The sequence below is a fragment of the Alicyclobacillus fodiniaquatilis genome, from assembly GCF_042678105.1.
Lineage (GTDB): Bacteria > Bacillota > Bacilli > Alicyclobacillales > Alicyclobacillaceae > Alicyclobacillus > Alicyclobacillus fodiniaquatilis.
Map to the genome: position 1 here is coordinate 121,348 of NZ_JBHUCX010000099.1, position 57,671 is coordinate 179,018.

Consider the following 57,671-nt stretch of genomic DNA (forward strand, 5'->3'; position numbering starts at 1 on the left):
AGGCGACGATGCCCCAAACAAGGAGCGTGACGATGCCAAACTGCAGTCCGAGATGTGAACCGAGATCGGAAGAAACGGCGCCACTCCATAAATCGCCGGGATCCAGGTGGATGGCGAAGAATAGCTTGAGCCACGCTGTGTGGATGGACATGGTCGTGATGATGAAACCGAGTATCACGATGCCCAGTGATGCGGCGGTGCTCGCCATCGCGGATGTCAACAGGCTGGAGAAGAACAGTGTGATGGTCGCAATCACGCACATGGCCAGCATCGCGAGCAAACAACTGCTGCCAAGGAAGCGGATTTGGGAGATGGCCGTAGTGTGCGTGTAGTCTGGCGCCAATTCGGTACCGCCGGATTGGCCAGGCAACGCCATCGTCTGGTACTGGGTGCCCACGAGTGTCGGTTGCTGGCCGCCATGAAAGCCAAAAAAGAGACCGGAGACCAGAAAGAGGGCGGCATACATCAAAAATGTGAGCAACACGGTGGCAAATATACTGACGGCCCACTTGCCGCAAAAGATTTTCCACCTGGGCACAGGGCGGATCAACAAAAGTTTAATGGTGCCGCTGGTGGCCTCGCCAGAAATCATGTCAGCGACCAGAATGACGACCATCAATGGCACAAACAGACGTAGCGCCGTCGATAAAAATTGGCTCACTTCCGTGAACGGGGATGGCTGCCACGGCGTGAACGGTCGCACATTGTGCTGGAGTTGGTAGGCCGCGTCCAAAATCGCTTCCTTCCCCATCGGGGGCGGCGTGTGATTCGCTTTGGCTGCTTTAACCGCTTGCTGATACGCCTGTGTTTGCTGTTTCAGCTCGTTTTGGACAATCGGCTTCCAATTGCCTGTCTGCAAGGTCTTGTTCTGTGCAATTTGCGCTTGTAAAGATTTTTGTTCGCTCTTTAGGGATTGCAGTTGCGCATTATCGCCTTTTCTCGCCGCTTCATCTGTGGTAGATTTCATTTCCGCTTTGATGCTCTGCACTTGCCCCTCGATATTTTGCAGTTGATACGTTGGATCGCTGAATTTTATATCTTTGTGTGTCTGATATTCATTCAGCCCAAAGAGACAGATGACCAAGAGGCCAATGATGGTAGTGATCCAAAGCCGTTTTCTGCGCACAAGTTTCAACCATTCATTGGAGAATACGCGACCCAATTCACGCATTGGCTTCACCCCCTCTGTTTGCTGTGTCTTTGTCCAATTCAGATGTCAACGCCAAGAAGGCCGTTTCAAGTGATGTGGCGATGGGTTCCAACGCGTAGATGTCCTGCTCATGTTGCACCAAGGTGCGGACAATGGCTGGAATTTGGGCGTCGTCCGCGACTAGTGTCAGCAAATGTTCGGCTTCCACGGTGGACTGGAGTCCCATCGTCGCCAATATTTTTTGCGCCGTGGTGGCTTGTCCAACGCGCATGCGCATGCTTTGCTCTGCAGAGGCCAAATCGGTCAGGCGTTCCTCGGTGATGATGCGCCCGTCTTTGAGAATGCCAACCCGATCACACATCAACTGGATCTCGCTGAGCAGATGGCTGGATACAAAAACGGACATGCCGTCTTTGGCCAACGCTCGAACCAATTCCCGAAATTCGCGCATCCCTGCTGGATCCAACCCGTTGGTCGGTTCGTCGAGAATCAGCAGTTTCGGCTGGTTCAGCAGCGCCTGCGCCAATCCCAGACGTTGTCGCATGCCCAGGGAGTATCTTTTGACTTTTTCATCAATGCGTCCATCCAGTTTGACCAGGGCGGTCACTTCGTCAATGCGCTCGTCTATCTGCGCAATACCCGCCAATTTGGCGAAGTGACGCAGATTCTGCCTGCCGGTCATGTACATGTACAGTTCGGGGTTCTCCACAATGGCGCCGACTTTTTCCAAAGCCTGCCGCCGATCACGCTGGACATCATGCCCGAATATTTTCACTTGGCCAGCAGACGCTCGGACCAGTCCAGCGATGATCCGGATGGTCGTGGTCTTCCCTGCCCCGTTTGGCCCGAGAAAACCGTACACCTCCCCTTCTTCTACACGCATAGAAATGTCATGCAAAATCTTTCGTCTACTCAATGTTTTGCAAACCCGCTGCAGTTCAAGTACACTCATCCACTCAACTCCTTGACTCGTGTTGTCTTTTAAAATGATCAGAACGATGGCGTAAACAAGCGTTTTGCCCGCTCGCACATAGCATAAAGAAGGAATCTTAATAAACATTGAGCAAACTTCTTAACAATTTCTTAATTAAAGAAGATAGATGTCATGTGTGAAGGGCTTTCAACGATGGGAACCGACGCATAAGTAACCGTGCAGTCCGCGATGATGGATGAGGAAACTTCTAAATTTCTGATAGGGTTTGGGGATGGCCTGCAAGCAGGCGCAAGGGTTTGTCGACGGACGTGATAGTAGATTCTCCCTGGAATTCACTCAGGTCGGCGGCACGATTAAGCTTCGCTCGTCGCCATTCCTGCCTTCTGCAACACGCTGGATACATAATTTTGCGTCTCGGCGTATGGCGGGATGCCCCCATATTGTGTAACCGCACCCGGTCCAGCATTGTAGGCGGCCAGCGCAAGGGAGACATTTCCATTGAATTGACTCAGCAATTGACTCAAATACTTGGCGCCGCCATTGATGTTCTGGGTGGGATCGAGCGGATTCGTCACGCCAAGCGTCTGCGCTGTGCTGGGCATCAATTGCATTAAACCAAGCGCGCCTGCACCAGAAACTGCGTCAGGTTGAAAGCTAGATTCCTGTTCGATCACGGCGTTTAACAGGTTTGGCGAAATGCCATAGGTATTTGCCGCTTGATTGACGATGGCCGCAAACGACGCGCTGTTGTCAGACGCTGTCGCTGTGGACGAACTGGTTGGAACGGTGACTTGAGGCGTCATTGCCGTCAATAGGTTTGGATAGAAAGAAGGAATACCCGACAGCGTGAATGGTGCGGCAGTGTCGGTCGAGCTGGTTGTATTTTCAATGGACGGGAAACTCGTCTCTTCGGCCGTCATGCTTGCCAATATCTCAGTGAACAACTGGGCGAACATTTGATTTTCAGCCTGTAACTGCGACGTGGGACTCGTCCCTGTCGTCACATTTGTATTTTGATATGGCTGTGGCGTAGCCGCGCCGATTTGTCCCGTTTCACCTATGCCCATTTCAAGCCCATCCCTCAAAACGTTGATTTACACCTCTATTCTGCACGTTGTGCCCCATTCCTGCCTCGTTGCGGGCGTAAAGCATCAATTCTTTCGCCTGCATGGTGCTAATCTAGCAAACACCCGCATAGATTGTAGTAGAAACGATGCAAAGGAGTCGTGTGAGATGGGACAAACGTGGCGTCAAACGCGCAGAAACTTCAAACATGCCGTTGCTGGGGTCATTTTTGTCGGGTTGCTCGTTGGCGCCAGTGGGACGGTATTCACGGCATTCGCCGAAGCCATCAGCCACTTAGGTGAAAGCAGCGCGCCAACGGCGGTGAGTGCGATGGCGCCAAGTGACGCGACTGGGGATACGCAAACGAACACCCAATCTGCCGCTGGCGGCAAGGCAGATGCCGCAACCGGCACTGACGGTTATACGCCGCCTGTGATGGAATACTCGAATGATCCTGCGACATCGACCACCACCATGCCAAATCCTGTGCCGGCCTCGACCGCTGATGATGAAGCGCCAAACCTGGATACAGACGGCGGGGACAGCGCGCTTGCAGCAGCGATGGACACAGGTGGGGTTTATGTCGGCGAACATGTGCAGCAGGTGTTTGGCTCTATGCTGAAAGGGCTGTTGAACACCCTGTTTGTCAACACCAACTGATGGTGGCGTTGATAGATAAAAGCAAAGTGGACGGTAGTGACGAGAACGAGGTGACATCTCATGTATGAACCACATATGACGCGCCGACAGAAACTGCTCAAGGGCGCATTGGAGCTCGAGTTGTTATCCATTGGTTGGGTGATGACTGAAGCGATTCTTGCCGCCATTGCCGCCTACCGGGTGGGCAGCCTGTCGCTCTCGGCGTTTAGTGTCGACAGCGCGATCGAACTCATCAGCGGCATGGTCTTAGCCGTTCGTCTCTTTTTGGAGATCCAGTCGGAAGAAACTGAGCGTTCAATGCGACTGGAGCGCTGGGCCAGTGGTGTCATCGCCATCTGTCTGTTTGCGCTCGCCGCATACATCTCTGTCAAAACGGGACAAGCGTTCAGTCTACATAGATCTGTCATGCTCACGCTGTTGGGGTTGATCACAGCCGCCGCCAGCAGCATTGTGACCCCCTGGTTGGCCGTGCAGAAATTGCGCTATGGCCGCTTGTTGCACAGTCCGAGCTTGATCGGCGACGCCATGTGCAGCTTCACCTGCGCTTACATGTCGTGGACGCTTCTGGCGGGGCTTGGGTTGGACGGCCTTTTTCACTGGTGGTGGGTCGACGCGCTTGCGGCGCTGGGCATTCTCTGCTTCGTTCTACGCGAGGCGTGGGAATCCTGGGATGCGTTCAAAACGGGTGAACCGCATGTGCACGATGACCGCCATCATCTCCATTGACTTGATTTGGCGGACAGTTGCCTGTCAAGTTTGCGCGTGTGTATAATTGATAGGAGAAGCCGCGCCACCTGCGCGGTTTATTTCGTGGTGCGACGCAAGGAGGATGGACGTGTCAAGTGTTGACCGCCAGTCGCGAATTCGCAATTTCTCCATCATCGCGCATATTGATCACGGCAAGTCGACGCTTGCCGACCGCATTTTACAGATTACTGGTGCAGTCAGTGAGCGCGAGATGCAAGATCAGTTGTTGGATCAGATGGATTTGGAGCGGGAACGCGGCATTACAATTAAATTGCAGGCCGTTCGGTTGAGCTACACCGCAAAGGACGGTCAAACGTATGAACTAAATCTGATTGATACACCAGGGCACGTGGATTTCACATATGAAGTGTCGCGCAGTCTGGCGGCGTGCGAAGGCGCGCTGTTGGTGGTCGACGCCGCCCAAGGCATTGAGGCGCAGACGTTGGCCAATGTCTATTTGGCGCTCGACAACGATTTGGAAATCCTCCCGGTCATCAATAAAATCGATTTGCCGAGTGCGGAACCGGAACGGGTGCGGCAAGAGATTGAGGATGTCATCGGCCTCGACGCCAGTGAGGCTGTGCTTGCTTCGGCCAAATCTGGCATCGGCATTGAAGAGATCCTTGAGGAGATCGTCAAAAAGGTGCCGCCGCCGACCGGAGATGCGAACGAGCCGCTGCAAGCGCTCATTTTCGACTCGCATTACGATCCCTATCGTGGCGTCATCGTCTACATGCGCGTGTTGAATGGCGTTTTGCGACCGGGCATGCGCGTGCGCATGATGGCCACTGGCAAAGAGTTTGAGGTGGACGAGGTCGGCGTGTTTGCGCCGCGCATGACGCCGGTGGACGCCCTTTCTGCCGGAGATGTCGGCTACCTTGCCGCGAGCATCAAAAATGTCCGCGATACGCGCGTGGGCGACACGGTGACAGATGCGGCGCAGCCGGCGGCGGAACCTCTGCCAGGCTATCGGCGCAGCAATCCAATGGTCTTTTGCGGCCTCTATCCTGTCGATAGCGCCGACTACCAGGATCTGCGCGAAGCGCTGGAAAAACTCGAACTAAACGATGCGGCGCTCACCTATGAACCAGAGACGTCAAGCGCGCTGGGCTTCGGTTTTCGCTGTGGCTTTCTCGGCATGCTGCACATGGAGATTGTGCAGGAGCGCTTGGAGCGGGAATACGGTTTGACGCTCATCACGACCGCGCCCAGCGTGGTTTACCACGTTCATCAAACGGATGGGCAGATGCAGGCGATTGACAATCCGAGTGAGATGCCGGCGGCAGACCGGATCGAACGTGTGGAAGAGCCATATGTCCGCGCTTCCATATTTGTGCCCAAGGATCACGTTGGCGGCGTCATGGAACTGTGTCAGGAGAAGCGCGGTCAGTTTCACGACATGCAGTTCCTCGACGATTTGCGCACAAAGGTCATCTATGAACTGCCGTTGTCGGAAATCGTCTATGACTTTTTTGATCGACTGAAGTCTTCCACACGTGGTTATGCGTCATTTGACTACGAGTTGATTGGTTATCGCGAGTCCAAACTTGTCAAAATGGATATTATGCTGAACGGCGATGTGGTTGACGCACTGTCGTTTATCGTCCATCGAGACAAAGCGTATGCGCGTGGCCGCGTGTTATGCGAGAAGCTGAAGGAACTGATTCCTCGGCAGATGTTTGAAGTACCGGTTCAGGCGTCGATTGGCAATCGCGTCGTCGCGCGCGAAACCATTCGCGCCATGCGCAAAAATGTGTTGGCCAAGTGTTACGGCGGCGACATTTCGCGCAAACGGAAACTGTTGGAGAAACAAAAGGAAGGCAAGCGGCGGATGAAACAAGTCGGCAATGTCGAAGTGCCGCAAGAGGCGTTTATGGCTGTTTTGAAAATGGAGTGACGCACATGACGCATCAGGTACCAATGGATTTGCTGCGCGAAAAGACACCAACATCGCTCTACGTGCACATTCCGTTTTGCAAGAGTCGTTGCTTCTACTGTGATTTCAATACGTATGTCGCGCCTGAACACGTGATGGAGAACTATGCAAACGCGCTGGATGCGGAATTTGCGCAACTGGCACCAGCGGCTGCGGCGCCGCTGCAGACGGTGTTTTTTGGCGGCGGTACACCGACACTGCCGCCGCTTTCCATCCTCGAGCGAATGCTCAAATCACTTCGCGCGCATTTTGCGTTTGCCGATGATGCGGAAGTCACATTTGAATCGAACCCCGACTCCATCGATGTGGCCAAATTGCGCCTGCTGCGCGAGTATGGCGTGAATCGCTTGAGCTTTGGGGCTCAGACTTTTCGCGACAGGTTACTTTTGACCATCGGCCGTTCCCACGACGCCAAAACCGTCATTGAAGGTGTGGAAGCGGCGGCAGGCGTTGGTTTTGCGCATATCAATGTCGACTTGATGTTTGGATTGCCGGAACAGTCGCTTGCCGATGTCGATCACGCGCTTTCCCAAGTGCTGTCGCTGCCGGTGGATCATCTCTCGGCGTATTGGCTCAAAGTGGAAGCGGGCACGCCGTTTGGCAAGTGGCGGGAAATGGGCGAATTGCCTCTGCCTGGCGAGGACTTGGAAGCGGATATGTATCAGATGGTGCGTGAACGACTGGTTGCCGCTGGTTATGCGCATTACGAAATCAGCAACTTTGCCCGTGTGAACGGGCATGCCAAACACAACTTGGTCTATTGGCGCAATGCGCCTTATTTCGCCGCAGGCGCGGGCGCGCACGGTTATGTAGGCGGCGCGCGTTACGAGAATGAGCGGCGCTTGGCTCCGTACATGGCAGCGCTTGGCGCGGGCAACCGTCCCATCGCCGACGAGCATGCGGTCTCCTTGCGCGAGGCCGCGGAAGACAGCATGATGCTCGGCTTGCGGTTGGCTGAAGGGGTTTCCCGTGCGGCGTTCAAGGCGCGTTTTGGCGTGGAGATCGAACAGTTGTACGGGGGCTTGATTCCAGAATTGCTGGAGCGAGGTTGGCTGCTGTGCGTGGATGACGCGTACCGGATCCCCGATGATTTGTGGCCGGTGGCCAACGTGATTTTTGAGAAATTCGTGACGGCGGATGTGCTCGATTGACAACAAGCGTCTCGGTTGATATTGTCAAGAAGATGTCTTTAGCACTCGTTCGAATAGAGTGCTAACAAGGGGGGCGAGCGTGATGCTGACAACTCGGCAGCAACTCATTCTGAGCGCAATCATCGAGGATTACGTTCGACTGGCTGAACCTGTGGGTTCACGTGCACTCGCCAAACATGAGGAAATCAAGTTTAGTTCGGCTACCATTCGCAATGAAATGGCGGATTTGGAGGAAATGGGCTATCTTGCGCAACTGCACACATCATCTGGTCGGATTCCATCGCAAAAGGGGTATCGTTTTTATGTCGATAACCTGATGCAGGACAGTCACACGCAGATGGAGAATGTGTCGACTTTGCGGTCCTTTTTTGCCAAACGAATCGATGAAGTGGAGCAAGTTGTTCGCGAGATGTCGGTTGTGTTGTCCAATTTGACAAAGCAGACCGCCATTGTCCTCGGGCCGAAGATGTATACCGACAGAGTGCGCAAGATTGAATTGATTCCGCTCACGGCGGGTCGCGCTGTTGCGATTTTGGTGACGGATGCTGGCCATGTTGAAGATTGTACCGTCCATTTGTCAGAAGACATTCGGGTTGAAGACGTGCAATCGATTGTCAACGTGTTGAATGAGAAACTGATTGGTGTGCCCATGTCCAAGTTGCGTTCATCGCTGTACAGCCAAATGGCCGAAGAATTGGCCACGAAGGTGGAGCGTTACGAGGATGTGCTTGCCGTGCTGGAAGAGTTTTGCCAAGTTGGCCAGCGGGAGGAGCCTGTCTACATCGGTGGGGCGGCGAACATGTTGAGTCAACCGGAATTTCACGACGTGGAAAAGGCGCAGTCCCTGCTTGCGCTGCTTGAACGGGGACAGTCGGTCACACACTGGCTGCCACTTGGCGGCACAGGTTTACAGGTGCGCATCGGTGCGGAAAACGCGATTGAACCGCTGCAGGATTGCACGGTCATCACGACCACATACTGTTTGTCAGGCCTGCCAGTGGGGCATATTGGTGTGTTAGGACCGACGCGGATGGACTACGGGCGCATTATGCAAATTCTCGAGTACACGTCAAAATCGATGACAGCCTTGCTGACGCGCTGGACAGAGCGCTCCTGACAAGTTTGCTTTGTACTCCGTGAGGAAAGGGTGTTCACTGTGGCAGAAGATGCAGCAAACCATGTAGAAGAAACGCCGAATGAGGCAGTAGAGGTCGAAGCGGCAGAGGTCGTCGTCGAGGACGCTGCCGAAGGCGCAGCAGATGCGGATCAGCCGACAGATGAAAAAGATGCTCAAATTGCCGATTTGGAGCAACAACTGTTGCGAACCCGCGCCGATTTTGACAATTTCCGGCGGCGGACACGGCAGGAAAAAGAAGAGTTAGGCCAGTACGCCACGAAGAAACTCCTGGCGGATCTGTTGCCGGTTGTGGATAACTTTGACCGGGCGATGGATGCCATCAGCGAGGTGCAGGATGAGCAGATGAAGGCGGGGATCGAGATGGTTCATCGCCAGTTTGTTCAAGTGCTTTCACAGTATGGCGTCGTTGCCATGCAGACTGTGGGTGAGGCGTTTGATCCGACGCGTCACGAAGCGGTGATGCAAGAGGCGGCAGAGGGAACAGCGCCGAATACAGTCATCCAGGAACTGCAAAAAGGCTATACACTACACGAAAAAATATTGCGACCAGCTATGGTGAAAGTGAGCGTTTGATCGCAAAACTTACCCCAGGCTGTCGATGATAAATGAATGGATTGAAGGAGGAACGCGCGATGGCAAAAGTGATTGGCATCGACCTTGGAACAACAAACTCTTGTGTTGCTGTGATGGAGGGTGGCGAGTCTGTCGTCATTCCGAACGCAGAAGGCAACCGGACCACACCATCTGTGGTCGCGTTCAACAAAGATGGGGAACGTCTGGTCGGCGATGTCGCAAAGCGCCAGGCCATTACCAATGAACAGACAATCATTTCTATCAAACGCCATATGGGCACAGATCACAAAGAGAACATCAATGGCAAGTCCTATACACCGCCTGAAATTTCAGCCATGATTTTGCAGAAGCTCAAAGCGGACGCAGAAGCTTATCTCGGTGAGACAGTGTCGCAAGCGGTCATCACCGTCCCTGCTTATTTCAGCGACAGCCAGCGCCAAGCGACGAAAGACGCGGGACGCATTGCCGGACTCGAAGTGTTGCGCATCGTCAACGAGCCGACGGCTGCCGCATTGGCTTATGGGATTGAAAAAGAGGAAGACCAAACGATTTTGGTGTTTGACCTTGGCGGCGGCACGTTCGACGTCTCCATTTTGGAGCTGGGCGATGGCGTCTTTGAAGTAAAGGCAACCAGCGGGAACAACCACCTTGGCGGCGACGATTTCGACAATGCCATCATGAATTACTTGATTGACACGTTCAAGAAGGACACAGGCATCAACTTGAGCCAAGATAAGATGGCGATGCAGCGCCTGAAGGATGCTGCGGAAAAAGCGAAAAAAGAGCTGTCTTCCACACTGACCACCACGGTTTCCCTGCCGTTTATCTCGGCGGACGCAAGTGGTCCAAAGCATTTGGAAGTCAACCTGACACGCGCCAAATTTGAAGAGTTGACTGGAAGCCTGGTGGAAGCGACCCTGTCGCCGACGCGTCAGGCGCTCCAAGATGCAGGTTTGTCTGCCAACCAGATTGATAAAGTCATCCTGGTCGGCGGTTCTACCCGCATTCCGGCTGTGCAGGAAGCCATCAAGAAATTGATTGGCAAAGAGCCGTCCAAAGGAGTCAATCCAGACGAAGTGGTCGCTGTGGGCGCCGCTATTCAAGCAGGTGTCCTCACCGGTGAAGTGAAGGACGTCGTCCTGTTGGATGTCACGCCGCTGTCACTGGGGATTGAGACCATGGGTGGTGTATTCACACGCTTAATTGAGCGCAACACGACCATTCCGTCAACCAAGAGCCAGGTGTTTTCGACCGCTGCCGACAATCAGACATCGGTTGAAATTCACGTCTTGCAAGGTGAGCGCGATATGGCGAGCGCGAACAAGACGCTGGGTCGCTTCACGTTGAGTGATATTCCGCCAGCGCCCCGCGGTGTGCCGCAAATCGAGGTTTCATTTGACATCGACGCCAACGGCATTGTCAATGTGTCAGCGAAAGACTTGGGCACAGGCAAATCGCAGCGCATCACCATCACGGCATCGAGTGGACTCAGCAAAGAGGAAATCGACCGCATGATGCAGGAAGCGCAAATGCACGCCGATGAGGACAAAAAGTTGCGTGAACAGGTTGAACTGCGCAACGAAGCGGATCAACTGTTGTACCAGACCGACAAGACCATCAAGGAATTGGGCGACAAAGTCGAGGCTGACATCAAGAGCGAGGCTGAAGCGAAGCAGCAAGCGCTGCGCGAGGCGCTCGAGGCGAACGAAAACGAAGCCATCAAGAAAGCCAAAGACGAGTTGACCGAAGTGTTGCACAAGCTGTCTACGAAATTGTATGAGCAAGCTGCCCAAGCATCTGGTCAAGCGCAAGGCGCGGATACGGCAAGCGCTGGCGGCGACAACGACAACGTGGTCGACGCGGATTACACCGAAGTTGACAAGGAAAACAAGTAAGACCAGAGCGCAAAGACGAGGCAGGGATGACGTGTCCCTGCCTGTCGTTGTATGATAGACGCGCATAAAATATTCAATCATGTATCGGAGGGGTGCCGGTGAGCAAGCGAGATTATTATGAGGTGCTCGGTGTCAGCCGGTCAGCCAGCCCAGAGGAAATAAAAAAGGCTTACCGCAAATTGGCTCGCCAATATCACCCAGATGTCAACAAAGATGACCCGAACGCACAAGAGAAGTTCGCCGAGCTGAGCGAAGCCTACGATGTGCTGTCGGACAGTCAAAAGCGTTCACGCTACGACCAGTTCGGTCATCAAGATCCGACGCAAGGTGGTTTTGGCGGTCAGGGTGCAGGTTTTGGCGATTTTGACTTTGGCGGCTTCGGCGATATCTTTGATATGTTTTTTGGCGGCAACGGCGGCGGACGCGCGCGCGGACCGCAACGTGGGCAGGACTTGGAGTACGAGTTGGAACTGGACTTTGAGGATGCGGCTTTCGGGATTGAGGAAGAGATTCAAATCCCGCGCACGGAAACATGTTCCACTTGTAGCGGGAGCGGCGCCAAACCGGGTACGACGCCTAAACCATGTACGGTTTGTAACGGCACAGGCGAGCAACAGACGGTGGTCAACACCGCTTTTGGCCGCATGGTCAATCGACGGGTGTGTTCAAACTGTCATGGGCAAGGGGTCATCATTGAACAGCCCTGTTCGGATTGTCGCGGACAAGGGCGCAAGCGAATTCGGCGCACGGTGCAAATCAAGGTGCCTGCCGGTGTGGACACAGGTACGCGCCTGCGCGTGTCGGGGGCTGGTGAAGCAAGTCCCAACGGCGGACAGCCTGGTGATTTGCACATCCTGATTCGCGTGCGTCCGCACAGCCTGTTCGAGCGCGAAGGCATCAACGTCTATATCGACATGCCCCTGACCTTTATCCAAGCGGCTTTAGGTGATGAAATTGACGTGCCGACGCTGGATGGCGACATCAAGTTGCGGATTCCCGAGGGTACGCAATCCGGCACGTCATTCCGCCTGCGCGGCAAGGGCATTCCCAAATTGGGTTCCAGCGCCGCGCGCGGTGATCAACACGTCCGCGTACAGGTGCTGACGCCGACCAATTTGTCTGACAAACAAAAGGAGCTGTTCCGCCAACTGGGCAACGAGCTTGGCGAGCAGACGCATGAGCAGGCGCGCTCGTTCATGGAACGGATGAAAGACGCCTTTCTCGGCAATGCGTAAAAAACGTGATCGAACAAGATCCATCCTGTATCATGTATGTACGTGATGATTATGCCAAAACGGTCCCCTGTTGGACCGTTTTGTTGTTGGAGGGGTTTTATGCAGTGGTGGCAAGTGCAATTTGACGTGTCGCACGAGGCGGCAGATGCGGTCGCTGCGCTGATTCAGGACTTTCCGGATGTGCAGGGCGTGCAAATGGAAGGCATCGGTGATTTACAGGTCCCCCATCCCGAGTATGGTGAATGGTTTGACGAAATGATTGTGCCGACCAAAGGCATCACCGTATTTGTCTATTTCCCGGAGACGCACGAACCCAAACAGATTCGCAGTCGCATCTTGGCTGTGTTAAGCAGGGTCGCCGAGGCGGGGCTTCAGGCGAGCAGCGAAGAGGCGAGTGTGCGCTTGGAACTGGTCGATGACAGCACGTGGTTAAATGCGTGGAAAGAGCATTATCAGCCGATCCCGATTGGGGACGAGTTGGTCATTGTGCCGATTTGGAGCAAGGATGAGATCACGGAGGAACTGGCGGATCGCAAGCGGATCATTTTAGAGCCTGGCATGGCGTTTGGTACGGGGACACATCAAACGACCCACATGTGCACAGCGGCGCTCGCAGATTTGGCGCTGGCGGGTAAACGTGTCCTGGATGTCGGCACAGGCACAGGCGTGCTGGCCATCGCGGCGGCGCGGTTGGGGGCCGAAGCAGTCACTGCCATCGATATTGATCCGGTGGCCGTTCAGGCGGCACAGGAAAATATTGAGTTAAACCAACTGGCTGCGACGGTGGATGTCCGGGAGGGGAACTTGCTTGCTGGTTTTGCTGCAGAGGCGAAGTTTGACGTCGCCATCGCCAATATTCTCCGTGACATCGTCATTTTGTTGCTGCCGCAGGTGGCTTTGCGCATGCAGGAAGGCGGCGTGTTGATTTCCTCCGGCTATATTGACACACAGGCGCCGCAGGTGGAGACCGCCCTTCAGGAAAATGGATTTGAGGTGACGCGTCGTTATCAAAAAGACGACTGGGTCGCGCTGGTGGCGGTGAAGAAAACATGTTGCCCCGCGTCTTCATAACAGCGACTGGCGCGCTGGGCGCCACTTGTCGCGTCGAGGGGGAGGACGGGCACCACTATGCGCGCGTGTTGCGTGTGAAACCTGGTGAGCAGTTGGTCGCCGCCATGCGTGATGGTCCGTGGCTCGCTCAAATTACAGAGGTCAGTGCGAATGGTGTACAATTGCGTCTGGAAGCGCCTTATCGCAGCGCTGAGCCAACTGCTTCAGTCACCTTGGTTCAAGGTGTGGCAAAAGGTGATAAGATGGAGACCGTGATTCAAAAATGCACTGAAATTGGCGCGGCATCTTTCATCGCTTATCAGGCGCAAAGATCTGTCGTTCGCCTGCAGGCCAAGGCGGACAGCAAGCTGCTTCGCTGGCATAAAGTGGCGCGGGAAGCTGCGATGCAGTCGCAGCGAGATCGCGTGCCTGAAATTTCTTATGCGCAAAATCTTGTCGAGCTCTGCCGCATGTTGAAACAAGATGACGTGGAACAGATTTTGGTTCTCGATGAGGCGGAGGAGGCGACCGGCCTTGTCAGCGCGCTAACGCGTGTGAACAGCGCGACTGCGAAACGCGCTTTGCTCATCGGCCCTGAGGGCGGGTGGAGTGAGGCGGAGCGGGATGTGTTGCGGCGACTTGAGCGAACGACGCTCATCACTCTGGGACCGCGCATTTTGCGCACAGAGACCGCAGGCGCCGCTGCACTGGCGGTGACATTGGCGCATTTCGGGGATATGGGAGGTTAAAACGGTGGCGACCGTGGCATTTCACACACTCGGTTGTAAGGTCAACTTTTACGATACAGAAGGCATTTGGCAGGTTTTCAAGCACAATGGCTACACTCAGGTGCCATTTGAGGACAAAGCGGACGTCTACGTTATCAACACCTGCACAGTGACGCATAGCGGCGACAAAAAGAGTCGCCAGATGATTCGCCGGGCCATTCGCACCAATCCGGACGCAGTGGTCGCAGTCACGGGTTGTTACGCGCAGATTGCGCCAGAGGAGATCGCCAAAATTGAAGGCGTAGACCTGGTCATCGGCAACGACAAAAAGGCGAAAATTGTCGAATTTGTCGAGGCAGTGCAACGGGAACAGCAGCCGTTTCAGGCGGTTGACAACATTCTCAAGACGCGCGATTTTGAGGAGTTGGACGTGCCTTACTTTGAAGAGCGGGCGCGGGCAAATCTCAAAATTCAGGATGGCTGCAACAACTTCTGCACGTTTTGCATCATTCCTTGGGCGCGTGGCTTGATTCGCAGCCGTCAGCCTGAGAAGATTGTGGCGCAAGCGAATAAATTGGCCAAGGCCGGCTATCGCGAGATCATTTTGACTGGCATTCACACGGGCGGATATGGCGCCGATTTGGACGGCTACCGGTTAGCGCATTTGCTGCAGGCGTTTGAACAGGTAGAAGGACTGCACCGGGTGCGCATCAGTTCCATCGAAGCGAGCGAGATCGACGATGAGCTGATTGCAGTTTTGGCTCAGTCTTCACAGGTGGTCAATCATCTGCATATTCCTTTGCAGGCGGGCAACAACCAGATTTTGAAGCGGATGAACCGCCATTACACTGTCGAGGCGTTTGCGGAAAAATTGGCCAAACTGCGCGACGCGTTGCCCGATTTGGCCATCACGAGCGATATCATCGTCGGTTTTCCGGGCGAGACGGACGCGTTTTTCGAGGACACATACCGCTTTGTCGAGCGGGAGCGCTTTTCCCAATTGCACGTTTTTCCGTATTCTACACGGCGAGGCACGCCAGCGGCGAAGTTTGCGGATCAAGTGCCTGAAGATGTCAAGCACAGTCGTGTTGAGCGGTTGATTGATTTGTCCAATGCGCTGACACAAGCGTATGCGGCGTCGTTTGTCGGGCGTGAAATTGAAGTGATTGCGGAAAGTCCATTCATGCTGGCGGACGAGGAGACAAAACAGCGGTTGGCTGGCCGCGCAGATACGGCGCGGATGGTGGTGGGCCATGCCGACAACTACCTCCGTGTCGCTTTTACGGTGCCGGAGGGCATACTGCAAGAAGATGTGATTGGCGAAGTCTCTCGCGTGCGCATTGCACAGACCAACGCGCACTTGCAAGTGGGGCAGATGCAGGCGCAAATCACGGTGCGTGAGGAGACGGAAGAACGGGCAAGGAGGCTATCGTCGTGAACAACAACATCGAACGTGCAGCAGGTGGCGTCGTCGTTCGCGGGCAGGGCGCAGAGCGCGAAGTGCTGCTTATCAACGACGCGTATGATCACATCACATTCCCCAAAGGACATCTGGAGCCAGGGGAAGATTGGGAGACTGCGGCTGTGCGTGAAGTGGCCGAGGAGACGGGGATTGAAACGCGGATTTTGGCCCCGCTCGGCCGTGTGGAATACATGATCCGGCGCAATGACAAGCCGGTCCGCAAACAGGTGCGCCTCTTTTTGCTCGAAGCGGTGGACGAAACCGCCGTTCCGCATCACCAGGCGGAGGAAGTGCGGGGGGCATATTACCTGCCGTTCGACGCAGCGGCGTCAGAACATGAGGAATGCGGCTATGCCAGTTGGTCTTTTATCTTTCAAAAGCTCAAGGCCCAACTGGCTTGGCTGGATGGCCAGTGGGAACGCAAATGGCGCGGCCTGGCCAACGAGTCCGATGCGGCGCAAATCGACAGCACGTGGCAGGCTGTGGCGCCTGTGGTCACTGATTTGATTGCCGCGTGCCGGGAAGAATTGCGCGTGACGATGCCGGAGTTGACATTGGCGCCACAGGGCGAGGTGAGCTTGCCGCTCGCTGGCAGCACACCAGATGATATTCGTGGGGCCATTGAGCATACATTGTTGAAACCGGAAGCCAGCTTGGTTGACATCGAGAACATCTGCCGCGAAGCGGTCGCACAGCAGTTCCCGTTGGTCTGCCTAAATCCGCAATTTGTCGGCCATGCTGCGCGGTTGCTGGACGGGGAGAAGACAAACGTCTGCACGGTCATCGGCTTTCCCTTCGGGGCGACAACTGCGCATGGATTGGCGGCGGAAGTCATCGAGATGGCCGCGAAAGGCGCGCGTGAAATCGACATGGTCATTCCAGTGGGCTCCATGGTGGAGGATGACGTCTGGACGGTTTATCACCACGTTGCCACGGTTGTACGGGCTGCAGGCGCCTTGACGCCGCGACCCATCATCAAAGTCATCTTGGAGACCAGCGCGCTCACATTTGATCAAGTGATCAAAGCGGCTTGTGTGGCTGTGGCGGCTGGCGTGAATTACATCAAGACATCGACGGGATTTCACCGTGGGGGCGCGACGATTGCCGATGTGAGCGCGATGGCCATGATCGCTGGCGATGTAGCGAAAGTGAAGGCGTCAGGCGGCGTCCGCAGCAGGACAGCAGCCACCCAAATGATGCGCTATGGCGCGCATCGTCTGGGAACGAGCTCAGGCGTAGCGCTTATCCGGTAACAGCCGCTCGATGAGTGCGGCGAACTGACCGGCAAACGGCCATGCAGCCAACGTGCACAATACGTTAAACACCGTATGCGCGTTGGCGATTTGTTGGGCGGGATCGCGACTGGTCCAGCCCATCGCGGCGGTGAACGGGTGGATGAAGGGCATGAACACCAACACACCGGCGAGGTTCAATATCACATGCGCCAACGCGACTTGCTGCGCTTCGCGGGATTCGCCGATGGCGGCGATGATGGAGGTCAGGCAGGTGCCTACGTTGGCTCCGAGCACAATGGCGATGGCGCCTGTGGTAGGGATCAAATGGCTGTCAGCGAGCGTCATGGTGATGATGGTGGTCGCGGTTGACGACTGCACCAGGGCACTTGCCGCGCAACCAGCCAGAACAGCGATGACCGCGTGCTGACCGGCAAATTGCAGCACGGCGGTGAACCAGGGACTTTGTGTTAGGGGATCGAGCGCGACCTTCAAAGCCTGAAGCGCGATAAAAATACAGGCAAAGCCAACCAGAGCTTCACTTGCTGGCCGCCATTGTGGTTTATGCGTCATAAAGCCTAGGATGCCAAAACAAAGCGCGGGAATGACGATGGCCCACAGGTTGAGCGTCAGTACCTGCGGCGTGATGGTCGATCCGACATTGCTGCCGAGGATGATGCCTAGCCCGCTGCGAAACGTGAGGCTTCGTCCAGCGACTAAGCCAACGGTGATGGCCGTCAGTGCTGCGCTGCTTTGGAGGATTGCGGTCATCACGGTACCTGTGAGAATGCCGCGGGTGGGGGTTCGGGCAAGGCGCTGGACGAAGCGCGCCAGTTTTCCTTGCGCCATCGATTCCATTCCGCGCCGCATCACTTTCAAGCCGCCGATGAACGCGACGAGCGAGAGCATGACGGCGATTGAATTTGCCCACATCATCTGTTTTCCACCCCTTTATTTGACTGTATGCGGACGAGCTTGGAAAGATGATTTTTTGGGTGTTTTGCAGGGTCTCCATAAACTTCAGTTTGACTCTGTTTTTTTAGCTGTACTATAATACGTCTGATTGATGCATCGCTGGAGGGAGGGAATAAGGATGTCGGAAATCCGGTTACGCAAGAATGAATCACTCGACAGCGCGCTTCGCCGTTTTAAGAAAGCGACAGCGAAAGATGGCGTGTTGGCCGAGGCTCGCAAGCGTTCACACTACGAGAAACCGAGTGTAGCGCGCAAGAAAAAGGCGGAAGCAGCGCGGAAAAATAAACGTAAAGGCTTCTGATTTCGCCAAGTGCAGGAGGCCGTTTCGTGGAACTCATTGAACGTCTGAACAACGATTTAAAGCAGGCGATGAAAGACAAGGACAAGGTGCGGCTATCCGTGATACGGATGGTGAAGTCCGCGACGAAAAACCGAGAGATTGAACTCGGGCATCCTCTTTCTGACGATGACGTCCTAAGCGTCATTCAGAAGGAGCTCAAACAGCGCAAAGATTCCCTCCAAGCGTTCCAGGATGCAAATCGTACGGATTTAAGCGACGCTGTCGAAGCGGAGATTTCCGTCTTGCAGCACTACATGCCAGCGCAACTTGACGAAGGCGCATTGCGCCAAATTGTATCCGACGTGATTGCGCAAGTGGGTGCGCAATCAAAAGCGGATATGGGCAAAGTCATGGGGCCAGCGATGGCACAGGTGCGGGGACGTGCCGACGGCAAAGCTGTGCAGCAAGTCGTTCAATCTCTCTTGTCGTAACTGCTTTAAAATGGAATATGGTTGGACAAACCGTCGCATTTGCGGCGGTTTTTTGCTTGGTCCTCCAGAGATGTGTACTAGCTTGGCCCCGCGCGACATACCCATGCAGTGAGTGGGGAGGAGTGGCCATGCCTAGATGGAAACAGCGCTTAAAGCAGTCAGCGGCCGATATGCTCAAACTGCCGCCCGATGCACTGCTGGATGTGCCCCGTATCACTTGTGTGGACGGTAAAAATGTGGTAGTGGAAAACGCGGGCGGCTTGCTCAAAGTGGAAGCGGAGCAGGTTTTGCTGAATTTGGGGAAAGAGATATTGATCATCCGCGGTCGCGACTTTGAGGTGACACTCGTGACGGAGCGCGAGGTGCATCTGTCAGGCGCGGTGAATCAGATTGAATTTGTCCGGGACGGACGGGGTGCGCCATGAAGTATTCATCGTTTGAGTACGCCTTGTACGGTGAATTGACGCTGCTGCTGCGCGGCCCCGATGTAGGCGTCTGTCTGGCGCACCTGCAGCAGCAGGGTGTCCCTCTTCGCTTTGTGCGCGTGCGAGGCGCCGTGGGCTACTGCAACATCTCCTTGCGCGATTTTGACGTTGTTTACCGCACGTGTCGATCCCGCCGCGTGCGCTTTCGGATTGTTGCCCGCCATGGTCTGCCTTTTTGGCGCAAACGCCTCTGGCGGCGGAAAAGTTTTGCGTTTGGCGCGGTGCTGTTTGTTTGCATCATCTACGCCATGTCGTCCATGGTTTGGCAAATCAACATCACCGGACCGAAAGACGAGGAAGGCGTGGCGGAAATTCAAGACGCGGCAAAGACGGTTGGCTTGTATGTAGGACAGGCAAAATCGCGTCTTCCTGATCCGGCGACTTTGCAACAGCAAATCTTGAGCCACGCACCGGATTTTGTCTGGGTGGGCGTGCAGACAACCGGATCGGTGACTCAAATTCAGGCTTTGCCAAAGGTGGAGGGCATCAAGAAAGAAAATCTGAAGCCGCACGACATCGTCGCGAGCATCCCGGCGGTGATTCGGCAGATTTCAGCTTCGCGCGGCCGCGTTGTGGTCAAAGAGAACCAGTATGTGCACCCAGGCCAGGTTTTGATATCCGGCAATCTGTCAGGTGGCGCCAAAAACGTGCCTGCTGCTGGCCAAGTGCTGGCGGAGGTCTGGTACACCTCGAAGGTGACCGTGCCGCTCAAAGTCAAACAGGAAGGCTTGACAGGCGCGTCAGTCAAGCGGGATTATCTGTGTGTCGGTCCCTTCAAGCTGCGGGTGTGGGGGTTTGCAGAGCCGCACTTTGCCGCGACCTATGAACGGGATGAGCGCACGGAGTGGAAGATTGGCTCTTTCGTCTTGCCTGTTCAGTGGCAGAATACGCGCATGTATGAAGTGACACAGGCCACAGAGAACAAGTCTGTGCAGGTTGCAAAGCAAACCGCGCTGCGCTTGGCAAAGGAAGATGTGGAGACAAAAACTGGCGGCGAAAGTCGAATCTTGGGGCAATCTGTTTTACATCCACAAGTGGCGCATGGTACTCTATATGAGACAGTCCTTACGCGTGTGGAACAGGACATTGGCGTGGCTGCGCCGACTTCGGCGCCATAAGAACCCATTGGCAAACCCGCATGCATGAGAATGAGGAGATGGTTTTTGGTTGACAGATAATCCAGCGGTTCGCAAGTGGGTCTTCGCGACCAATGAGGAAGCCGTCCGTGTCTTGGGTCCAAATGACATGTTGTTGGCACTGCTTGATCAGGCGTTTACTGCCAAAGTGACGACGCGTGGGACAGAAGTGGTGTTTACGGGTGGCGAGCAGGATACCGAACAGATGCAGGCGGTTGTCAGTACCATGACAAAGTTGGTCAAGCATGGTATCCAATTGGATATCAGTGATTACCGCTATATTATAGAGATGGCGAAACAGGAAGATCTCGCGAGTGTGATGGACGTGTACACGACCGAGATTGGTATGACATATAAAGGTAAAGCTGTGCGTGTCAAAACGTTGGGGCAGCGTCATTATATCGACGCCATCAAACGCGATGACATCGTCTTTGGCATTGGACCGGCAGGAACGGGGAAGACGTTTTTGGCTGTGGCCATGGCTGTGATGGCGTTGAAGCGCGGGGATGTCAAGCGCATCGTGTTGACACGACCAGCTGTTGAAGCTGGAGAGAAACTTGGTTTTTTGCCAGGGGATTTGCAGGAAAAGGTAGATCCGTACTTGCGGCCGCTGTATGACGCGTTGTATGAAATTTATGGACTCGAACAGGTGGCCCGCGCACTTGAACGCGGCAATATCGAGATTGCGCCGCTGGCCTATATGCGGGGGCGCACGCTGGATGACAGCTTTGTGATTCTCGACGAGGCGCAAAATGCGACGGCAGAGCAAATGAAGATGTTTTTGACGCGTTTGGGGTTCCATTCCAAGATGGTCATCACGGGCGACGTCACGCAGATTGATTTGCCAGGCGGGAAGATCTCCGGCCTCGTGCATGCACATCAAGTGCTTCGTGACATTCCAGGCATTGCGTTTCACTTGTTCTCATCGTCTGACGTGGTCCGTCACCATCTCGTGCAGAAAATCATCGACGCATACGTGAAAGCAGATGAACGGGCGCCGTCCGCGATTGGGTAATCGCCGGACGGTTGAACTTTCCTACGAGGGGTATTCGACATGGTTGTTTCGCGATGGGGCCGATCCATCCGGGAATATCTGGACGACGCGAGGTTCAGGGAGCATCCCCGCGTGCGTCTATGCATTTATATCGGACTTGCGGTGCTGATGTTTGCCATTTTGGTCGGCAGTATTCTACCGCCGCGCTATGATTTTTCAGTGGGGCAGACAAGTCCAATCACGATTAAATCACCTGTGACGACGGTGGACACAGCGGCGACCGAGGCCGCTAAACAGGCGGCCGAAGCAAAGGTGCCCAAACAATACGAACAGTCCACCCAGGTACTCACGAACGCAGTCAACACCGTCGATAACTTTTTCTCTACCGCGGCGCAGGTCGTGGCCAACAAGTCGACGAAGACGGCGCAGAAACTGCAGACATTGTCCGCTGCAGCGCCAAAGGGCATCAAACAGTCGACTCTGCAGACGCTGATTGGCGCCACACCTTCTGAAATCAACAATCTTCAGCATGACAGTGAGCGCATTGTCACCAACTTGTTAAGTGCGCCGTTTTACAAGGAGTCCATGCAACAAGCCAGCTTATTGGTGGCATCGCAAATCCTGAATCTCAATTTGAATTTGGACAAGGAATCCGGCTTGACCGTGCAAAATGTCGTTGTGAGTGTGCTGAAGCCCAACATGGTGTATCAGGCGAAGGCCACTGAGCAAGCGCGGCAACAAGCGGCTGACAAAGTGCCGGATCAGATGATTCAACAAGGTGACGTGATTGTCTCCCGCTATGGCATCATCACATCGAGTGTACTTAGCAGATTGAAGGATGTCGGTTTGTATTCCAATCGGCCGAACTACAGTGTTGCCATCGGTTTTGCGATGTTTATTGCGCTGTCGGTCGTGTTGCTTGCGGCTTATGTGGAGCGCCGTGCGCCACGTCGGCGAGTGGACAATTTGATGTTGTCCATCCTGGGCTTGGTCTTCGTGCTGATGTCCATTTTGATCGCGTTGACCAAATGGATCATCAACGCTGGCGGACCGACATCTGTACCGTATCTGTTGCCGATTTCCATGGGCGCGATGCTCATCACAGTGATGATGGACTCGTCTTTAGCCGTGGTTGCCTCATTTTACTTTTCGTTTTTGCTGGGCGCATCGTTGAGTTTCAACTTTGATTACGTTTTTTATGGTTTTGTCGGGGCGCTGGTTGGAGCGTACAGTGTTTCACAGGTGACCAGTCGCGGCACGTTTATGCGAGCTGGCTTTTTTGTGTCAATGATGAATGTCGGCGCCGTCATCGCACTGCATTTACTGCAAACGGATCACGCCAATGACTTCCACTCGTTTTCGCTGCGGGTTGGGTTGGCCGCGTTGAACGGATTGGTCTCCGCCATTTTGGCGATGGGTGTGCTCCCATTCTTTGAGACGGCGTTTGGCCTGTTGACGCCCATTCGCCTCTTGGAGCTGTCTAATCCGAACCATCCGCTGTTGCGCAAGGTATTGATGGAGGCGCCGGGTACATATCACCATAGTTTGATCGTCGGAAATCTTGCAGAGGCCGCTGCGGAAATCGTTGGCGCTGATCCATTACTATGTCGTGTTGGGGCGTATTATCACGATGTGGGCAAGACCAAACGGCCGATGTTCTTCGTGGAAAATCAGATGACGAAAGAGAATCCGCACGAAAAAATCGCGCCTAGTTTGAGTCATCTGATCATCACATCGCACGTTACAGACGGCTTGGAAATGCAAAAAAGAGCTGCCTTGCCGAAACCGATACAGGATATTTGCGCGACACACCACGGCACGACGATTTTGTGGTATTTCTTCAACAAGGCGAAGGAACAGGACAAAAACGGGACCATCAAAGTGGATGATTACCGCTATCCAGGGCCAAAGCCGAAAACGAGGGAGTGCGCCATTATTATGATTTGCGACGCCGTTGAGGCGGCTGTGCGCAGTATGGCTCGTCCTACGCCCAATCGCGTGGAGGGTGTGATTCGCAAAATCATTCGCGACAGGCTGCAAGACGGTCAATTGGATGAATGTGATTTGACTTTGCAGGATCTCGATGTCATGATTGGTGCATTTATGAAGACTTTGAAGGGGATTTATCATTCCCGTATTGAATATCCTGACATTGATAAGCTGCGGAAGGAAGTCGCAAAATGAATGAAGCAAAACATATGGTGGTTGATGTGGAAACGGAAATTCCCTGGCCGCTCACGGATGTGGAGTCAACCGTTTTCACCGAGCGGGTGTTGACTGCCGCCGCACAAAAGCTTTCGATTTATGGTGAAGTGTCCGTGCGCTTTGTCGACGACGCCACCATTCATGAATTGAACCGCACCTACCGTGCGGTGGATCGACCGACAGATGTGTTGTCCTTCGCTATGCTCGAAGGTGATGAGTCATTTCCTATCGTGGACGAAATCGTGATGCTTGGAGATATTGTCGTCAGCGTGGACACGGCCAAAGTGCAAGCGGACGAGTACGGGCACAGTCTTGAGCGTGAGCTCGCGTTTTTGCTGGTGCATGGATTTTTGCATTTGAATGGGTATGATCATCAAGATGACGAAAGTGAGCGGGAGATGTTTGGGCTGCAGGAGGAGATTTTGCAGTCTCTGGGATTGCAACGCTAACTTTGCTTAAATGAGGCGAAAATCGATGGACATAAACACGCGTCAGCAGGACAAGCCGTCATTCATGCGTGCGCTCACATTTGCATTGCGCGGCATTGTTTATGTCTTTCACACAGAAGCCAACATGAAGCGGCATTTCTGGCTGTTTAATCTGCTTGCCTTGATTGAACTGATTTTGCGCCCGCCAGCGGACACGGTGGCCATCAGCATCTTTATTGCGACGTGTGTGTTTGCTGCAGAGTTGTTCAACACGGCGATTGAACTGGCTGTCGATGCAGCCGTGAATTTTGAGTATAGCCGCATTGCTGGACTGGCGAAGGACGCTGCTTCTGGCGCAGTCGCCATGGTTTGTTTTGGTTCGCTGTTTGCTGCGGTCTATATCTTGGTGCACAGCACGCCTTGGCGTTTTCGCTTGTTTTCCAATGTTCACCCGCTGTCTGTAGTCATTCTTGATGTTGCAATCGTGATTGTTTGGGCGCTGCGGTTTTGGCCGATGTCCAAACATCCGAAATGAACTGGTCATCCGCTGGGAATAAAAATACGAAAAGGAGATGCAGGATGTCCTATAAATCAGGTTTTGTCGCCATTGTTGGACGCCCGAATGTCGGCAAATCCACTTTGTTGAATGCGGTCGTCGGGCAAAAGGTCGCCATTATGTCCAAGCGTGCGCAAACCACGCGCAATCGAATTCGAGGCGTGGTGACGAGTCCTGCGGCGCAAATCATCTTTATTGATACGCCGGGGATTCACACGCCACATCATCGATTGGGCGAGTACATGGTAGATGTGGCCACACAGACGTTGCGCGAGGTGGACATCGTGCTGGTGGTGGTCGATGCGAATACAGGTGTTCAACCTGTTGAAGAGGAGCTCGCGAAACAATTGCAGGGCGTAAAAACGCCGGTTTTTCTCGTCTTGAACAAAGTCGACTTGGTGGAAAAACCGCGCTTGCTTGAGCGCATCTCGCAATATCAGTCGCTTTTTTCCTTTGATGAATATGTGCCGATCTCGGCGTTAAAGCAGGATCAAACTGATGTACTACTGCATTTGATCGAGCAAAGATTGCCAGAAGGGCCGAAGTTTTATCCCGATGATATGGTGTCGGATTATCCCGAGCAGTTTATCATCTCGGAGATCATCCGCGAAAAAGTGCTTAAACTCACGGAAGAAGAGGTTCCCCACGCGGTCATGGTGGAAGTGGAGCAGATGGAACGGCGCAATGAACAGACGCTGTACATTCATGCGGTCATCTACACTGAGCGTGACAGCCAAAAGGGGATTCTAATTGGCAAGCAGGGGCAAATGTTGCGGCGTGTCGGTGAAATGGCGCGGCGTGAACTCGAAGGATTGCTTGGCACAAAAATGTATCTGGAGTTGTGGGTAAAGGTGAAGAAGGATTGGCGCAATCGACCGACGATGTTGCGACAGTTCGGCTTTCATGAAGAATCGTAATTGTGCGTCATGCGTCCCCGACCAGCAAAATGATAAAAACCAGTTGAGGTATCGCGGATGGCGCAGTACCGGAGCATCAACTTTATGTAGGCGGGTTGCGCCATGCGTGTTCTGAGTAGCCCCTGCCTTTAGGCATGGGGAGTGGTCACTTTAAGAATCCGTTTCATACGCCTGATTTCCTGCCAATGACTGTATCGTATACCTGTCGCTGCGGAGCGGAAGGATATAACCAGCATAAGAATTCGCAGCACTCGAAGACGCAGCAAACAAAACGCTCTAAAACAAGTTTGGCCAGAAGCAACTCCTTGAATCTTGTTGTGAGTTGTTTTGACGTCTAAGCGAGAAGGAGACGATTCGCGTTGCGGGACTTCACTTGGCAAATGTTTGAAATCACTGGTGACATTGACGCTTACCTGTTGTATCGAGCGTGTGAGGTAACGAATAGCACGGAGGACGAGCTGGACACATTCGTCGAGCCTCTCAGCAGCGTAGAGGAGGAAGGATAAAGCCGGCGCGTCGTAGAGAACTGTCTTTGTTGTAGACTGGGAGTGGGCGTTTGCTATACAACACCGAGGCTATCGTAACCAAATCAGTTCGGTACGGGGAGAATGACGCAATTGTAACGCTGATGACACCGACTGGACGGGTGTCTCTGATGGCGCGCAGCGCAATGAAACCGCAGAGCCGTTTAGCCGCTGGCGTGCGTCTGTGTGCGCAAGGAACTTATTTTATTTATCAAGGGCGCGGTATGGGGAAGCTTCAACAGGTGGATTTGATGGCCAGTCGACGACGTCTTCATGAAAATCTTGATTCGGCGGCGTATGCCGCCTATTTTTGTGAGTTGTTGCTCGCCGCGGCGCCAGAACGGCCACAGGCGGATCCAGCGATGTATCGCCAGTTTATCGGCTTGCTCGATGCTTTGATTGCTCGCCCGCAGGATGCCGAGTTGCTGGCGCGCATCTGGGAGGCGAAAATCTGCGCTTGGCTGGGTGTGAGTCCAGATTGGCGCTTGTGTGTGCGCTGTGGGCGCCCCCTGGCTGGACCTTTGCGCTACCATGTGCAGGAAGGCGGTATCTTGTGCCGAGACTGCTTGCAGTCCACAGACTATAATCGGGCTTTTGCTGTTCCAGAGGCAACCGCGAAGATTCTTCACTTATTTGAGCGGGCTGTTTTTGAGAAATTGGGGAAAATGAATATTTCTGTTGCCACCACGCGCGCATTGAAGCAAACTCTATTCTATCAATTAACCGAGTTTGCGGGATTGTCCTTAAAATCGCGCGATATTTTGCATCATTTGCTGGATGCGACTGTAGATGAAGAAGGGCGGTCATGAAAAAGTATGCGTCAGATTCCTGTGATTTACGTAGTTTCCGATTCATTGGGGGAAACGGCCGAATCTGTGGTTCGGGCGGCTGCCAGCCAATTTGACGGGGGGCATGTGATTTTGCGGCGAGTGTCGCATATCAATGACATGGCGACCATTGATCAGACCGTCAAGGCGGCGGCGCAGGAATGTGCCGTGATCGCGTTTACCATCATCATTCCAAAATTAAAAGACCATCTTGTCAAACGCGCGCGGGTTGCGGGTGTCCGCTATGTGGACATCATGGGACCGATGATGGATGTGCTGGAGGAGACGGTGGGGGAACCGCCTAGATTGAAAGCAGGGCTTGTGCACCAACTGGATGAGGACTATTTTCGCCGTGTGGAGGCCATTGAATTTGCGGTCAAACACGATGACGGCAAAGATGTCCGTGGTTTGATGGAAGCAGATGTGATTCTCGTCGGCGTGTCGCGCACATCGAAAACGCCACTCAGCATGTACCTGGCGCACAAAGCGTTGAAGATCGCCAATGTTCCGCTCGTGCCGGAGTCGATCCCGCCGAAGGAATTGTTTACCAAAGAAGTGCAACGCAAAGTGGTCGGTCTGTCCATTCGTCCAGAAAAATTGAACGTCATCCGCCAAGAGCGTCTGCGCGCTCTGGGTCTTAAAGAAGAAGCCAATTATGCGAGTTCGACGCGCATTCAAGAAGAATTGCTATACGCAAAGGGCGTGATGCATGATTTGGCGTGCCCTATTGTCGATGTCAGCGATAAGGCGGTCGAAGAGACGGCTGGGATGATTTTGGAGATTGTCCGGACGAGAGCGCGTTTTGCACCGTGATCGCGCTAAGAAAGGTATGCACGGATGTGGCGCGAGACGCCCATTCCGGTATGACAAATTCGCTTTTTTGCACACGATGAATCACACATAAGTAGGTTTGTCAAACCATACACTGGATTGCAGGCTGAATAAGAGGATAATTTTAACTTGTTGAGTCGATAATAAGGTGTATGTTGTCAAGAACGGGTTTTGTTTAGGGCAAAATCGGCTTGGGCTCATTTTGTCGAGAAATCGCGATGAAAGACGACGTAAATTTCGTTCTAAAGGAGGAAAGTATCGCTGGTTGTAGAATAACAGTATATAAGCTGAATATCAAGGCCGATTCGACCTGCGGTTGGTCAGATGCCACCGAAGAGGTGATATTTACGGTGAGCAAAGTACCGGATGGGTTTCTTGAAGAATTGCGCCAAAAGGTCGACATCGTAGAGATAATTTCCGACCACGTGCAGTTGCGCCGAAGTGGACGATCTTTTACAGGGCTATGTCCGTTTCACAACGAGCGTACACCTTCGTTTTCGGTGTCTCCAGAACGCCAAATGTACCACTGCTTTGGTTGCGGCGCAGGTGGCACGGTATTTCGCTTTGTCATGGACACGGAAGCCGTGTCGTTTACAGAGGCGGTCGTCATGTTGGCAGAGCGAGTTGGCATGCAGCTGCCTGCTGGTGTGAACGAACTAGATGCAGCGCAACAACCAGCTATGGCCAAACACCAACGGTTTCGTGAAGCGCATGAACTGACAGCAAAGCTGTATAACTACATTCTAATGAATACAGATGCTGGTGTGCAAGCCCTAAATTACTTGGAAAACAGGGGGATTTCGCGAAAAACGATGGTGGACTTCCGTTTGGGATTCGCACCTAAGACAAATAATACCGTCGTTTCATTCCTCAGGAAACGTGGATTTCAGGATGAGGAGTTGGTGGCCTGCGGTTTGGCGGTTGAAATGGGGACCGGTCTTGTGGATCGCTTTCGCGGTCGCGTCATGGTGCCGATTTGTGACAAGAAGGGTCAGGTCATTGCTTTTGGCGGACGTACGATGGATGCGAAGGTGAAGCCGAAATATCTGAATTCACCCGAGTATGATCTCTTTCACAAGAGTCGCCTGCTCTACAACTACCATGATGCGCGCAAACTCATTCGCCAAGGGCGAGTGGCGCTCCTGCTCGAAGGGTATATGGATGTCATCTCGCTGGCGCAAGCAGGTGTTCTTCACGGAGTGGCCACTTTGGGCACATCACTGACGGAAGAACAGGCCGCACTGTTAAAAACAGATTGTGATAAGACCATTGTCGCATACGACGGTGATGCAGCGGGACGTAAAGCGACCGTGCGGGCCATCGACATCTTGCTTGGAGCTGGGATTGAACCCCTGATCTTGCAAATTCCGGACGGACAAGATCCTGACGAGTATGTGCAGGCAAACGGTGGTGAAGCTTTCGGACGGTTGATGCAACGACGTACATTGTCAGTCGTACAATTTCTGCTGGACGATATGCGGCAGCAGGCGAATTTGACGAGTTCCGTTGGGCGGACAGCCTTTGTGCGCGACGCTTTGCAGTTGTTGGCGAAGCGTGCCACACCAGTTGAACAGGAATACGAAATGCGAAATTTGTCACAGGAATTTAATTTGTCTGTCGAAACTTTGAAGGAGGAGCTTCGAGGTTTCGCGAAATTAAACAAAGCACGTGAGAAGCACCAGGTACGAAACCTGTCGACAGAGCGGATTCAACCTTTAGAACGGGCGTTTATGCGAGCCAGTACGAGTATTCTACAGGCTGTTCTATTTGACAGCGAAGCGGCTATGTATGTGATGGAGAAAGGTGTTACGGAGCTTGCTGAACCAGTACAGACGGCGTTGCTTGCCAGACTGTACGCGTGGCGCTTGACTGAACCAGCAGCACCGCCATCCGCTTTTGTAGATGAACTTGACGACGAATCACTTATTCATCTAGCTTCATCCCTATTTTTTGGTGAGACGCCGGAGTTCACAAAAGATCTCTTGGATGATTTTATCCGTGCTGTGGAGCGACACCATTTGGAAATCACGCATAAGTCTTTGCTTCGCCAGTGGATTGAAGCGGAAGCTTCAGGTGATATTCGACACGCGACAGAGATAAAGTTGCAAGTGGATCAAATTCAGAACCAGATTGCAACGCTGAGGCCACCCCGAGAAACAATGAAGGGTCGGTAAAGGAGGCGGGGATGTAATGACAAAAGAAAAGGAAGAACCTCGTGAGGAAGAACGTGCACTAACCCTTCAAGTTGCAAAGCAGCAGCTAGTGGAACTGGGCAAAAAGCAGGGTTCCCTGACCTATGAAGAGATAACAGACCGATTGGCGCAGTTTGATCAAGACGCAGACCAATTGGATGATTTTTTTGAAAGCCTGGGCGAGCAGGGCATTGATGTGGTCAATGAGCGAGATGAAGAATCCCGGCCGCAGGGCGAAAGTAGCGATGACGAGTATGATCTCAATGACTTGTCGATGCCGCCCGGCGTCAAAATTAGTGATCCTGTGCGCATGTATCTCAAGGAAATCGGCCGTGTGCCGCTGTTGTCTGCGCAAGATGAAATTGAATTGGCCAAGCGCATCGAAGCAGGCGATGAAGAGGCAAAACGCCGGTTGGCAGAAGCCAATTTGCGTTTGGTTGTCAGCATCGCGAAGCGGTATGTGGGACGCGGTATGCTGTTTCTCGATTTGATTCAAGAGGGGAATCTCGGCCTCATCAAGGCGGTCGAGAAGTTTGACTACAGCAAGGGATACAAGTTTAGCACTTATGCAACATGGTGGATTCGGCAGGCCATTACACGTGCCATTGCGGATCAGGCGCGGACCATTCGCATTCCTGTCCACATGGTGGAGACCATCAATAAATTGATTCGGGTTTCGCGGCAACTGTTGCAGGAATTGGGGCGCGAGCCGACAGCGGAAGAAATTGCCGCCGAAATGGATTTGACGCCTGATAAAGTGCGTGAAATTCAAAAGATCGCCCAAGAGCCTGTTTCGCTGGAAACGCCAATTGGCGAAGAAGACGATTCGCATTTGGGAGATTTTATTCCTGATGATGAAGCGCCCGCGCCAGCGGACGCAGCAGCGTATGAACTTTTGAAAGAACAGTTGGAAGACGTGCTGGATACCCTGACGGAGCGGGAAGAAAATGTGCTTCGTTTGCGTTTTGGTCTAGACGATGGCCGTACACGCACACTTGAAGAAGTGGGGAAAGTATTTGGTGTGACGCGCGAACGCATTCGTCAAATTGAGGCTAAGGCGCTGCGCAAATTGCGTCATCCGAGCCGCAGCAAGCGTCTAAAAGACTTTTTGGAATAAAGAAGACGCATATCTTAGATTGTCTCTGATGGCTCGCGCCTGCGCGGGCTGTTTTTGTCTGTCGCTTCATTGACCTATGTTGTCCTATTCAACGACATCCGCACGTACAGTAGTGTATGCAGTCCACGTGGTTTTGGATTTGCATATGCAGGAAGGGCGGGTGCCTTTGACATGATCTATCACCTCATGGTATTCGTTGTGACCGTTTGCGCCGCGTATGCTGGCGCTTCGATATTCATCAATCGCTTTGCCCATCATCTGTGTCGGCGTGGACGCATGGAGCGTCCCGCCTTGAGTGACACGGTGATTGTTTTGGGCGCATATACGGATGGGTTTCGCCCCAGCCTGCCGCTCCAATCACGGTTAAAGGCGGCGCTTCACCTGTATCGTCATGGTGTCGTTCGCACCTTTGTTGTCAGTGGCGGTCAGGGTGCTGATGAAACTGTGTCTGAAGCGAGATCGATGAAACGTTTCTTGCTTCTAAACGGTGTGCCGCCAGAGGTGATTTTTGAAGACATATGGTCGAAGGACACGTGGGAGAACTTGCGGAACAGCAAACAAGTCATGAACCACGTTGGCTTGCGCACGGCGGTCATCGTTACGAGTGATTATCATCTGCCGCGTGCATTGGCAGTAGCCCGGACGCTAGGCATGGCGGTGAGCGGGTATGCCGCTTACTCCACGCGGCGGGAGTTTCAATCTGCGATGCGAGAGGTATTTGCCCATATTCAGTACACGCTCAAAGGACGGGCTCCTTTGTTCCAAGAGAGAGGTTGAACAGGTTGCCAATTGCCATTTCCAAACGCATGGAGGCCATTGTCTCACATGTTCCACAGGTTGCGTCGCTGGGGGACATCGGAACGGACCATGCGTTTATTCCCATCTACGCCGTGCAAACGGGCTTGGCGTCAAGGGCCATCGCCAGTGATCTCCGCGAGGGACCGCTCGGCAAAGCGCGCGAGAATGTGACAGCGCATCAATTGGGCGAAAAGGTTGAATTGCGTTTGGGCGACGGCTTTATGACGTTGCAGCCCGGTGAGGCGCAGGTGATTGTCACAGCTGGCATCGGCGGGCATATTCAGGCTGGGATGGTGACGAGCGCCATGGAGGTCGCCAAGCAGGCTCGGCGTATCATTTTTCAGCCAATGAACGCAGGCCACTTGTTGCGATGCAAGTTGGATGAGCTCGGTTTTCACATCGAAGCCGAACAATTGGTAGAGGATGACGGACGGCTTTACGAAATCATTGCGGTGACGTACACGGGTCAGCGCGACGAGGCGTATGCCGCTTATCGCCACGGGGCGGACGCTCTTACGTTGGCTTACACATTTGGTCCACAGTTACTGCGGAACCCAGATGAGCTGCTGTTGCAGCGCTTGCAGCGCGAGATCGACAAATTGATCTATGTTCGCAAGCAAGTATTAACCGGCGCGACGCCGGAGGCAAAAGCGAAGGCGGACGAAGTGGAACAGCAGATTTCGCGATTGACCGCCTGGAAAGAAGGGCGGGGAAGCAGATGACCACACCGATTTACGCACGAGACATCATAGCGGCAATGGAAGAGATTGCGCCAGCAAAACTGGCGTTACCGAAGGATAAGATCGGGTTGCAGGTCGGCAATGTGGACAAGCTTGTCAAACGGGTTTGGGTGGCTTTGGAGGCCTCGCCAGAGACCATTGCAGCCGCGGCGCATCATGAAGTCGACATGTTGGTCACACACCATGCGCTTTTATTTCATCCCCTCGCTCAACTAGACACAGGCCAAGCGAGGCATCGGGCCATTCAACAACTGCTGCAGGCGGATATGGTGGTCTTTTCCGCGCACACGAATTTGGATGTTGCACCTGGCGGGGTCAACGATGTCATCGCACAGCGCTTGAGCTTGCAGGACGTTGAAATCCTGGATGTCACGTATCGATCCCGCTTGTATAAGCTGGTCATCTACGTCCCGACGACGCATGTACACCTTGTCCGCGAGGCCATTTGCGCGGCTGGAGCCGGATCGATAGGCAACTACGCGCATTGCACTTTTTCCGCCACTGGGCAGGGCACTTTTATGCCTGGCGAAGGTACATCACCGTTTATCGGTGAACGGGGTCAACTGGCGAAGGTGGAGGAAACGCGTTTGGAAACGGTGGTGCCGGAATCGCGCTTGACAGCGGTTTTGCAGCAGATGCACGCGGCGCATCCGTATGAAGAGGTCGCTTATGATATCCTCCACTTGCATCAAACAGGCGAGGAATACGGAATTGGGCGTGTAGGGCAGTTGGCCAAGCCTTTGTCTTTAGCGGCGTTCGCCGAGCAAGTGCGTGACGCGTTTGGCATGTCGCACATCCGTTTTGCCGGGGAGCCCTCGCTTGAAGTTGAGCGCGTCGCTGTGCTTGGCGGATCGGGCAGTCATTGGGCGCAGGCGAGCTTGGCGCAGGGCGCGCAGGTGCTGGTGACGGCGGATGTTGGTCACCACGACGCGGCAGACGCGATGCAGGATGGATTGGCCATCGTTGAAGCCACACATGCGGCGCTGGAACAGCCCGTGTGCGAGGTGCTTGCGGCCCAATTGCGCCAGCAGCTTGGCGCGGATGCGCAGGTGGACATTTCTGCCTCACCAGTATCGGTCGATCCGTTCACATGGCTGTAACCTCCTTGCCGCCCAAGAATTGTGTTCCTGCTATGCGGCCGATACGCATTGTCAAACGCATTGTGGCCGCGTATAATAGGGAATGCTGATTTTGCGCGAAGAAGTAAGCTGGGCAATCGCTGGTGCAGCGCCGAAAGGCCGCACGAGAGGAAAGTCCGAGCTCCACAGGGCAGGGTGCCGGATAACGTCCGGCGAGAGCAATCTTAGGGATAGTGCCACAGAAATGTAGACCGCCGATGGCGCATTTGCGCACAGGCAAGGATGCAACGGTGCGGTAAGAGCGCACCAGCAGTCTGGAGACAGGCTGGCTAGGTAAACCCCACCTGGAGCAAGACCGCATAGGAGTGCACATGTGGTGGCCCGCCACGCACTCGGGTAGGTTGCTTGAGTCGGCTGGCAACAGTCGACCTAGATAGATGATTGCCGCTTCATGTGCGAGGCGTTAAGGGTGTTTATGCCCCGCTGGCGCCGCTTGCAGCACGGAAGTACAGGACTCGGCTTACAGGCTTGCTTCTTCGACCAGTAGTACATACCCTTGTGTGAACCGCGTTTTCGTTAGGCATAGAACCTAGCGGGGGCGCGGTTTTTAGGTTCAGATTCGCCAGAAACAGTCGAAGTTGCGCGGTTCTCACCATCACTTCATGCAGATTTCGGGTTGTCATGCTTCGACGCACCACGACACACGTGGTGTGATACAAAATGTGTAAGTAAAGTTTCAATTCAAAGAGGGGGGTATCCATGCGAAAATTCTCATTTGATGAACTTGCGAAAAAAGCGCCCTCGTCGCTGGAACTTGCAGAAAGGTTTCCCAGGCAGGCGAAAATCAGGCGAAAACCGCGAAGTGCCGCAGAGTCATTGTTACTCGGGGAGATGATTCAAAACCGTGTGCGTGAGGCCAGAGAGCGTGGGAAGTTGGTTCGTGATGGAAAACGGCTCATCATCCGTCTCTAAAGAAAAGCTGCGGCAGATGGTGATATGGAGAACAATGTATATGACGAGTTGCAAAACTCCTCAACCATGTAAGAAATGAATAAGTTGACGATCTCACTTTTTACAGACACAACTCCTCTCCTGTAAAGAAGAAACCGACAACCCCCCCCTCACCAAAATCTGTGCCTCACAACTGGCGGATTCTCAATGTCCATGCGGCGTGATCGAAAGACGTTTTCGTTTTTAACTGAATCCGGTAAATTTGCGCTCCCCATACATTCCGCAGGTTTTCATCCTCAAGGGCAATTTCTTCGCTTGCACACGTAAATCTGTCCGCGTCGTATTGGATTTGCACGCGATGTTCTTTCTCATCCTGTAAGACGATGTTGCCTGTATCGTCTATTTGCGGACAATGTGGTGTCATCAAGTTGAGGACAATATCGTCCGTCGCCTGCTGTAAAAGGAAATCATCCTTGATTTCAATACAGGGTTGCGGGTGGCGAAGCAAAGTGGTGGAGCGAATCCAGTGTTTAATCTCGGCCGAATCGGGATAGGCCTTGGCGATGTTCATGGATAGCGATGCAAATGCGTCCTCCTGATGGTAGTGGACATCCATTGCGCGATGCTGCCGCCCCTGCATTTGTTGAACGCCGTTTACCGTAGGTAGATTGTGATATGCTGATTGCATCGTCCAAATTGTATATCGATCGGAAAAGAACGTTTTGGCCGTATAGGTCTCCACGCCTGGATCAATGATCATAGGAGAACCATCGCAGTAGACGATAAATTGACCGACGTCATTGTGATTGTGGCTTTCGTCATTGTGTCCGCCCTTGGCCGCGACGTACAAACCTTTGGCTGTGCCTTGTCGTTCACGTGCAGCCATCACCTGGATTCCGTCGAGCCACACATCCCGGACATGCGGAGATTCTCCTGTGTAGTTCTCCACTTCCGAATAGTGAAATAGGGAGGGCAACAGGCGGAACATCGACGGAAATTGCAAAGTGGTTGCGCGTTCCTGTTGTTGCTGTAACATCATTGTTCCCAGTCCAGCTAGTTTGGCATCGCCAATTCGCCGTCCAAAACGATGGGTCAGTTCAGCGGGGATATGGACGATGGCAGAACCATCGGCAAAATTGGCATAATAGGCCTCGTCAATAAACGTTTTGTAAATATAGCGGCCGATTTGTTGAATCAGGGGCGTTTGGTAGATGTCAATTTTCCCATTCGAGACGCCATAAAGAAGTTCTAGGCAATCGAACAGCGCTCCGCCAGCATATGTCCAATACTGAGGGCCTTCATCACATCCACCGTCTGAATGGTATTGGTGGATGAATTTGTCCAAGCTGCGCATCACTTTCACGACGGCTGCCTCGCGGCGTTCTGCGTTATCCTCCAAAAGCAAAAAGGCGAGTAGGCAATTCGAATTACACCATGGATTCCAATTGTTTACCATTTCCTCTTCGCGGAACCCCATCCACCAGAAATCATTCCGCTCTAAATAAGGCTCCAGTATTCGCTTTCTTACCTCAAGGGCAATGCGTTCACAGACCATGATACTGATGGCGTCCAAACGACTTTTCAGCAGGTAATACGTCCAAACCAGCAGAGCCGCCGTTTCTGCTGAGAACAGTTCGATGATCTGATCCGCAACATCTGGCAAAGGGTCGTTTCTTCTCATCATGTAATTGTGTCCAGGTATTCCCCAAAATAGCTCATCGCAAATACACCAGACGCCGTTGATGATATCGTCCATAAAGCGGCCTTCGTTCTCAATGCACTCTGCGATGATAAGGGCGGCGAGATCTTGTCTACGCGTCCACGACAACTGCTCATACCTGCTTCGATTTCCCGTTCTGCTATAATCCATATATTGAGTGGCGGTGATGGTCGGCCAAGCATGGTTGAGCTTACTTAAGCCCTTTTGGAGCCAATAGTCCTTGACATGCTGGGGGATTTGTTCCCACATTTGGCGTTCATCGATGCTGGGAAACGGCCTGTACTCTTTTTGCGAAAGCAGTAACTTTCCGAGATGTTCGTTGGCGTAATGTTCGGATAACATCAATATCATCCTCTGCTGATTTTGTCCAAGGACATTGTGTCGACGAGTTTTAGGCATCGTACATATATGAAGTTTTTTGAAAGTGCTTTCATATGGCGCTGTCTGAACCCGTTCAATACAAAAGTGATTGACTCTGCTGGGAATTAGATTGTACTCCAAGTATTCCGAAACAGCTCCATCAATTTTATCATTAAAGATTGTGATGTGCTTATCAATTCAATGCTCCTTTGGCGCCGCTATCTTTTAGATACAGAAGGGGGTACATTATGAACAAGAAGAACGATGTCATTAGATGGGCAATTCAAGATGATGCACAAGCGCTTTCCGTGCTCAATGAAGCGTTTAATGGCGTCAAGATGCCTGTAACAGAAATCAGAAACAGCATAGATGGAAATCATGAATTGATTGCTGTAGCAGCGGTCGATGAAGAAGTGATTGGATTTGCCTGTGCTCAAAGTTATGCGTCGTTTTGTTACCGTGAACCTCAAGGAGAAATCACCGAAGTGTATGTGCGTGAAGGCGCGCGGAGACAAGGGGTGGCTACTGCACTGGTCTCTTTTTTGGAAGAAGGACTGCGCGGGCGCGGTGTGAACAGTATCAAAGTCCTCACGGGCAGAAACAACGATGCAGCCATCAAAACTTATGCAGGCGCAGGCTTTGCACAACAGAACGAGCTTGTGTTTCACAAAGCGTTTGAGCCTAAATGAGGGTCACTTTTTGTGAACATCTCTGTCGATCACGATTCGCATCAAAAATAGATGTATCATCTCGGCGACATGGGACACATTAAGCGCATAGGGAGGTTGATGTGCCGCAAAAACGAACCTGATTCGTAGCTGACGGAGCATCACACTAGCCTTAATGCAGAAGACGGTGAAAAACCGTCTTCTGCATTTTTATAGTCAAGCGCTCATCATCTTCCTCAAATCAACATCCGCATAAGTGCACTCACATCAATGGTTCGATCACGCCCGTATTTGTTTTGCCCATCAAATTCGCTGCTGCCACGACACCTTGCGCAGCGTCTGCGAGCGTCAAATTAAACTGGTCGTTTTGCAGCGACAGCAGGTTTAAGCCCAGCGCGATGGCATCTGCGGCAAAATCCGTCTTGTCAAATTGCCCGGCGTCTTGCGCTTGGAGATGAAACAGGGTTTTGCAAAATAAGCATTTTCTGCTCGGGTGTCAGGTTCTTCTGCGCATTCGTCCGAACGTATGTTTTCCTTTTCGTGTATTTGGCATATAATATTGATGCGAACATACGTTCTTGAATGAAGGATGATATGCAATCAGCAGTGACCTTGTTGGTTGGTCAAAATCCGCAGAGGATGCATCACGATGGTCGATGGAGGTGTTTGCTCTGACAAGAATCATTTATGGTCTTGTGGATATGCAGTCGTTTTTCGCCAGTTGTGAGGTTGCCAGTCGACCGGAGTACGCCAAACGGGAGGAGCTCGATAGCGAGACAGATCCGCTGCTTGCAGTGGCGGGAGATCCTGAACGGCGCAGTGGCATTGTCCTGGCGGCGACAGCTACAGCGAAGCAGCGCGGCGTCACCACGGCGATGACGCTGGGCGAGGCGTTGCGGCTAGTGCCCGATTTGGTTGTGGTTCGGCCACAGATGGGATTTTATCTGCATGTGAGCACATGCATTCAAGCCATTGTCCAACAGTATTTTCCGCTTCAAGAACAATTCTCTATCGATGAATCTTTTTTTGCATTCCCTTATCCGTCTGTGTTGTTTCCTGATCCAGTAGGCGCAGCGCAGAATTTACGCCAAAAAATCTGGGATATGTTCAAAATTCGCTGTCGGATCGGGCTGGCGGACAATAAGTGGCTCGCCAAAATGGCCAACAAATTGGCGAAGTCAAATCCCGATGGAATTGTATGGTTGCAAAAAGAGGACATATCCAGGCGAATTCATCCCTTGCCAGTTGAAGAGATGTGGGGCGTACGCAAACGCGCGAAAGTTCTTCGCGAAACGTTTCATTGCGACACCATCGGAGATGTCGCGAGTGTGCCCGTTGGTTCGTTGAAACAGCAATTTGGCGTATGGGGTGACGTGATTTGGCGTTGGGCGAACGGCCAGGACCACAGTCCAATCAATCCGAACTCAACTGAAGCGCCACATAAAGGCTATTCGCACCGCACAACTTTGCCAAGAGATTTTGACACGAAAGCGGACATTGCCGTTGTCATGCTCGAATTGCTGGATGAGGTGTGCTATCGCGTCAGGCGAGCGGGGCAAAAGGGCAGACGTGTTGGTCTCGCTTTGACATACGGCGGTTTTTCGGGCGGCTTCTACCGCGCGAAGACTTTGGATTTCTGTTCAAATCAACCGGTGGATCTCTATCCTGTTTTGCTGTCGTTGTTGGATAAGTGGTGGCATGGCGAGCCCGTCCGGGCGGTCAGCATTTCCTTGGATATGTTGCAGAAATCGGAAAGTATTCAACTGTCGCTGATAGAGGACAGAGGCAAGCGTGATGTGCTTGCTAGAACAATAGATGACATCCATGACACATACGGTGAAACAAGCCTGTTTCGCGCCGTCAGTTTGACAAATGCCGGTCAATTGCTGGATAGAAGCCAAAAAATCGGTGGGCATTCCAAAGGAGACATGTAAGCAGAATCGGGATCGGGCATCAATCAGCCTGTCTCTTCGTTCAACGAATTGTGCGGATGAGTAGGTGAACCCCTGTATCTGTCAAGATATGATAGGATTTTACTCAATACTTTGACAGTTTGAAGGGGGATAAACTCCATGACACTTACAGTCCATGATGTGTCGATCCGACATTACACAGAAGCAGATATAGACAGCATTGTGGCAATGATCAACGGCGACCCATTTCATCTGAAGAACGAAGTGACTGTTCAAGCGTTCAAACATGGTTTGGATGAGCCGGGTGAAAGAATTCGTGACAATACATTTGTCGTCGAGCGCGAGCACGCCATCGTTGGCTATTTTTCGCTCTGCTTCGTTGAAGCCAATACACGCATCAACGTGTATTGCTACGGCACAGTGGACCGCAGTTGGCGAAGGCGTGGCATAGGGACAGCCATATTCGCCTTTATATTCGACCACCTTAAAGCAATCGCGCAACAAGAAGCCAGAACCATTCGTTTCATTCATCGCGCGGACACACGGATTGCCGGTGAGACTACACTGGGCACCAACTTTGGCATGCAGGAGAAAAATATCATGGAAGTGCGCTGTCGACGAGACATTGAACTGTCACAGGCTTACAACTTGCCTCCAGGATACAAATTTCGGCCGCCAGTTCTAGCGGATGCCAACGACTGGGCCGATGTGTACAATGATGCATTCGATGGCCACAAACAGGCGGAGAGTGTCATCCATGAGTTTAAGGGAACCGATTTTTCTCCGAATTTATATATCCTATGCAATGATAAAGCAGGACAGGCAGTTGGTCTACTCTGTGCGACGCAAAGCGGTACCCAGGCTCGAATCGCATCCATCGCCGTCCGCCGCGATGCCCAAGGACTCGGCATTGGAAAGGCGCTCTTGTCAGAGATCATCAACAGATTGCATGGCGTCGGCGTCCGTGATATTCGTTTAAGCGTAGACAGCCAAAAAACTGCAGCGAAGTCGTTGTACAGTAAATTTGGCTTTCAAGAGGAATATCAGCGGATCAACTATGTGACGACATTTTTGCCTTAGACCCGTTATGTGTTGTAGGGAAGAGATGGCATCGTGATTCATGTAGTCCTCAATAACTAAAATACGATTGGAGCGCTGAACCGCATGGCTGCAGCTTCACCCAAACTGCCTTTAAGCGATGAAGAAAGAACCAAATTGAGCGATACGCTGCGCTGTATTGTTCATCATGCGAATCATCCTGATAGTGAAAAAAGTTGGTTTGCTTTCACTGAAGAGCGAAAGCGATATCGCCAACAATTCGGATATCCAGATACGCGGCCCAGTCGCGCATGGCATGAAGTGTGAAACAGATGATACCTAGGTAGGAGGGGTGTACATGCCCTATATTCAGGTAAAAGATTTAGAACTTTTTTATGAACAAATGGGTACTGGCGAACCCATTCTTTTTTTACATAGCGCCTATTCCAGAGGGATACTCGCTTTTTCATGCCAGTTACTCGATTTTAGCAACCAGTATACATGTTTTCTACCGGATTTCAGAGGGCATGGCAGAACAAGGTGCAATCGGCTTGAGTGGAGTACCCCACAGCTTGCCGACGATATCATCGGCTTTATGGATCAACTGGATATGCCGAGAGCACACCTCGTTGGCTACAGCTTGGGTGCTGGCGTCGCGCTTCAGTGTGCGGTAAAAAGCCCAGCCAGAATTGCAACTTTGACGACCATCGGTCACAGTGGATTTGTCGATCCCGCTGGCGCGGATGAATTTGAACCGGAAACACTGGTGCAAAACGGGTGTCATGAGATGATTCAACAGATGATAGAAAGGCACGCAGAGGCGCATAAAGGGGACTGGCAAACATTTATGCGGCAAAGTGCCAGAGATTGGCGCTTGTATCCTCAGCTGACGGAAGACCAAATTCAGCGTATCTGTTGCCCATCCTTGTTTATCGCCGGGGAAAATGACCAGTTTGCTCCAGAGGCTCGGTTGCAGCATTTAAGTTCACTTGTGAATGGCTCCAGTTATCTGGTTGTGCCAGGATGCAGTCATCGCCCTCATATGTTGCGGGAAAATCCGACGTATGTAAATGATGCCATCCTCGAATTCCTTCGATCCCATCCGCTTCGATAAACATGAAATGTGCATAGTTTTCTGTCTTGATAATCAATTGCGTAGGTGAATCAGACTTTGGAGCGGACGGAGGAATCGCATTGAGAAGTGAACAAGAAATGATGCGCACGTTGTTAGATTTTGCAATGAACGATAATAGAATCCGATTGGCAACTTTGGAGGGATCGCGTACAAACAAGAATATTCCCCAGGATACATTCCAAGATTATGATATCTCTTACTTTGTAACAGATATGGATTCTTTCAAGGAAAGTGATCAATGGCTCGAAGTTTTTGGGCATCGTCTGATAATGCAAAAACCAGAGGATATGGAACTTTTTCCGCCGGAATTAGGCAATTGGTTTTCGTATTTAATGATTTTTGACGATGGGAATAAGGTGGATTTAACACTCATTCCGCTCAACGAGGTGGAGGACTATTTTGCCAATAGCGATGGTTTGGTTAAGGTCCTGTTGGATAAGGACAAGCTCATCAAGCATGAAGTGATCGCAGATGATCGTCAATATTGGATCAAAAAGCCAACTGCAAGCGCATTTGATGATTGTTGCAATGAGTTCTGGATGGTTTCGACTTACGTGGTAAAAGGACTGGCGAGAAAAGAAATCCTTTTTGCGATTGACCATTTAAATGGGATTGCGCGACCGAATTTGTTGAGAATGATGGCTTGGCAAATCGGGGCGGAACGAGGATACACCTTCAGTGTGGGCAAGAACTATAAATTTATAAACCATTACCTGCCGTATGAAGATTGGGAGGCGTTGCTGTCAACTTACGCGGAAAATGGGTATCAAGAGATGTGGCAGTCTTTATTCACTTGTTATGCGTTATTTAGAAAATATGCAAAGATTGTGGCAGAAGGCCTTGGATGTTCGTATCCAGATTACGATGAAGCCATCACGAAGTATACGGAAAACATCTATAATAGACTGGTGTAAAATGGTGCTCCTTTCATGCATATCGATGAATTGAGCTGATAAATCAAGTTTTGCGTTCGCTACCGAGAAGCGTCTCTGTGAGCACTTTGTATGTTTTGAAGGTATAAATCAACAGTACAACAAACCCGCTTACCAATTGGCAAGCGGGTTTTTGATTGTGAATGATTTCCACCGAAGTAGCGTGGTGTGCTGGAACTGATATTACGCAGTAGGTCCGCCGGTGCCGTAAGCGCCGCTGCCGCCACCGGAACCATAAGAACCACCATCGCCACCACCGAAACTGAAGTAACCGCCGCCATCGCCACCGCTTGGATCTTGTGAACCAAACGGATCTTCACCACTACCGTCATTTGAACCTGTGCTTCCACTGCTGCTCGAATTGGTGCCTGTGGTTTTTGGACTTTGTTCTTCTGTAATTTTAACAGTAAGCGTCATTTTTTTGCTGCCGCGATAAATCGTCAATTTCGCTTCATCGCCAGGCTTTGTTTTGAACAATGCAGTGCGCAGATCCGCCATATCCTGAACGGTTTGGCCGTTGAAGCCGATGATGACGTCTCCTTGCTTCAGACCAGCCGATTTGGCGTCAGAAGATGTGGCAGATTGCACGTATACACCGTAATCGACCGGGACATTTGGCAGATATCCCTGCGGAATTTCAGACATATCATAGCCTTCTATACCGAGTGCCGGGTGTGTTGCATGTCCGGTTCTCATCAGTTCAGAAGCGATTTGTTCAACCTCATTGGAAGGAATCGCGAAGCCCATTCCCTCAAAGTCTTGTTCGACAATTTTACTGCTGTTGATGCCAATCATCTGCCCTTTGATGTTGAGCAAGGGACCGCCGCTGTTGCCTGGGTTGATGGCTGCGTCCGTCTGGATGACGGATTGATAATCCAATGTTTCGTCAGAAGTCGGTTCTTCGACAGGCATCGTGCGAGAAGGAGAACTGACGATGCCCGATGTCACCGTGTCTGCAAAATCAATGCCCATTGGTGTGCCGATGGCGATGGCTGGGTCACCAGCTTGAATATCATCTGAATTGGCAAATTGAATCGGTTGCACCGATTTAAAATTCTTAATGGGAACGGTGAGCACCGCTAAATCTGTATAGGGATCCGTGCCGATGACTTTTGCCTGCACCTGTTTACCTGATTGCAGGACGACAGCAGCTTTGGTGCCACCTTGAACAACGTGATTGTTTGTCACGATATAAGCGTATTTTGAATCCTTGTCAAAAAATACACCAGAACCGATATCCGATTCTTCTGTCTGTGATTGCTCATCAAAAGGGCTACTGGACGTTGTATAGTTTTCAACCGCAACCACATCAGGTTCCGCTGTCTTTACGGCTTGTGTGATGCCGTCGCTGACGTTCACACTTACATTCGTGGCTGGTACTGAACTCGCGCTAGATGTGCTAGATGTAGCTAAGCTGTCTGTGGCATTTCCACGCAGAATGGGCGACACGGCCAGTGTGGCGCCAGAACCAACGAGTGCGGAAAGCACGACAACGCCAAGCAACTGTAAGGTTCCCTGTTTTTTGGGGCGTTGATCTTCAGATTTTGATTTGTAAAAACCCATCGTCACTCGCTCCTTGTTGCTAGTTTCTTTACATAATTCATTTTAGATGAGCGTTTTTCAAAAACGCTTCAAAATTAAACAACTTGAACATCAGGCGACCAGTTGCGATGCTTCGGACAGTGATTTTCAAGGGCTGTCGACGCATTGCGCGTGGCGGTCTAATGTTGATGTCTTCACTATGCACCACAAAGATTGAAGGAGTATCGAAAATCGAAATTTGTTTTTTTATGGAATGTATTTCTACAAATTGAGGCTTTATCGGCGTAGATAAGCCTTGGTATCATATCTGTGCAGAACTGGCCAAAACTCCAAATGATTGGAGTGCGGGGGACTTTTTTTGATAGGTAGAGAAATTGTGCCAATCTTGGGGTGAAGCGCTTTGCGCAGGGTTGTACCTCAATCCGAACCCGACAACTAACCTCGTAGGCGAATAAGGGAGGAAGTTTAGTTTGCGTTTCAGTTATAAGAAGACAGTTGTTTCCACAATCGTGTTCGGTGCGACCCTGTTGTCCTTGCCGACAGCCGCTTTTGCCGCAACAACGGGTGGATCGAACAGTACATATGTTGTTCAAGGCAACGATACCTTTTGGACAATATCGAAGCAACTGCAAGTTCCTTTAAACCAACTGTTGGCAGCAAACCCCTCTGTCAATCCTCTCAATTTATATCCAGGATTGACGATTAAACTTCCTGCGACAACTTCTACACAGAACACCGTCATGAATGCGTCGAGTGACAATCAGCTCAGCTATTCAAAAGAAATTCAGTGTGTCGCAACGGCTTATACGTCGGCTGCGTCGGAAAACGGCTGGGGTGCAGTCGATTACTTCGGCAATTCGCTGCAACTAGGCACAGTCGCTGTCGATCCTTCCGTGATTCCGTTGGGCTCCAAGTTATATATCACAGGGTACACTTATAACGGGCTGCCTGTGGGCGGCATGATTGCGCATGCGACAGATGAAGGCAGTGCAATCAAAGGGAAACGCGTCGATATTTACATTCCCACAAGTCAAAGCGCAGCGAGTAAGTTTGGCATGCAAAATGTAAAAGTATACATTCTCAAGTAAGGGCGGTTGATGTGCGGCAAAAACGAAAACATTTTTGCGTGAATGCCAGTTGAACATCAACAAATCTTATAGCGAAAAGACGGCGTATGCCGTCTTTTCGTGTTTTGGCGCGTAATTGCAACACAGTTTATCGCAAGATGATTCAAAGCGATTTGGCCAAACAGCAATCGATAAACGCCGATGTGGCTTTGGAAGGCGGCAGGTCTTTCATGTGAATGATGCCAATGTTTCGCGGCGGGATAGCGGGGACAGTTTTCAACTCAAACAGTGTGGCGTTGTCCATATCTCGCATGGCGAATTCTTTGATCACAGTGGCAACGCCGAAATTCTGTTTGGCGAATTCGGCAATCAAATCAATGCTGCCCAGTTCTATCTCTGGAGACACCGTGATGCCCACACTTGTCAGAAATGTCTGGATGTAGTGTCTGGTATTGCTCCCTTCCTCCAGCATGATCAATGGGTATGCTTTAATCTTTTCCAAGGCCATCTCGGTCTTTGTCAAATGCCGCAATTTTTCTCCCACAACGAAGCAATCTTGAATAGGCAGGACTTTGGTCGTCAATAGCTCCGGTTCTTCCACCGGCAAAAAGACCAAGCCGACATCGGCCTTGCCACCGAGAATAGATTGTACGGTCTCCCGTGTGGGGCGATTTGTCACATGAATTTTGATCTGCGGGAATTCGCGAGTAAAACGGCTTAGGTGAGGTAACAAAAAATGTCTGCACAAGGTTTCACTGGCCACGATATGCACTTCGCCGCTACGCATTTTCACAGCTTCAGCCAATTTTTGTTCACCGAGAAAAATGAAGTTGTACGCTTGTTCGATATACTGAATCAAAAGCGCCCCTTCATGCGTCAGATTGACGCCTTTGGGCGTGCGGACAAACAGCTTGGTTCCCAGCTTCTCTTCGAGATTTTTCAGCGCATGGCTGACCGCGGGTTGGGTGATATACAATTTTTCGGCAGCTTTCGAGAGGCTGCCTGAGCGGGCGACGGTGAAAAAGATCTTATATAAGTCGAGACTTGGCATATCAAATCTCCTTATATCCAATATCAAAAATATTCATTTTATTCATAGCTCGCTTTCTATTATGCTCCAAAGTGTGCAGGCATTCCATCTAAAACCGGGAAATACAAGCCAGATCGATACGAGATCGTGAGGGGGTCGTATGCTTGTTCAAAAAACATGCAAAGTTGTTCGCTCCTTCGTTTGGGTTCAATGCCGACGAGTTAAATGGTCGTCTGGCGGCAGGTCAATACTACCTGGATATGTTCAATTGTCGGCGTCTGGTTCATTATCTTGCTTTGGGAAAGCCCGTCGGACTGCGAGGGGAGCCGGGGATTGGCAAATCGGAATTGCCGGAACGCATGGCCGCGTTGCTGGGCGCGCAGTTGATTGATATCGAATGTCACAGTCAGTTGGAGGCGTCGGATATCGGGGTCTCGTGGAACGCCTATCGCCAAATTGTCGACGCGCAGACTAAACAGATGAAGGGTGAACCTTTTTCCCTTCCGTATTTAAACAAGACACCGCTGCTCTCATGTCTGTTGGCAGAAGCGCCAGTGGTGTTGCGGATTGACGAGATCGACAAATTGAATGAAACGACGTCTAACTTCTTCTTGCGTTTCCTGGATAAACAGGAGTTGGTCATCCATGACTTGGCAGAGGAAGCCAACGTCTTGCGCGCGAAAACAGACATTTACGTGTTTCTCACAAGCAACGACTATCGACTGTTAGATCCAGCCCTGATGCGCCGGATTGCCTGGATGGAGCTTTCATTCCCAGATGAACAGCGCTTGGCGCAGATCATCACGGCAAAGACACCTGCATCGACGGATGTGGCTCGTCGGATCGCGTATGTGGTCATGCGTCTTCGCCAGTTGGAGTTGCGGAAAAAGCCGTCGATTGGCGAGGTTTTGGACTGGACACGCGCCCTTTGCCAGGCATCGGACGGCGCGCTCACGCTCGATGCGATTCACGTCACCTTGGGCCTGCTGCTCAAGTATGCCGACGATGAAAAAAAGGGTTGGGAGGCCATTCAGTCGTGGGTGGACCAGCAAACGCAGGATTTTGCGAGGACGAGAAAACCATGAAAGCGGGACGTCACCGAGTTGTTGATCCGGACGCCACATTGCGCTTCGTTGGCAGCAGCGTAGGATTTATCCAGACGATTATCCAACGCGTAAATGAGCGCAAAGTACGGCGGGTGACACAGCGCAAGATGAAGCTCAGCTTGGATCAACTGATCGATCTCTGGATGACAGAAGCCGTGCAGACACGCGATGAGCGGGTGGCAAACACGGTATTCGGGAGCCCTCCACTCACTGCCAACGAGCCGACCAGAAAGGCGCAGTCGGAAGCTGGGGATGCATCCTCTGCAGTGGCAACGGATGCAGCGTCGCAGGAAGTGGCGAGCGCCACTTCAAGCGAGCAGATGTCGATGGAACTGCGCTTAGTGGAACACGTAAGCGCCATAGATGAGGAGCGCGCAGAAACGCTCGATGTGATCGATATGCTTGACGCGCAGGCTATCGAATTTTCATTTGACGCGCGTTTTGCGGCGCCATCTGCTGGGATCGTGCAGGCGGTCAGTTCATCACCACCATCTCCGGCAGATGCGATGGCATCTTCGTCTCTTTTGCTGGATGATTTGCCAGATGTCGAAGTGGAACAATTGGGGCAGCAAATCTCGGTGCTGGTTGAGCAAGCGCTGCGAAACGGGCAAAAACGGGCCATCATCGCACCTGCGCCGCGCCGCAAAAAAGTGGATATCAAGATGACGGTGCGCAAGCGGATGGCGGCAAATGGCGGCATTTTCACAGGCTTTTGCCACAAAGAAAGCCCTTCCCTGACCGATGCTGCCAAGCGGCCGCTCCCATTGCTTGTCATTGCTGACGTATCCGGATCCATGGGGCGCTATGTCGCCATCGTTTTGTATCTATTGGATGCGCTTTCGCAAATTGCGCAAGTGACAAGCTATATCTTCTCCGATACACCGACGTATTTGTGTCAATTGCCTGAAGGGGCATCCTTTCGCGCAAAGTTCGAGGAGATCCGGCGGCAGGCCACATCGTGGGAATATGGGACGCGGTTGAACCTAGCCCTGGACGCGGTGCGCCAGGAGGCGAGATATGGAAAAAATACCACTGTGCTGCTGCTGACAGACGGCGGATTCAGCATCGCGGGGGATGACTGGGCGCAAACGGTTGATCATCTGCTTCACCTGCGCCACACAGTGCGCAAAATCATCGTCGCTACACCGAATATGCGTTTCTTGTCAGAGGGGGAAGAATGCGCAGCGCGCTTGGGAAACGTGGAACACAGGTGTGGGCGTGGTGATGATCTGCGCACGCCTGAAGCGATGAAAATCGCGCGTTTCGGCTTGCTTGCGCGCTACAGTGACGAGTTGGTCGCCTGTCGAGAGGTGATGGATATTAAGCGCATCATCATGGCGCTCGTCTCAGCGGAAGTAGGTCGATCACGATAGTCGTCTGACACATTTTGCGCTGCTTTACCGCCATTTTATCGGTGCGTGGTTCGTGATGTGATTTTACTTCACAGTATCACGTATGTGATTTCTTCCTGGGGCATTGGACAAGCTTGGATTTTGTCGTAAAAAATTCTTATGCGAAAAACGCTGCGAGGATATATACTACAGCTTGATTTGAGTTTATCGCGACCAACGCGAATACGAGGGAAGAATGATGACGACAACGAGCAGCGTCAAACGGTTGCTTGTGGGCAAACCACTGAAAACAAAAGAGAATCAGCATGCGAAAATCGGGATTTTAAAAGGCATGGCCGTGATGACGCCAGATGCGCTGTCGAGCGTCGCCTATGCCACAGATCAGATGGAGGCCGTATTGGCCGGTTTGATCACAGCCGCATCGACGCAGGCGTATTTGACGAATGTGCTTGGTTTCTCGATGTTGGGCACGGCAATTATTGTTGGTTTGGCCTTTTTACTTTTTCTAGCTTACCGCAACATCATCGCCCAGTACCCACAAGGGGGTGGGGCATACGCAATTGGGCTGAATGATCTCGGCAAGTTTTGGGGTCTTTCTGCCGCATCGACTTTGATTGTGGGCTACACGCTCACTGTGGCGGTTTCCATTGCGGCTGGGGTTGACGCCATTGCGCCAGTCATTCCATTCATCGCTGCGCACAAATTGTTGTTCAACGTCCTGCTCACACTGTTGATCATGTTTGTCAATTTGCGCGGCACCGGAGAATCGGCCAATGTGTTTGTCCCTTTTACGTATGTTTTCATCGGTTGTATTGGGCTTTTGGGCGTCACGGCCATCGTCCGTATTCTGATGGATCCAAATCAGATTCATGTCCCGACCGCTGCAGGGATGCACGCTGTGCAAGGGATGGGCATGTTCCTGTTTTTGCGGATGTTTGCCAACGGCTGCAGCGCGTTAACGGGGATTGAGGCGGTTTCAAACTCGGTGCCTGTCTTTAAGGAACCGTCTGCCAAAAGGGCGCAAGGTTTGCTGTTGACGCTGGTTGTGACGCTGAGTGTCTTGTTTTTTGTCGTCTCTGGCGTGGCGATGTTGGGCGGTTTACAGTACAATCCCGATGTGCCGCTCATCAATCAGGAATCGATGATGGTGTTTGGCACACATGGCATCGGCTATATTTTTACCGTGATCGTTTCGCTTTCCACCATGTGCATCTTGGCGATCGCAGCAAACACGGCGTTCACTGGCTGCCCAGCACTGTGGTCCGCAATGGCGCGCGACGGTTTTATGCCGCGCTGGATGCTGCATAAAGGCAATCGGCTGGTGTACAGCAATGGCATCGTTTTTCTGACCTTCATATCCCTGCTGTTGACGTTGTGTTTCGATGCCAAGGTGGGGCGACTGATGCCGCTGTACGGTGTATCGGTGTTTTACACGTTCACCATTTCGCAGCTTGGTATGGTCGTTCGCGTGCTGCGTGAACGGCGTGCGAAGTGGATGGTCAGTGCCATCAGCAGCACTTGCGGCCTGGTTTTAACGGGTGGCGCTTGCCTGGTTTTTGGTGTCACACGGTTCACCAATGGCGCATGGGTGGTTTTCATCTGTGTGCCGACGATGGTGATGCTGTTCAGTCGCATTCAGAAGCATTATCAATGCATTCGCGAAGATTTGAAGTACGACATGACGCGCACGTTTCAGCCGAGCAAAGAGGCCATCACGATTGTTCCCATCGCTTCCATCAACAAATCGTCGGTGAACGCGCTGGAATACGCTGTGGCGAACTTTAAAAATGTCATTGCTGTGACGGTCATCGCGAGCGATTCAGAAGAAGAGAATCGTCGCAGGACAGTAAAGATTGAAGCGGAGTGGGAAGAACTGCACACGGGTGTGCGGTTGGTTGTCATCCATTCACAATATCGGGCAGTCGCCAAACGATTGCAGCGATTTATTGACTTTGAACTGCAAAAATACAGGCCAGAAAACATCACGGTCGTGATTCCGCAATTTATCACCAAGCGCTGGTGGCATAAGTTGCTGCACAACAAGACGGGCAGCATCCTGCTTGCTTGGCTGCTCATTAATAAATCAATCAAAGTGGTGTCTGTGCCTTATCATTTGGAACGTTAATTTTGCCTGCTGCAGTTGTGGTATACAAAGACTGCGAAAGAGGACCATCAAACAAAGGTGAAGGAGATGATGGCGATGCCCAAAGATTATCACTGCTGTGCCACGTGTCGCCATTTCTCCATTCGTCGCAAGGAAGACCGCGTAGAAATCCGTTGTGCGCGGCTAGGGTACGAAACAAAGACGTCTTATCAGTTCAATTGTTGGAATCCTCGGGAAGATATCCGGCAAAGGATGCAAAACGAAGATCCAGCTTCACAGAACAGACAGTGACCATGTATACACATTGCTCATTTTGGGAGTGCGTACAAAGTGCCGTATCGCTCGTCAACATTTGTTCATAATTTATTCTTATACATCACATAATTTTTTCTTATTGCATTGACGTAGCAACTTCGACAGTATAGTATTCGGTTAATACCTAGTTATTTGATACGGATAATTGGACTCGGGGGGAGGGATACACATGGTCATTGCCGCCTGGATAATTGCACTCTTTTTCGCAGCGAATATCGGCGCAAGTGGCACAGCGGCTTCTATGGGTTCTGCATACGGCGCAGGCGCGATCAAACGAAAGTGGTTGGCGCTTGTCCTTGTTGCCGTGGCAGCGTTTATGGGTGCAATCATTGGTGGGGGTTCTGTTGTCAAAACCATCAGCGGGGGCATTGTACCCTCCCATCTCATCACAACAGAAGTGACTGTCATTATTCTGGCTTCCGCGTGTGCGACATTGTTTTGTGCGAATCTCATCGGTGTGCCGCTGTCGACCAGTGAAGTGACTGTGGGCGCGGTGGTTGGCGCTGGATTGGCGCTTGGTCATGTCTACGCCGGAAAAGTTCTGTTTATTGTGATTGTATGGTTGGTCATGCCGTTTATTGCGATGGCCATTGGGTTGTTGCTTGGCAGAGTTGTGCGGCTGATTGAACCAAAATGCGTTGGTGTAAAGTCTGTCACTGTGGCACTCACCATTTTGCTTGTGCTGGCTGGTTGTTACGAAGCATTTTCAGCAGGAATGAACAACGTGGCCAATGCCATTGGGCCACTGGTTGCTGCGGGCATGATATCCGCTCATTCAGGTCTGTATTTAGGTGCGGCGTTTGTCGCGATTGGCGCTATTGCCTTAGGTGGGCGTGTACTCGATACCAATGCCAAGAAAATTACCAAATTGACACTGTTACAGGGATCCGTTGTTTCCATCACAAGTGGCACGCTTGTCCTTATCTCCTCTTTTTTCGGTTTGCCTGTGCCATTGACACAGGCGACGACGATGGCCATTTTCGGGGTCGGCCAAGCGAAAGTCGGCAAAGAAGTCTGGCGACAAGATGTCGTGAAACGGATTGTGAGAACCTGGATTGCTTCGCCCGTTTCCTCAATGGCGCTCACATTCTTGATGATTCAGTTGGTGATGGAGGGAAAAGTGGTGCCCGTCGTGGTCATCTTGGTCATCGCGTTTGGCCTTATCAGTTGGCGCTTTGTTGCCACTCGCCGTCGTCGTTATTCGATTTACGATAGATAACCGCCAAAGCCCTTCGGGGACATGTGAAAATCTCCATCAGATTGATTGACATAAGGATTTTTTCACATGTCCCCTTGATCCAAGCACGCGCATGGTTTGCCAAGGGCGACAAAATGTCATTCATTTACGCGCTCTGTGCGCGAATTGCGTTGTATGTAAAAAGGCGAGACCGCTGGAAAGCAATGCAGGCGTAATCAAGAGGATCGCAATAAAAAGCGGCAAATGGCCAATGAGCATAATCCCCATGGAGATCCCCATGAACACGTTCATAAACAGTTCCGAGATGATGTTCGGGCTCAAATCCCTCGCGCTTAGAATCCCTGCTGCCATGCTCAAGAGAAAGCTGAATATACCCCCAGCCACTTTGCTGCCAGTACAAACTTCTGTCACCAATTGCACCGCAAATGTAAAACGAATGAGCGATGAGTTGATATGGCGCTGAAGCTCGGCTGGATTTGAGCGAGAACCCATTTCGGGTTTCATCAGCTTCAGTAGCAGGACTGTGTCGATGATGGCAATGGGCAAAGCCAGAAGCAGGACCACAGGGTCATCTCCTCTCAGCAATGTGTATGCAAATGCGAGGGGAAACTTGTCCTTAAAATGGGATCGGCGTTCAGCGCCTTGAGAATTCAAGGAGGATTGGACTGTGAAAAGGGACCGCTGTCGCAAAAAAACATGCGCGTGACGACAAAGCTGTCGCGCGCATGTTTTTTTTAGTGCCAGTTGTATTGTGCGGCGAACTTCTCACACATATCGGCACAGTGGAACGTCATACGTGCAGATGCCTGCGAATCTGGATCAGGGAAACGCATGCATTCGTGTCCGCACATTCTGCAGACTTTTGCGCAATAACGCAGCGCCGTCCTGAGCATGGGGCTGCACCTCGCCACTTGCCGCGTGGTCAAGAAGCAGACTTCGGCGCAGTCTTGCAGCATGGCAATTTGTCGACGGCGCAAGTGCGCATCTGGTTTACACATTTGTACTTGCATCATTCTTTCGCACATCAACATACAATCTTTGATGTACTCACAGATGTTCATACAATGATGCATTGGATGAACTGCAAATGGACTGGGGTCCACTTGGTTTAATTGAATTTTTTCTTGTTCCAGTTCGTATTCCATATATGCGAATTGTTTGGGCTGAACTGGCGCTGGTTTTTTCACATACTGCACAACCGGAGACTCAAACTCGAACGATATTTTCTCTGTCACTTTGGGTTCTGGAGCAGATGGGGATTCGTGGTCGATATCCGGGCTGCTCTGTGGTTCCATGTGATAATGGGGGACGTGTTCTGCTTTGGACGGTTTTTTGGGCGGAATGCCCTCACTCCGATAATCAGGTGTGAAATCAAATTCTCCGTGTTCTTGATTTGCCACCGCGCATCCTCCTTACAGATGTTGAATCCACCCCCATTAAATGCGCGGAGTGCATGACATGTGCCCGCCCACACAAGGTTTGGGCGCCATACAAATTCAAGTGACTCAAAGTGTGTTAAACTGATGGCAAATCATTTAATAGTGCATATGGATATTGGATGAGCAAGATGCACAACGGAGGAACAAGATGCCTATTAAAGTCCCTGATCATTTGCCTGCCAAAGAGATCCTACAGTCTGAACAAATTTTTGTGATGGATGAGTCACGTGCTTTTCATCAGGACATTCGGCCGCTGCGAATTGTGATTCTCAATTTGATGCCGCTCAAAGAGGTCACAGAGACACAATTGCTGCGTTTGCTTGGCAATTCACCGTTGCAGGTCGAAGTGACGTTGCTTCGGATGAAGTCGCACGTCGCCAAGAATACGTCATTGGAGCATTTGACGTCATTTTATAAGACGTTTGAGTCTGTTCAGCAAGGCGCGTATGACGGGATGATCATCACCGGTGCTCCGCTGGAACATATGCCGTTTGAACAGGTGACATATTGGGATGAAATTCGGGAAATCATGGATTGGACGAAGACGGCCGTGACTTCCACGCTGCATATATGCTGGGGTGCGCAGGCCGGACTGTATCATCATCACCAGATTGATAAGTATCCGCTTGAAGATAAATTGTTTGGTGTATTTATGCACCATGTCAACGTACGGTGCAACTTGACGCGTGGATTTGACGATGAGTTCTTGGTTCCCCATTCGCGTTACACCGAAGTAAAGCGCGAGGATGTAGAAGCGGTTCCTGATTTGGAGGTACTTGCGGAATCACCAGAAGCAGGCGTGTTTTTGGTGGCTACACCAGATGCGCGCCAGATTTTCGTGACTGGCCACGTCGAATACGACGAGATGACATTGTGTCATGAGTATACACGGGATATTCAGCGAGGCATTGAAATTGATGTGCCCAAAAACTATTTTCCGAACAACGACCCAGAAGCTCGGCCCCGTCATCAATGGCGCTCGCATGCGAATCTCTTATTTGCAAACTGGTTGAATTACTGTGTTTACCAAGAAACACCGTATGATCTCGCCGGGCGCATTCGTCAACCGGGTGTTCAGTTGTTTTAAACACATTTCTGGACATCTGTCGGCAAAAGGGAGGAACATGTGAAAATATGCGCATTTGCAGCAATGCTGCAAATGCGCATCGTTCACGTCAAACTATGTGTATTTGGCAACAGGAGGTGTCCATACGCGATGGCGCACGATCATGGGCATATGGACCATAGTCACCATGAACATCATCACGACGAAGTTTTCCATTCGCACGCTCCTGCAGGTAGGATGGGGATTGCGTTCATGCTCACTTGCGTGATTTTGATCGTCGAGTTTCTCGGTGGTTTGTTTTCGCACAGTTTGGCGCTGATGGCGGACGCAGGCCATGTCCTGACAGATGTTTTTGCGATTGGCTTGTCTTGGTTTGCCCTGCGTCAAGGTGAGCGGCCTGCTGACGAATCGATGACATTTGGTTATCACCGCTCTGGCATTCTTGCGGCATTTATCAATGGGATGACGCTGATTGTCATCACCTTTTGGATTTTGGTGGAGGCTTATCACCGCCTGCATCAATTACATGCTGTAGACAGCATGTGGATGTTTATCAGTGCGGGCGTGGGCATGCTGATTAACCTATACATGGGGCTTGGTATGCGTCACGAGGAAGATCTGAACGTCAGAAGCGCCGTGTTGCACATGCTTGGGGATGCCGTGGCTTCGGCCGGCGTCATCATCGCGGGTATCATTATCATGTTGACAGGCTTAAATATTGTCGATCCGCTTTTGAGCATCGCAATTGCCCTTTTTATTGCTTATGGGGCATGGCGCATCGTCCGACAAACCATCAAAATCTTGATGGAGGGTACGCCGACCAACGTCGATTTTCGCCAAGCGGTGACAGCGATTCATCATGTACAAGGCATTTCTGATGTCCATGATGTTCACCTCTGGTCCATTACCAGCGGCAAGAACGCCCTTTCTTGCCATGTGGTCTTAGATGGCAATATGACAGTGCAGCAAAGCCAGCGAATCTTGCGGGAAGTGGAACATCAACTCTCACATATTGGCATTGGCCACGTTACCATTCAAATTGAAGATGGCAGCCATCCGCACGGCGATTCGGAGTTATGTGCGACGAAAGAAGCGTATCATGCACATACACATTAGGATGATGGCTGCGCGCTTCTGGTGGAGATGAAAGGACAGGGATGGCATGAATCGGTTCGTTCGCTTGGCGCGACCGCCAGCGGCCGGGATCGTCGCCTGGTGGCTTTCGCAGTTTTTATCAGCGAGTCCGAAGGTGGCGGTGATCACAGGTGTTTGTATTGCGGTATTTGGATATTTATCCATTGCCAACGTGTATTTTCAGCGCCGCTTATTCATTCGCGATGAACTGATTGGACATTATTCCAGCACGTTGCTGGCAAGTGTCATTGTTTCGTTGATTGTGCGTATTACGCATTATTAAGCCGTTGTTTGTGTGCGTTAAAATATTCTGATTACATCGACCGTGTTCGACAAATATGTAACCAATTTGCCGATAGATTGTCACAACTCTTCGCCTCCAATCGTCGTATACTGTTGATCGTTGAGTGTCGGAAGCAAGTGGAGGCGAATGATGACGAACGCGGAGAATACAATAAGCGTAATTGAATTTTTGCGTACAAAGATGATTGGGTTGGCAGAAGAGACAGGGTCTTTATTAAATCAAGATGTCATCCGCGTGAGTCAACAGCTAGACTTGCATCTTGTGCAACTGCATCTTCTGGAAGAGCAACCAATACCCACGGAGAGATCAGAAACGAACTGGTGGCCGCCCGAGGCCGCTGGGAACGAGACGCACTTTTTTTCATGGAAGCTGTCAGCTAAAACCCGTCGACACTTACACGTGATTGGCTTACATAATCACAGATAAAAAAATTCTGGAAAAGTTGACGTGAGGATTGGGACAAGGTACGCTGTCTACTGAACACTCGGAGAATATCTCCATTGGAACGAAGGATGTGTAAGTAGACGTGCATTCATATTGGTTTTGGATCGGTTCCTTTCCTGTCCGCTCTTACAGTACAGTCTTTGCGCTCGCGTTTTTACTTGGGCTAGGCATTACTTTGTATTTCGCCAAGACGAAGGGGAACGAAGGGGATGCCGAACATTGGTGGAGTTTGGCCCCGTTTTGTCTCATCGGCGGCATTTTAGGCGCCCGGTTCTGGCAGGTGTTCTTTTTTGATTGGAGTTACTATGCAGCTCATCCGAATCAAATCATCATGGTCTGGCATGGCGGTTTGTCGATTCAGGGGGGCATTGTCGGCGCGCTCATTGCGGGAATTATCTACATATGGCGAAAAGGATTAAGCTTCTTTCACTTCGTTGACATCGGAACACCTGGCATTCTCATTGGTCAGAGCATCGGTCGAGATGCCGATTTTATGAATGGCAGCGCCTACGGTGCGCCGACACATCAAAATTTTGGCGTACTTTTCCCCTCTGATACTTTAGCGCGACAGGAATATGGCAACCAGCCGTTGTGGCCGTCGGTGATATGGGAAGCGCAAGTGGACATTGTTTTGGTGGTTTTGTTGTTCATCTTGCTGCAGCGCAAAAAAGGTTGGCCGCGCGGTTTCGCTTTTGTTTACTATTTAATTGCATATAACATTTGTCGCTTCTTCTTGGAAATGCTTCGTGGCGATTCGCCGCGCGGGGTGTTCGGCTGGGATGCCGCTCAATGGACATCACTCGCTTCGGTTCTGGTGGGCATTCTTTTGGGTATCTGGATTTTTGTCAAACAGGATCGCAAAACGCCGTTGGGCATCTAGGATAGGGTGTAAGCCCTACTGATTAAACGCTTCGTAAAGAATATGCAGGTTCTCACTCGGTTTGGATAAGTAAACAGCGATGCGGTGTGCGACAAGCGCACCGTTTTTTTTTTTTTTTGTGGGCTTTTTTGCATGAACCGGGTTGAAGTCACTGCTGTGGCTTTGCAATGCATAAAAAAATCGGCAACGGCGATGGCCGCTACCGACAAGCGGGGTAATTCTGTGCGATGCCAATATTATCATGTACACAGGTGAGATGCAAGCTGAAACGCAGGCTATGTATATGATTCATAAAGGCAACCGAGCAAACTCATATCCAGCGGCGTGCAACCGCTCAATGATCTGTGGCAGGGCCAGCACAGTAAAACGACTGTTGCTTACACCATCGTGCATCAAGATGATCGAACCGGGTTGAACAGCTGCGAGGACGCGCCTGACTATG

Annotated in this window: 56 protein-coding genes, 1 other RNA gene and 1 riboswitch (1 of these 58 running past the window's edge); of the genes, 47 read left to right on the top strand and 10 right to left on the bottom strand. The window is 51.8% G+C overall.

The annotated features are described in order from the left end of the window. The 3 genes from ACFSB2_RS24320 to ACFSB2_RS24330 form a co-directional block, all read right to left on the bottom strand. Positions 1-1,171: ABC transporter permease subunit (locus ACFSB2_RS24320; protein WP_377945704.1), on the bottom strand; the 1,171-nt coding region annotated here is incomplete at its 3' end. Continuing rightward, on the bottom strand, positions 1,164-2,210 hold the full coding sequence (locus ACFSB2_RS24325; RefSeq protein ID WP_377945705.1) for an ABC transporter ATP-binding protein: 1,047 nt from the start codon (positions 2,208-2,210) through the stop codon (positions 1,164-1,166). The genes ACFSB2_RS24325 and ACFSB2_RS24320, both read right to left, overlap by 8 nt. Before the next feature lie 227 nt (positions 2,211-2,437). After that, positions 2,438-3,151: a lytic transglycosylase domain-containing protein gene (locus ACFSB2_RS24330; RefSeq protein WP_377945706.1), complete on the bottom strand. Its 714-nt coding sequence runs from the start codon at positions 3,149-3,151 to the stop codon at positions 2,438-2,440. A gap of 166 nt (positions 3,152-3,317) precedes the next feature. Between ACFSB2_RS24330 and ACFSB2_RS24335 the strand changes: the two genes are divergently transcribed. From ACFSB2_RS24335 to deoC, 12 genes are all read left to right on the top strand, one after another. Further along, on the top strand, positions 3,318-3,809 hold the full coding sequence (locus ACFSB2_RS24335) for a hypothetical protein (protein ID WP_377945707.1): 492 nt from the start codon (positions 3,318-3,320) through the stop codon (positions 3,807-3,809). A gap of 60 nt (positions 3,810-3,869) precedes the next feature. Then, on the top strand, positions 3,870-4,535 hold the full coding sequence (locus ACFSB2_RS24340) for a cation efflux transmembrane domain-containing protein (RefSeq protein WP_377945708.1): 666 nt from the start codon (positions 3,870-3,872) through the stop codon (positions 4,533-4,535). 103 nt (positions 4,536-4,638) lie between these two features. Beyond that, positions 4,639-6,453 (top strand): translation elongation factor 4, encoded by a 1,815-nt coding sequence (lepA, locus tag ACFSB2_RS24345; RefSeq protein WP_377945709.1) that lies wholly within the window; start codon positions 4,639-4,641, stop codon positions 6,451-6,453. Between the two features lie 5 nt (positions 6,454-6,458). Next, positions 6,459-7,643 (top strand): radical SAM family heme chaperone HemW, encoded by a 1,185-nt coding sequence (gene hemW / locus ACFSB2_RS24350; protein WP_377945710.1) that lies wholly within the window; start codon positions 6,459-6,461, stop codon positions 7,641-7,643. A gap of 82 nt (positions 7,644-7,725) precedes the next feature. After that, positions 7,726-8,760 (top strand): heat-inducible transcriptional repressor HrcA, encoded by a 1,035-nt coding sequence (gene hrcA, locus ACFSB2_RS24355; protein WP_377945711.1) that lies wholly within the window; start codon positions 7,726-7,728, stop codon positions 8,758-8,760. Positions 8,761-8,799: 39 nt separating this feature from the next. Further along, positions 8,800-9,354, top strand: a complete 555-nt coding sequence (gene grpE, locus ACFSB2_RS24360) for a nucleotide exchange factor GrpE (RefSeq protein ID WP_377945712.1) — start codon at positions 8,800-8,802, stop codon at positions 9,352-9,354. A 59-nt stretch (positions 9,355-9,413) separates the two neighbouring features. Continuing rightward, positions 9,414-11,249: a molecular chaperone DnaK gene (gene dnaK, locus ACFSB2_RS24365; RefSeq protein WP_377945713.1), complete on the top strand. Its 1,836-nt coding sequence runs from the start codon at positions 9,414-9,416 to the stop codon at positions 11,247-11,249. Between the two features lie 98 nt (positions 11,250-11,347). Beyond that, complete coding sequence (gene dnaJ / locus ACFSB2_RS24370) at positions 11,348-12,484, top strand: molecular chaperone DnaJ (RefSeq protein ID WP_377945714.1); 1,137 nt, start codon at positions 11,348-11,350, stop codon at positions 12,482-12,484. A 99-nt stretch (positions 12,485-12,583) separates the two neighbouring features. Next, a complete protein-coding gene (gene prmA, locus ACFSB2_RS24375) occupies positions 12,584-13,555 on the top strand; it encodes a 50S ribosomal protein L11 methyltransferase (protein WP_377945716.1) in 972 nt (323 codons plus the stop codon). Next, positions 13,534-14,283, top strand: coding sequence for an RsmE family RNA methyltransferase (locus ACFSB2_RS24380; protein WP_377945717.1), 750 nt, complete (start codon positions 13,534-13,536; stop codon positions 14,281-14,283). The genes prmA and ACFSB2_RS24380 overlap by 22 nt, the downstream gene beginning before the upstream one ends. A gap of 4 nt (positions 14,284-14,287) precedes the next feature. After that, complete coding sequence (mtaB, locus tag ACFSB2_RS24385; protein ID WP_377945718.1) at positions 14,288-15,700, top strand: tRNA (N(6)-L-threonylcarbamoyladenosine(37)-C(2))-methylthiotransferase MtaB; 1,413 nt, start codon at positions 14,288-14,290, stop codon at positions 15,698-15,700. Next, on the top strand, positions 15,697-16,977 hold the full coding sequence (deoC, locus tag ACFSB2_RS24390; RefSeq protein ID WP_377945719.1) for a deoxyribose-phosphate aldolase: 1,281 nt from the start codon (positions 15,697-15,699) through the stop codon (positions 16,975-16,977). Before mtaB ends, deoC begins: the two co-directional genes overlap by 4 nt. Here deoC and ACFSB2_RS24395 read toward each other — a convergent pair. Beyond that, on the bottom strand, positions 16,954-17,892 hold the full coding sequence (locus ACFSB2_RS24395; protein ID WP_377945720.1) for a Na/Pi cotransporter family protein: 939 nt from the start codon (positions 17,890-17,892) through the stop codon (positions 16,954-16,956). The two genes, deoC and ACFSB2_RS24395, sit on opposite strands and share 24 nt — an antisense overlap. A gap of 157 nt (positions 17,893-18,049) precedes the next feature. On the opposite strand from ACFSB2_RS24395, the gene rpsU reads away from it, so the two are divergent. From rpsU to ACFSB2_RS24490, 19 genes are all read left to right on the top strand, one after another. Continuing rightward, positions 18,050-18,232: a 30S ribosomal protein S21 gene (gene rpsU, locus ACFSB2_RS24400; protein ID WP_377945721.1), complete on the top strand. Its 183-nt coding sequence runs from the start codon at positions 18,050-18,052 to the stop codon at positions 18,230-18,232. Positions 18,233-18,258: 26 nt separating this feature from the next. Continuing rightward, entirely contained in the window at positions 18,259-18,702 is a 444-nt protein-coding gene (locus ACFSB2_RS24405) for a GatB/YqeY domain-containing protein (RefSeq protein ID WP_377945722.1), read from the top strand. 128 nt (positions 18,703-18,830) lie between these two features. Next, positions 18,831-19,127 (top strand): YabP/YqfC family sporulation protein, encoded by a 297-nt coding sequence (locus tag ACFSB2_RS24410; RefSeq protein ID WP_377945724.1) that lies wholly within the window; start codon positions 18,831-18,833, stop codon positions 19,125-19,127. Further along, positions 19,124-20,305: a sporulation protein YqfD gene (locus ACFSB2_RS24415; protein WP_377945725.1), complete on the top strand. Its 1,182-nt coding sequence runs from the start codon at positions 19,124-19,126 to the stop codon at positions 20,303-20,305. The genes ACFSB2_RS24410 and ACFSB2_RS24415 overlap by 4 nt, the downstream gene beginning before the upstream one ends. A 49-nt stretch (positions 20,306-20,354) precedes the next feature. After that, on the top strand, positions 20,355-21,338 hold the full coding sequence (locus tag ACFSB2_RS24420) for a PhoH family protein (RefSeq protein ID WP_377945726.1): 984 nt from the start codon (positions 20,355-20,357) through the stop codon (positions 21,336-21,338). A 111-nt stretch (positions 21,339-21,449) separates the two neighbouring features. After that, positions 21,450-23,501: an HD family phosphohydrolase gene (locus ACFSB2_RS24425; protein WP_377945727.1), complete on the top strand. Its 2,052-nt coding sequence runs from the start codon at positions 21,450-21,452 to the stop codon at positions 23,499-23,501. A 14-nt stretch (positions 23,502-23,515) separates the two neighbouring features. Further along, on the top strand, positions 23,516-23,971 hold the full coding sequence (gene ybeY / locus ACFSB2_RS24430; RefSeq protein WP_377946008.1) for an rRNA maturation RNase YbeY: 456 nt from the start codon (positions 23,516-23,518) through the stop codon (positions 23,969-23,971). Between the two features lie 25 nt (positions 23,972-23,996). Beyond that, a complete protein-coding gene (locus ACFSB2_RS24435) occupies positions 23,997-24,485 on the top strand; it encodes a diacylglycerol kinase (protein WP_377945728.1) in 489 nt (162 codons plus the stop codon). A gap of 44 nt (positions 24,486-24,529) precedes the next feature. Continuing rightward, a complete protein-coding gene (era, locus tag ACFSB2_RS24440) occupies positions 24,530-25,423 on the top strand; it encodes a GTPase Era (protein ID WP_377945729.1) in 894 nt (297 codons plus the stop codon). A 359-nt stretch (positions 25,424-25,782) separates the two neighbouring features. Further along, positions 25,783-25,929, top strand: coding sequence for a YqzL family protein (locus tag ACFSB2_RS24445; RefSeq protein ID WP_377945730.1), 147 nt, complete (start codon positions 25,783-25,785; stop codon positions 25,927-25,929). Positions 25,930-25,979: 50 nt separating this feature from the next. Further along, complete coding sequence (gene recO, locus ACFSB2_RS24450; RefSeq protein WP_377945731.1) at positions 25,980-26,756, top strand: DNA repair protein RecO; 777 nt, start codon at positions 25,980-25,982, stop codon at positions 26,754-26,756. Between the two features lie 6 nt (positions 26,757-26,762). Continuing rightward, on the top strand, positions 26,763-27,587 hold the full coding sequence (locus ACFSB2_RS24455) for a pyruvate, water dikinase regulatory protein (RefSeq protein ID WP_377945732.1): 825 nt from the start codon (positions 26,763-26,765) through the stop codon (positions 27,585-27,587). 368 nt (positions 27,588-27,955) lie between these two features. Then, on the top strand, positions 27,956-29,779 hold the full coding sequence (gene dnaG / locus ACFSB2_RS24460; protein ID WP_377945734.1) for a DNA primase: 1,824 nt from the start codon (positions 27,956-27,958) through the stop codon (positions 29,777-29,779). Between the two features lie 16 nt (positions 29,780-29,795). Next, positions 29,796-30,914, top strand: a complete 1,119-nt coding sequence (gene rpoD, locus ACFSB2_RS24465) for an RNA polymerase sigma factor RpoD (RefSeq protein ID WP_377945736.1) — start codon at positions 29,796-29,798, stop codon at positions 30,912-30,914. A gap of 171 nt (positions 30,915-31,085) precedes the next feature. Further along, the gene (locus ACFSB2_RS24470; RefSeq protein ID WP_377945737.1) at positions 31,086-31,691 is read left to right on the top strand and encodes a YdcF family protein; all 606 of its coding nucleotides are present in this window, start codon (positions 31,086-31,088) and stop codon (positions 31,689-31,691) included. Positions 31,692-31,696: 5 nt separating this feature from the next. After that, positions 31,697-32,434: a tRNA (adenine(22)-N(1))-methyltransferase gene (locus ACFSB2_RS24475; RefSeq protein ID WP_377945738.1), complete on the top strand. Its 738-nt coding sequence runs from the start codon at positions 31,697-31,699 to the stop codon at positions 32,432-32,434. Further along, positions 32,431-33,552, top strand: a complete 1,122-nt coding sequence (locus ACFSB2_RS24480) for a Nif3-like dinuclear metal center hexameric protein (RefSeq protein ID WP_377945739.1) — start codon at positions 32,431-32,433, stop codon at positions 33,550-33,552. Before ACFSB2_RS24475 ends, ACFSB2_RS24480 begins: the two co-directional genes overlap by 4 nt. A 100-nt stretch (positions 33,553-33,652) precedes the next feature. After that, positions 33,653-34,070: RNase P RNA component class A (rnpB, locus tag ACFSB2_RS24485), an RNA gene on the top strand. 220 nt (positions 34,071-34,290) lie between these two features. Next, positions 34,291-34,503 carry a hypothetical protein gene (locus ACFSB2_RS24490; protein ID WP_377945740.1) on the top strand — a complete coding sequence of 71 codons (213 nt, stop codon included), beginning with the start codon at positions 34,291-34,293 and terminating at the stop codon, positions 34,501-34,503. Between the two features lie 166 nt (positions 34,504-34,669). On the opposite strand, the gene ACFSB2_RS24495 is transcribed toward ACFSB2_RS24490, so the two are convergent. Then, positions 34,670-36,544 (bottom strand): heparinase II/III domain-containing protein, encoded by a 1,875-nt coding sequence (locus ACFSB2_RS24495; protein ID WP_377945741.1) that lies wholly within the window; start codon positions 36,542-36,544, stop codon positions 34,670-34,672. Positions 36,545-36,810: 266 nt separating this feature from the next. Between ACFSB2_RS24495 and ACFSB2_RS24500 the strand changes: the two genes are divergently transcribed. The 6 genes from ACFSB2_RS24500 to ant(6) all read left to right on the top strand — a co-directional run bounded on the left by ACFSB2_RS24500 (position 36,811) and on the right by ant(6) (position 42,230). Continuing rightward, the gene (locus ACFSB2_RS24500; RefSeq protein WP_377945742.1) at positions 36,811-37,251 is read left to right on the top strand and encodes a GNAT family N-acetyltransferase; all 441 of its coding nucleotides are present in this window, start codon (positions 36,811-36,813) and stop codon (positions 37,249-37,251) included. A gap of 635 nt (positions 37,252-37,886) precedes the next feature. Then, on the top strand, positions 37,887-39,164 hold the full coding sequence (locus ACFSB2_RS24505) for a DNA polymerase IV (protein WP_377945743.1): 1,278 nt from the start codon (positions 37,887-37,889) through the stop codon (positions 39,162-39,164). Between the two features lie 138 nt (positions 39,165-39,302). Next, entirely contained in the window at positions 39,303-40,223 is a 921-nt protein-coding gene (locus tag ACFSB2_RS24510; protein WP_377945745.1) for a GNAT family N-acetyltransferase, read from the top strand. A gap of 84 nt (positions 40,224-40,307) precedes the next feature. Then, positions 40,308-40,508 carry a helix-hairpin-helix domain-containing protein gene (locus tag ACFSB2_RS24515; RefSeq protein ID WP_377945747.1) on the top strand — a complete coding sequence of 67 codons (201 nt, stop codon included), beginning with the start codon at positions 40,308-40,310 and terminating at the stop codon, positions 40,506-40,508. A 31-nt stretch (positions 40,509-40,539) separates the two neighbouring features. Beyond that, positions 40,540-41,295 (top strand): alpha/beta fold hydrolase, encoded by a 756-nt coding sequence (locus tag ACFSB2_RS24520; protein WP_377945749.1) that lies wholly within the window; start codon positions 40,540-40,542, stop codon positions 41,293-41,295. Positions 41,296-41,375: 80 nt separating this feature from the next. After that, a complete protein-coding gene (gene ant(6), locus ACFSB2_RS24525; protein ID WP_377945750.1) occupies positions 41,376-42,230 on the top strand; it encodes an aminoglycoside 6-adenylyltransferase in 855 nt (284 codons plus the stop codon). A 201-nt stretch (positions 42,231-42,431) separates the two neighbouring features. Here ant(6) and ACFSB2_RS24530 read toward each other — a convergent pair whose 3' ends face one another. Next, positions 42,432-43,811 carry a S1C family serine protease gene (locus tag ACFSB2_RS24530; protein ID WP_377945751.1) on the bottom strand — a complete coding sequence of 460 codons (1,380 nt, stop codon included), beginning with the start codon at positions 43,809-43,811 and terminating at the stop codon, positions 42,432-42,434. Positions 43,812-44,099: 288 nt separating this feature from the next. Further along, positions 44,100-44,255: riboswitch (cyclic di-AMP (ydaO/yuaA leader) on the top strand. 5 nt (positions 44,256-44,260) lie between these two features. On the opposite strand from ACFSB2_RS24530, the gene ACFSB2_RS24535 reads away from it, so the two are divergent. After that, positions 44,261-44,878 carry a 3D domain-containing protein gene (locus tag ACFSB2_RS24535; protein ID WP_377945752.1) on the top strand — a complete coding sequence of 206 codons (618 nt, stop codon included), beginning with the start codon at positions 44,261-44,263 and terminating at the stop codon, positions 44,876-44,878. Between the two features lie 142 nt (positions 44,879-45,020). On the opposite strand, the gene ACFSB2_RS24540 is transcribed toward ACFSB2_RS24535, so the two are convergent. After that, positions 45,021-45,908: a LysR family transcriptional regulator gene (locus tag ACFSB2_RS24540; protein WP_377945754.1), complete on the bottom strand. Its 888-nt coding sequence runs from the start codon at positions 45,906-45,908 to the stop codon at positions 45,021-45,023. A 143-nt stretch (positions 45,909-46,051) separates the two neighbouring features. On the opposite strand from ACFSB2_RS24540, the gene ACFSB2_RS24545 reads away from it, so the two are divergent. The 4 genes from ACFSB2_RS24545 (at position 46,052) to ACFSB2_RS24560 (ending at position 51,983) form a co-directional block, all read left to right on the top strand. Beyond that, entirely contained in the window at positions 46,052-46,972 is a 921-nt protein-coding gene (locus tag ACFSB2_RS24545) for an AAA family ATPase (RefSeq protein ID WP_377945756.1), read from the top strand. Beyond that, positions 46,924-48,366, top strand: a complete 1,443-nt coding sequence (locus ACFSB2_RS24550; RefSeq protein ID WP_377945757.1) for a VWA domain-containing protein — start codon at positions 46,924-46,926, stop codon at positions 48,364-48,366. Before ACFSB2_RS24545 ends, ACFSB2_RS24550 begins: the two co-directional genes overlap by 49 nt. A gap of 217 nt (positions 48,367-48,583) precedes the next feature. Further along, entirely contained in the window at positions 48,584-50,470 is a 1,887-nt protein-coding gene (locus ACFSB2_RS24555; protein WP_377945758.1) for an APC family permease, read from the top strand. 463 nt (positions 50,471-50,933) lie between these two features. Then, positions 50,934-51,983: an inorganic phosphate transporter gene (locus tag ACFSB2_RS24560; protein WP_377945759.1), complete on the top strand. Its 1,050-nt coding sequence runs from the start codon at positions 50,934-50,936 to the stop codon at positions 51,981-51,983. A 120-nt stretch (positions 51,984-52,103) separates the two neighbouring features. Here ACFSB2_RS24560 and ACFSB2_RS24565 read toward each other — a convergent pair whose 3' ends face one another. Continuing rightward, positions 52,104-52,526 (bottom strand): hypothetical protein, encoded by a 423-nt coding sequence (locus ACFSB2_RS24565; RefSeq protein WP_377945760.1) that lies wholly within the window; start codon positions 52,524-52,526, stop codon positions 52,104-52,106. Positions 52,527-52,696: 170 nt separating this feature from the next. Next, positions 52,697-53,362, bottom strand: coding sequence for a four-helix bundle copper-binding protein (locus tag ACFSB2_RS24570; protein WP_377945761.1), 666 nt, complete (start codon positions 53,360-53,362; stop codon positions 52,697-52,699). Between the two features lie 187 nt (positions 53,363-53,549). Between ACFSB2_RS24570 and metA the strand changes: the two genes are divergently transcribed. The 5 genes from metA to lgt all read left to right on the top strand — a co-directional run bounded on the left by metA (position 53,550) and on the right by lgt (position 57,229). Beyond that, entirely contained in the window at positions 53,550-54,488 is a 939-nt protein-coding gene (metA, locus tag ACFSB2_RS24575) for a homoserine O-acetyltransferase MetA (RefSeq protein ID WP_377945762.1), read from the top strand. Positions 54,489-54,617: 129 nt separating this feature from the next. After that, positions 54,618-55,583 carry a cation diffusion facilitator family transporter gene (locus tag ACFSB2_RS24580; protein ID WP_377945763.1) on the top strand — a complete coding sequence of 322 codons (966 nt, stop codon included), beginning with the start codon at positions 54,618-54,620 and terminating at the stop codon, positions 55,581-55,583. Positions 55,584-55,629: 46 nt separating this feature from the next. Then, positions 55,630-55,884, top strand: coding sequence for a hypothetical protein (locus ACFSB2_RS24585; protein ID WP_377945764.1), 255 nt, complete (start codon positions 55,630-55,632; stop codon positions 55,882-55,884). A 150-nt stretch (positions 55,885-56,034) separates the two neighbouring features. Then, positions 56,035-56,331, top strand: coding sequence for a Spo0E family sporulation regulatory protein-aspartic acid phosphatase (locus ACFSB2_RS24590; RefSeq protein WP_377945765.1), 297 nt, complete (start codon positions 56,035-56,037; stop codon positions 56,329-56,331). Between the two features lie 100 nt (positions 56,332-56,431). After that, positions 56,432-57,229 carry a prolipoprotein diacylglyceryl transferase gene (lgt, locus tag ACFSB2_RS24595; protein ID WP_377945766.1) on the top strand — a complete coding sequence of 266 codons (798 nt, stop codon included), beginning with the start codon at positions 56,432-56,434 and terminating at the stop codon, positions 57,227-57,229. Positions 57,230-57,517: 288 nt separating this feature from the next. Here the strand turns inward: lgt and ACFSB2_RS24600 are convergent, their stop codons facing one another. Then, positions 57,518-57,671, bottom strand: partial view of a polysaccharide deacetylase family protein gene (locus ACFSB2_RS24600; protein WP_377945767.1) — the 3' portion only. It continues 515 nt past the right edge of the window; the window shows 154 of its 669 coding nt (coding positions 516-669); its start codon lies beyond the right edge, outside the window; its stop codon occupies positions 57,518-57,520.

Bases quoted from the DNA above. Each gene is read 5' to 3' on its own strand.
- ACFSB2_RS24470 (WP_377945737.1), top strand. From the start codon at position 31,086: ATGATCTATCACCTCATGGTATTCGTTGTGACCGTTTGCGCCGCGTAT.
- ACFSB2_RS24435 (WP_377945728.1), top strand. From the start codon at position 23,997: ATGGACATAAACACGCGTCAGCAGGACAAGCCGTCATTCATGCGTGCG.
- rpsU (WP_377945721.1), top strand. From the start codon at position 18,050: ATGTCGGAAATCCGGTTACGCAAGAATGAATCACTCGACAGCGCGCTT.
- ACFSB2_RS24490 (WP_377945740.1), top strand. From the start codon at position 34,291: ATGCGAAAATTCTCATTTGATGAACTTGCGAAAAAAGCGCCCTCGTCG.
- ACFSB2_RS24540 (WP_377945754.1), bottom strand. From the start codon at position 45,908: ATGCCAAGTCTCGACTTATATAAGATCTTTTTCACCGTCGCCCGCTCA.
- ACFSB2_RS24580 (WP_377945763.1), top strand. From the start codon at position 54,618: ATGGCGCACGATCATGGGCATATGGACCATAGTCACCATGAACATCAT.
- era (WP_377945729.1), top strand. From the start codon at position 24,530: ATGTCCTATAAATCAGGTTTTGTCGCCATTGTTGGACGCCCGAATGTC.
- ybeY (WP_377946008.1), top strand. From the start codon at position 23,516: ATGGTGGTTGATGTGGAAACGGAAATTCCCTGGCCGCTCACGGATGTG.
- ACFSB2_RS24585 (WP_377945764.1), top strand. From the start codon at position 55,630: ATGAATCGGTTCGTTCGCTTGGCGCGACCGCCAGCGGCCGGGATCGTC.
- ACFSB2_RS24455 (WP_377945732.1), top strand. From the start codon at position 26,763: ATGCGTCAGATTCCTGTGATTTACGTAGTTTCCGATTCATTGGGGGAA.
- ACFSB2_RS24410 (WP_377945724.1), top strand. From the start codon at position 18,831: ATGCCTAGATGGAAACAGCGCTTAAAGCAGTCAGCGGCCGATATGCTC.
- ACFSB2_RS24325 (WP_377945705.1), bottom strand. From the start codon at position 2,210: ATGTTTATTAAGATTCCTTCTTTATGCTATGTGCGAGCGGGCAAAACG.
- ACFSB2_RS24330 (WP_377945706.1), bottom strand. From the start codon at position 3,151: ATGGGCATAGGTGAAACGGGACAAATCGGCGCGGCTACGCCACAGCCA.
- hrcA (WP_377945711.1), top strand. From the start codon at position 7,726: ATGCTGACAACTCGGCAGCAACTCATTCTGAGCGCAATCATCGAGGAT.
- ACFSB2_RS24530 (WP_377945751.1), bottom strand. From the start codon at position 43,811: ATGGGTTTTTACAAATCAAAATCTGAAGATCAACGCCCCAAAAAACAG.
- prmA (WP_377945716.1), top strand. From the start codon at position 12,584: ATGCAGTGGTGGCAAGTGCAATTTGACGTGTCGCACGAGGCGGCAGAT.
- ACFSB2_RS24415 (WP_377945725.1), top strand. From the start codon at position 19,124: ATGAAGTATTCATCGTTTGAGTACGCCTTGTACGGTGAATTGACGCTG.
- ACFSB2_RS24480 (WP_377945739.1), top strand. From the start codon at position 32,431: ATGACCACACCGATTTACGCACGAGACATCATAGCGGCAATGGAAGAG.
- metA (WP_377945762.1), top strand. From the start codon at position 53,550: ATGCCTATTAAAGTCCCTGATCATTTGCCTGCCAAAGAGATCCTACAG.
- ACFSB2_RS24520 (WP_377945749.1), top strand. From the start codon at position 40,540: ATGCCCTATATTCAGGTAAAAGATTTAGAACTTTTTTATGAACAAATG.
- ACFSB2_RS24555 (WP_377945758.1), top strand. From the start codon at position 48,584: ATGACGACAACGAGCAGCGTCAAACGGTTGCTTGTGGGCAAACCACTG.
- lepA (WP_377945709.1), top strand. From the start codon at position 4,639: ATGGACGTGTCAAGTGTTGACCGCCAGTCGCGAATTCGCAATTTCTCC.
- ACFSB2_RS24335 (WP_377945707.1), top strand. From the start codon at position 3,318: ATGGGACAAACGTGGCGTCAAACGCGCAGAAACTTCAAACATGCCGTT.
- ACFSB2_RS24590 (WP_377945765.1), top strand. From the start codon at position 56,035: ATGACGAACGCGGAGAATACAATAAGCGTAATTGAATTTTTGCGTACA.
- ACFSB2_RS24395 (WP_377945720.1), bottom strand. From the start codon at position 17,892: ATGATGTGGGCAAATTCAATCGCCGTCATGCTCTCGCTCGTCGCGTTC.
- rpoD (WP_377945736.1), top strand. From the start codon at position 29,796: ATGACAAAAGAAAAGGAAGAACCTCGTGAGGAAGAACGTGCACTAACC.
- ACFSB2_RS24515 (WP_377945747.1), top strand. From the start codon at position 40,308: ATGGCTGCAGCTTCACCCAAACTGCCTTTAAGCGATGAAGAAAGAACC.
- ACFSB2_RS24495 (WP_377945741.1), bottom strand. From the start codon at position 36,544: ATGTTATCCGAACATTACGCCAACGAACATCTCGGAAAGTTACTGCTT.
- ACFSB2_RS24510 (WP_377945745.1), top strand. From the start codon at position 39,303: ATGACACTTACAGTCCATGATGTGTCGATCCGACATTACACAGAAGCA.
- ACFSB2_RS24500 (WP_377945742.1), top strand. From the start codon at position 36,811: ATGAACAAGAAGAACGATGTCATTAGATGGGCAATTCAAGATGATGCA.
- ACFSB2_RS24340 (WP_377945708.1), top strand. From the start codon at position 3,870: ATGTATGAACCACATATGACGCGCCGACAGAAACTGCTCAAGGGCGCA.
- ACFSB2_RS24560 (WP_377945759.1), top strand. From the start codon at position 50,934: ATGGTCATTGCCGCCTGGATAATTGCACTCTTTTTCGCAGCGAATATC.
- ACFSB2_RS24380 (WP_377945717.1), top strand. From the start codon at position 13,534: ATGTTGCCCCGCGTCTTCATAACAGCGACTGGCGCGCTGGGCGCCACT.
- dnaK (WP_377945713.1), top strand. From the start codon at position 9,414: ATGGCAAAAGTGATTGGCATCGACCTTGGAACAACAAACTCTTGTGTT.
- ACFSB2_RS24505 (WP_377945743.1), top strand. From the start codon at position 37,887: ATGGAGGTGTTTGCTCTGACAAGAATCATTTATGGTCTTGTGGATATG.
- hemW (WP_377945710.1), top strand. From the start codon at position 6,459: ATGACGCATCAGGTACCAATGGATTTGCTGCGCGAAAAGACACCAACA.